Below are 56,022 nucleotides of genomic sequence, written 5' to 3' on the forward strand. Positions count from 1 at the left end.
CGGGGGGGGGGGGGGGGGGGGGGGGGGGCGGGGGGGGGGGGGGGGGGGGGGGGGGCCCGGGGGGGGCGGGGGGGGGGGGGCGCCGCCCTCACCCGCGCATCCTAGGCCCGGCTGCACTGGCCGACTGCTTCCCTTGCCCTGTCCGGTTCTGGGCGGGGGTCAGAGCGGCCGTAAGACGACAAGGACGAGGGCGGTGAGCGCACCGGCCAGGAGCCCTGTCTGCCACCAGGCCTACCACGGGCGCGGGCGGCCGCGCCTGGCACGGCGGGGCCAAGCCACCGGCGGTTCCGCCCCCGCGGTCCCTGCCGAGGCAGGGGCCGCGGGGGCGGTGAGGTTCAGAGCCGTCGGTGGCCTGTGTGCAGCCGCTGTCTGACGTATACCTGTTCGGCCACGAGGTAGGCGGGTGCGACGACGAACAGTCCGGGTAGGTGGTTCACGCAGCCCAGCCAGGGCTCCTGCCAGGTGTCGTCCAGGGGGGTTCCTGTCGCGAACTCGAAGTCCCAGGCCGTGGGGAGTCCGGAGGTTTCAGCTTGGTGGCGCAGTTCCAGCCCCCTCTCACACAGACGGGCTGCGGTGGGGGCAAGCCGGTCGAGCGGGCTGCGATGCAGCGCAGCCAGGACGGTTTCGGTGCGAGGGGCGTCTTGGCCGAACAGGGCTCGGCAGACGGCTCCGATGCGGTGATGCAGCTCCTCGGGCGAGTCCTGGGAAGGATTCCTGGACGCCGCTCGGGCGAGGCTCTGCACGCGTTGCTCGACGAGGACGACGAACTCGCGGGCGATGAGGTGGTGGACGTTGTTGCCCTGTCGCGGCTGTTGGGGGCAGGGGGGTGCTGCGGGGGCGAGGTGACTCTCAAGTTCGGCGACCCGGGTCTGGAGCCGTTCGTGCTCCTTGTGGAGCAGCTTGTAGTCGCGTTCGAGGAGGGTGAGCCGGCGGCTCAGTCCGTTGACGAGGTCGAGGGAAGCCGGCGCCGAGACAGCTGTTCCCCTGAGCCATCGTCCAGAGGTTTCATAGAAGACGGGCAGGTCGTCGCTGAAGTCGGGGTTCCCGGGGGCGGGGACAGTCATGGCGCTCCTAGGCCGGGAGGAAGCGGACGGTGGTTGCGGCCTCTTCCCCGCTCTTGTTCACGACGGCGCGGGCGCGGAGCTGCGTCTCGCCGAAGCGGAGGTAGAGCGTCACGTCTCGGTCCTTGTGGGCGAAGGCCATGACTTTGGCCAGGTCGATATCGATCGATCCGATCTTCTGGCATCCCTCGTCGGTGACATAGGTGGGGTTGGCGTCGCGGGACGAGTAGAGGTCCAGCGTCAGCTCTTGGGTGGTGGGCTCCGTCGGCCTGAAGACGTCGCTGACTTCGGTCTCGGTGTCGATGAGGTCACCCCGGGTGACCATCCGGGCGAACCGCGCGTTGCACCGCGTGACGCCATCGCTCGTGATGAAGCGTGTCGACTCGGGGTCGATTCCCTCGCGGAAGCGCCGATTCACATGGACGCCGTAGGTCAGGCGGCTGCGGCGTGCTCGGGTGCGGGGTTCGTAGGCGAACTGTGCGGCGCCGAAGAGGACAGCGGCGCCGGGGTCGGGAGGGACGAGGACCTGGGCACGGGCGCCTACGTGCTCACGCACGGCGTGCTGGAGGTAGCGGGAGGCGGAGAAGCCGCCGACGAGCAGCACGACCGGCTGAGGGGCGTCGGGGGCCCCGACGTTCTCCAGCTGCTTGAGCTGGCCGTCGATGAGGTCAAGGATGTCCGGCACAACGGTGTCGAAGAGCTCGACCGTCTCGGCGGCGGTGACCACGATGGCGTTGCTGACGCCGTCCTGCTTGCGGGAGAGCCGCTTGCGCGCTGGGGCTCCAAGGCGGCGGTCGATCGCAGCGGGGATGGGGATGTAGATGGGGTCTGAGTCGCCAGGGCGGAAGTCGAGCTTGGCTCGCTCCCAGGTCTCCATGATGTCGAGCAGGGCTTCGGGAAGGTGCTCGGCGAGCTCTTCGATGATCTCGGTCTTGCCGTATCGGTCGACCAGGAGCCTGTCGCGGAACGCCCGGTTGATGGCGTCGGAGCCGTGCGGTCCGCCGGTCGGGAGTGCGGCTTCGGCCATCCGGCCGTCGGCCTCGATCTCGTAGGCGGTCAGGTCGGCGGTGCCGCCTCCGCAGTCGGCCACCACGAACCGGCAGCCCGGCGTGGTCAGGTCGGTGTCGGGGGCGCCGTCTCGACCGGCGACGTTGACACCGCAGGTGCGGGCGTAGTGGGCGGCGGCTTCGGGTTCCAGGGCGAGGATGAGGCGGCCTTCCTCGGCCGGCATGCCGGCCTTGATCGCCAGTTCCCGCATGGTCTGCTTCTGCTCGTCGGTCCAGATCGCGGGAACCGTGAGGCACCACCGGATGACGGAGGCGCTGTAGCCGGCGTTCTGGACTTCCTCGATGACGGCTTCGACCAGGCGGCGCAGGTACGCCTCGATCAGGGCCTCGGCCTGTTCCCGTTCAGGCAGGTGGTGGAGGTGGACGGGTGGCTGATGACAGGCGACCGCTACCTCGGCGCCTTCGCCCGGGGGCGGTGTGGATCCTTCGGCATCCTCATCGTCGGCCGGCGTCGGTGCGGAGCTCTCCGGCTGGTCGCTGCTGGGGCGGGCCATGAGGCCCATCTTGAAGGCGGAGAAGTACCGCGGGCCGTCCGGAACAGGCACTTGGGTCTGGGCGCGCCGCCGGGCTTCGTAGCCCCAGGAGAGGACTTGCCGATCTGATCCGATCAGCAGGGCGGTGAGGTTCTTCGGAGAGGCCACCGGCTGGCCCGGCCAGGAATTGAGGACGGTGGGCTTCCTGTCGGGATCCTCGTCGTTCGCTTTCGACTTATTCAAGGTCGCGGCGCCGGATCCGTAGGTGCCGAAATCAACGCCGACAACGATGCGGGGGTGGTCGAACAAATGCCCTCCTCGAAAGAGGCCCCGCTGTACAGCGGGACCAGGGGCGGCCCGTGCACTTGGGGCTGCTCGGCTGTAGAGTCCCGCCAGATTCCCGAAATCGCCAAACTGCCCCCCCACCTCACCCCAATAGCCTAACGGGAACCCTCCACAAAGCATTCAATATGCCGGGCTGTTCAGAATTGCACTGCTCACTTCTGAACAGCTGGCCCGTCGCGAAGAGAAGCATCAGTGGACGACGCAAGGCCGGATCCACCCAGCCCAGGCAGCGACCTCTCGGTAGTCGCACCTGCCCCCTCCCTATCAACAAGAAAGACCGAGGAGCCCCACTGTGAGGAGCCTGGAGATATCGAAGGTCAGCTCATCGCTTACCGGAAGACCGTTGAATCAAGGGACGAGTTGATCAGGAAGGCCCGCGCAGACGGAATAAGCGAAGCCAGAATCGCCAAACTCTCAGGGCATTCCCGAAATACCGTAAGAGGAATCCTTGGGGCCGGATAGACCCAGCTATTTGCACGCCTGACCGTCATGCCGGTGCGAGAAACCGTTCATAAAACCTGCGTGTCGGAGCTTACGAGCCCTGGCCAGCCCACTTCTCAGCACTTCAGCAGCGGGACCCCGGGAGGTAACCCGGACAGGTTGAGCGTGGGTGGCGCTGGGCAGCTGCTCAGGGCCTCCCACGCCTTTCGCGCCCGCGGAGAGAAGAGCCCCCAGCCGGCCGCAGCTCCGTCCCGGGTCATACCCTCGAACCCGCGGCGCCCGCAGTCAGGTCGAATGACTGCGGGCGCCGTACGGCTTCACGAACCCCGGCGGTCCGCCCTGTCCGTGCTGCGGGAACGGTGCCGGCCCTGCGGGGGCCGGGTCACCTGAACAGGCCGGCCAGCGGGCCGCCTTCCTCCCCGCCGCGGTCCTCCTGGTCGGCTTCCAGGGCGGTGCGCAGGGTGCGGACGGCGGTGTGGGACAGGCCGGCATCCCGGCCGAGGGCGGTGTCCGTGTCCCGCTCGCCGTCCCAGCCCAGGATCCGGGTGACGAGCACGGTGCGCCGCTTGCGGGCCGGCTTCAGCCTGTCCTCCAGGGCCGCGATCTCGTCGCGCAGGCCGGCGAGCTGCTCGCGTACGGCGGTGCGGCGCGCCGCGCGGAGCTGTTCCACCCACCGGCTGGCGCCGATGAGTTTGATCCCGCGGGCGGCGGCATCCTGTTCGGCCCGGCGGGCCGCGGCCGCGAGTTCGGCGTCCGTGCTGTCGTCGGTGACGGACAGGGCGTGATGGACGCCGCCGTCCCAGCGGACGGCGTCCACCGGGATCAGGCTGCCGGCCTGGTCCCGGCGGTAGCCGTGGAGCCATGCGCGCAGGCCGCAGACCCGCGCGGTGCGCATCTGCCCGTCCCGTACGGCGGGCAGCGCTCCGCTCTCCCTGGCCGCCTCGACGAGGACCTGCGGAAGCTGCTCCAGCCGGTGGAAGTCGTAGCTGGGAACCATGTCCTGGAGCTGCTGGCCCGTCGCCTCCGCCCACGCCGGGTTGACCAGGTCGGGCGCGGCGCTGAACAGGTCCGCGGCGTCGACCCTGAAGATCCCCACGAAGGAGGAATCGAACTCGGTGCCCCGGTACGGGTAGCGGTCGGCGAGGTGCCAGGCCCGGCCGAAGGCGTCGGCGGCGCGGGCCGTCCAGTCCCAGCCCGGACGGAGCCCATACGGCGAAGGGCGGCACCTCTCAGGGGGCGCCGCCCTTCGCCGTACGACCACCGGGAATCAGGCAAGGAGGGCCAGCGCAGGCCACAGGCGGTCATTCCGACCCCACACCGGGTCGACGACGTGCACGGCCGTGCCGCGGCGCAGCTCCCGCAGGGCGCGCCGGCCCGTTCCCGCCCACTCCCGGGCGAGCTGGTCGCGGCCTGGCCGCCGGGTGTCGAGTACCAGCGTGGGCCGCCCGTCCCGGTCGGTCAGGACGACGGGCCGGGGCGGGCGGCCGACGACCACCACCAGGCCCTCGCGCTCCAGCACGGGCAGGCGGGCCAGCAGCGGAGACCGGGCCCGTACGACGCCGCTGACGAAGGCGCGCTGGCGCCAGCGCGCACCGTCCGCGCCGGGGCCGTCCCCTGCGGGCTGGCTCTGGGTGGTGACGAGCCCGGCGCGGTTCACGACGGCGAGGGGGGCGACGAGGCGGCGCACGTCATCGGCGTGTTCCTCGTGGCCGAACTCGGCTCTGTAGCCGGGCCACTGAGGGGCCCGGCCCTCCAGCCACAGGGCCATGAACCGGCCGAGGTCGGGGATCGATCGCGCGGTGCGCCACGGAGATGTCGGCATGCGGGCTCCTGGGGCGAGATGACGGAAGCGGGAGGAGGCGGGCTCCGGCCGCGACAGGTGCGCGGCCGCGACCGGCCCGCGGAACGAAGGCGCCTCCGGCGGCGGTGAACGCGTCGGCGGCCTGGATTGCGGTCTCGCGCCGGGCGTCAAGGGCGGCGGTGTCCGGCACGCCGCGCAGGGCGTAGGCAGCGCGGGCGGCCCGCTCGGCGGCCGGTGCGAGGATCGGGACGAGGATCGAATCCAGGACGCGGGACGCCTCGATCGCGGAGCGGGTGGAGTGCGACTCGGAACGGACGGCGGCCACGGCCTGGTCGTCGGTGCCGGACAGGCGCAGATCCTCGCGAACGTTCATCGCGCGGCGGTGCGCGGCGACGGCGGAAGCGAACTGGGTGACGGCGCCGAGTTCCTGGGCGCGGCGGGCATCGGCGCGCACGGCGTCACGGCCGGTGCGGGCGGTGCGCTGCTGGATGGCCCCGGCGACGACGGCGCCCGAGGAGGGTGCCGAGGACGGCGATGACGGTGGCGAGCATGGCGAAGTCCTTTCGGGCAGGTGGACAGACGTGCGGGCGGCAGGCCCGCGCGGGCGCGCTGCGCGAACCGGAGGCTCTGTGCGGCGCCCTGAGGCGAGATCAGCGCCCAGGGTGACCAGAGGGTGCTCCAGGGGCTCCGGAGCCGCCAGGGTGGCGCACAGGGGGCTTCCTGGGTCAGCCGGGGGTGATCACGGTCTGGGTGCCGCCGAGGGTGGCGGCGCGGCGGGCGGCGGGGAGCCGGGACAGGGCCCGGTCTGGCCCGCACAGCAGGTCGGGTACGGGGATGCCGTAATGGGCGGCGAGGCGGTCGAGGTCGGCGAGCGTCCAGGACGACCGTCCGGCCTGCTTGCGCGAGACCTGCCCCTGGGTCAGGGCGAGGCCCTGCGCGAGGTCGGTCTGCGTCTCGCCCGTGGCGTACAGAAGCGCCGCAACGGCGAGCCTCAAGTGGTGCTCTGAGCTGGGCATATGAGTCCCTCTCATGTGTCATGCGTTCTGCTCATGACTGCTGGTCACCTCCGTCGGCCGGAAGGCCGCACGGCCGCCGGGCGACGAGCGCCGCCGGATTGCCCTGCGGGTCCCTTCTGTAGACACCTCACGTTGCTATGCCGTCAAGCGGCGCCGGTGCAGCGTTCGATAGTTGAGCTGGCGGAAGGTGCCTTCCATGGCTCCCTCTCGCCTGCAAAGATCACTTGCATGCCCAAGTCCAACCGCCCCTTCGCCGAGGTCGACGAACCTGCACTGGCCGTGCAGAGCGAGCGGCTGGGCCTGCTGGCCGCGGCAGGTGCGCGGGCATACAGAGTCCCGGTTCCTGTGGCGATCTACGACGCCTCTGATCTCGACTGCCGCTTCCTCGTTCACTCGCAGTTCTCGGTGCATGCGATGGCCTTCCATCCCGCGCTCCCGCTGCTCGCCGTGGGAACGGGGCGATACGACGGGGGCTACTTCTTCGAGGGCGAGCTGCTGCTGGTCCATCTGGAGACGGGCGAGACCCGATCGCTCATCGAGCACGAGATCGGCCGGCAGGTCCTGGGGTTGGAGTGGCTCGACGAGCAAGCCCTTCAGGTCCTCATGGCACCGCCTGATGACTGGCAGGACAAGCAAGCCCGGGTGGAAGGACACGTCGCAGTGGTGCACCGGGGGAACTGGGCTGTTGTCCCCGGCCGGTCGCTCACCGGGCTTGATCTTGCTGGCCCGAGGGTGCCTGCCCCGCGCCCTGACGGCCGCGAGGCTGCTCGCCGTCTGCTCGCTGAGGTCAGCGCAGCCTTGCGCATGCAGGCCACCGGTCGTGCAGACGATCTGTGATCGCCTCAAGCCGCTTCGGCTAGCAAGGTGGGGAAAGCCGCCTGTTCGTCGAAGAGCTCGCGCTTCTGGAGGCAGTGGTAGAGCTGGCCGATCATGCGGTTGAAGAGGTTGCGCTGGGCGGCCGCGTGCCAGTCGCCTTGTTCGCGTCGGCGCCGGTAGTGGGCGTTGGCCCCGGTGGACGCTCGTAGTGAGGCGAAGGCCCAGAGGTAGCCGGCGTGGTTGAGCCTGTCGTTCTTCACCCAGCGTCTGGTGATGGCGGACTTCTTGCCCGAAGCCCTGGTGATGGGTGAGGAGCCGGCGTAGGCCTTCAGTCCGCGGGCGTCGGCGAAGCGGGTGCGGTCGTCACCGATCTCGGCCAGGACGCGGGCCGCGAGCTGGATGCCGAGGCCGGGGAAGCTCAGCAGGACCTCGGCGTCCGGGTGCTGGGGAAAGGCCTCTTCGACCGCTTCGGCAAGCTGGTCGGCGGCAGTGCAGGCGGCGTCCAGCTGGATGAGGAGGGCGAGCATCTGCTTGCCGAGCGCCTCCTCGACCAGCGGCCGCTGGTGAGCCCACTCGTCCCGGAAGACCTCGCGGAGACGGTCGGCCTCGGCCTCGATCCCGCGCTGGCGGCCAGCGCGCTTGAGCCCGGCCTGGATCTGGGTGCGGGTCAGCCGCGCCGCCTGGGCCGGGGTCGGCGCCGTCTTGAGCAGTTCCCGGGCCTCGGGGCGGCACAGGCCGTTGGTCCAGGTGGCGAAGGCGGCCAGGGCTGCGGGGTAGTACTCGCGCAGCAGGGACCGGAGCTGGTTGGCGAGCTGCTGCCGGTTCCACAACGAGTCCTGCTGAGCGCGGGCCAGGACGGTGATCGCGCGGCCGAGGTCGGAGTCGTCGGGCAGGGGCCGGTGGGCGTGCATGTCGGTGCGGAGGATGTTGGCCAGGACGAGGGCGTCGCCGGGGTCGGACTTCTTGCGCGAGACGCTGTGCCGGTCGCGGTAGCGGGCGGCGGCCATCGGGTTGATCGCGAACACCTTGCGCGTGCCGGTCCGCAGGACCTCGACGAGCAGGCCGCGGGAGGTCTCGATCGCGACCGGGATCGGGGTCTCGGCGGTGTCGCCGCACTCGGCGAGCAGTTCCAGCAGGATCTTGTAGCCGGCAGCGTCGTCGGTGATGTGCCGTTTGGCGAGCAGCTGGCCGGTGTCGTCGACCAGGGCGACGTCGTGGGTGCGTTCCGCCCAGTCGATTCCGCAGTAGATCAAAATGCCCCTCCCCAGAGTTCGGTGTTTACGCTGGTCACGAGCGCATGCGGGCCACGCAGCGACCTAATCCCAGGCCTCGGCCGCAGCGCGGTCGGGCCGCCACCTCACTAGCCGTTCATGGCACCAGCGCACCCCACGGGCCTCGGTCTATGCGGGAGCTCGGGCGGCTCGGGCGTATCAAGCGGTCACCGTGCGGCGGGCTCGCACTACGAACACCAACGAGTGATCAAGGTCGTAGGTGTTGACGGCGGTGGCGGTCACGAAGGCGCTGAACGCCGTCGTTCTACAGATAGACGTTGATCGCCTGGGTCTCGCAAGACATCCGTCCAGCGCCCGCGTGACCGCCACCGCCCTGAGCACCACGACCGCGCACCGATCTACGTTGAGGCCTCCGTGGGGCCCGGCTGCACCCGGATGTCACGGTCTGGTACTCGAACGCTCCGAGAAGCACCCGCTCCTGCAGAACGCTCGTAAGTACGGATTAGGGTCTCGCCGCCCGTGGCCAACGTCGGCGCCGTGATCTGGTGGTTGTCGCGCTGTCTCACGGCTTGGCCAACCATCCAGTCTCACGACCGTGGCCAAATCCTCGGGACAGCCACCGACGGCAAGCCCTTGACCTGCGGAGTCTCGCGAATGGCCGCCGCTTGGCCGTCTTTCGTGAGATTCGGCCACGGTTCGTGAGACCCCACACCTTCCTGGCCTAGGACTGAGCCATGTCCACGAACCGGGACAGGTACAGCTGGTGCGCCACAGTGATCCGGGCGGTGGCCCCGTTGCGGTGCTTGCCCACGATGAGGTCGACCTCGCCGGCGCGGGAGCAGTCGACCTCGTACGCGTCGGGGCGGTGCAGCAGGATCACGATGTCGGCGTCCTGCTCCAGCGAGCCGGACTCGCGCAGGTCGGAGACCTGCGGAATCTTGTCGGCACGCATCTCGGGCCCCCGGTTGAGCTGGGCAAGAAGCACGATCGGCAGGTGAAGCTCCTTGGCGAGGAGCTTGATCGAGCGGCTGATGTCGGAGACTTCCTGCTCGCGGACGTCGTGGCGGCGCTTGGTGCCGCTGGTGATGAGCTGGACGTAGTCGATGACGATCAGCGCGAGGTCGGGCACACGGTGCTTGAGGCGGCGGCATTTGGCCTGGATCTCGGGCAGGGAGCGCGCGGCCTCGTTGACGTAGAGCTGGGATTCGCCGTAGCGCTTGGCGGCCGGGGCGAGCTTCTTCCACGCCTCGTCGTCCAGGGTGCCGGAGCGCAGGTTGTGCAGGCTGACCAGCGCTTCGGCCGACAGTGCGCGCATGTTGAGCTCGTCGACGCTCATCTCCAGCGTGATGAACGCGGCGGGCCGCCCGCCGCCTTCGATGGGCTGTTTGGCGCTGTCGCGCGGCATGGTGCAGGCGCGGGCGAAGTCCATGGCAACGGTCGACTTCCCGTGGCCGGGGCGCCCGGCCACGATGATCACCTGGCCCGGCTGCCACCCCTGGGTGAGAGCGTCGAGGTCGGCGAACCCGGTGGGCACGCCCGTGATGCCCTCGCGGGCGCCGGCGGCCTCGATGCCGTCGAGGGTCGCGCCGAGGGTGTCGGCGGGGAGGAGGAAGTCGTCGTCCCGGCCCCGGGTCTCGACCACGCCGGCGATCTCGGCGGCGGCCGCGGCGGCGATCTCGTCGGTCTCGCCCTGCCCGGCGTAGCCCATGGCGACGATCCGGGTGCCGGCCTCCACCAGGCGGCGCAGCACGGCCTGTTCGCGTACGTGCTCGGCGTAGTGGGCGGCGTTCGCGGCGGTGGGCACCGACTGCACCAGGGTGTGCAGGTAGGACGCGCCGTTGACGCGGTCGAGTTCGCCGCGCTTGCGCAGCTCAGCGCCGACCGTAATCGGGTCGATGGCCTCGCCCCCGCGCTTTTTGAGGTCAAGGATCACGCGGTGGATCGTCTGGTGGGCGGGCTTGTAGTGGTCCTCCGGCGACATGACGTCGGGGACGTCGATGACCGCGTCCGCCGACAGCATCATGCTGCCGAGCACGGCCTGCTCGGCGTAAAGGTCGTCCGGCCGGCCGCCGGGCGGGATCCGCTCCAGGGAGGAGCGGCGGAGGTCCTGGTCGTCGTCGGCCCAGTCGGGCTCGGGCGGGGTCATCTGGCTGGGTACGCTCATGGCTGGTCCTTCACTGGATCATGCGGCCGCCGGGGCCTGGCGAGGATTTCCGGCGGCCGCGCTGCGTGCAGGGCGGGTCAGATGGTGGGCTTGCGCAGCCCGGCGAGGATCGCCGCGACGTCCGCGGGCGGCGGTACCGGCTTGTAGCCGGGATCGACGGCGGGCGGCGGGCCGGGGACGCCAACGGACCCCTGCGCGGGGATACCGGTCCCGGCTCCGGCCACGACCTCGTAAAGCGGCAGGTTCGGCACCCGGTCCCGCTCCAGCACCGAACCGTGATTGCGGACCCCGGTGGGGTTCTTCGTGAGCTGCTGCACCAGCAGCCCCCGCGTCCGGCCGTCCAGCTCGGCCAGCCGCGGCCAGCCCTGATCGGACATCGCCTCCAGCAGCACCGGAGCCAGAGCTTTCGCCTTCACCCGTCCGATGCTCCAGGGCTGCGGGAGCGTCTGGAGGAACCGGGCAGCGGCTGCCGTTTCCCTCGGGTCGAAGACCTCCCCCTCCTCCCCCGGCGCAGCCGGCCTGTGACCCGAGGTGTCAGTGAGGGGGTTGGGGGAGGAGGTAGTTACCTCCTCCGGGGGGTGTGGGGGGGATGGCCTTCCGCTTCGCCTGTCAGGAGAAGCGGTCTGACCTGCGGAAATGCCCTGTCCGCCGGTTCGCCTGTCAGCGCGTGCCTTGTCAGCGCTTCCCTTGTCAGGAGAAGCGGTCTGACCTGCGGAAATGCGATTACTTACAGGTAGGGTTGTACCCGCTTCTCCTGACAAGGGAAGCGGGGTGTTCTCGCTCGAATCGGACCCTTTCGGAGGGGTCCAGTGGGGGTTCGTGGCAGGGAACTCGTAGAACGTGTACTCGACGGAACCGAAGTTCCCACCGTTCTCCTGTGCCCGGTGGAGCCAGCCGCCGGTCCTCAGCCGCGCGACCGACTCGTAGACCGCCTTGCTGCCGATCAGCCCCTTGCCGTTCGCGCTCCGGATGCCCTCGCGGCGCAGCACCTCGACCAGCTCGTCCACGGAGAAGGTCTTGCCGTCCTCGCACATGTAGTGGATGTGGTTGAGGACCAGGAAATCCAAGGGATGGCTCAGGCCGGAGCCGTAGAGCATGTGGCGGTACAGCGGTACCGACGGCCGCAGCGCCGGCGCCCGCCCGGTGATCCGAGCCGAACCAGGCTCCTGAAGAAGGTCCCTGGTCACGCCGCACCGCCCTGGACGCGAAGGCCCCGCACGGCGCCGGCCGCCGCCAGGCGGCACAAGGTCCGGGAGTGAACCTGCACGAGCGCTTCTCCGTCCATCACGGCGAACACTCCGCATTCCGTCTTGCCGGTGGCCGATCCGCCGGTCCACCCACGCAAGGAGTTGCAGGCGCTCAAACGTGACAGCCCCGACCCGGGAGACTCCGCGTCGATGGGTCGGAGCTTCCGCGGTCCTCCTCCGCTTGGCGTAGCGGCATTCAGTGACCTGGAGGACGGGACGGGGCGGTGTGGCGCGTCGTGCTGTACATCTCGTACGCTCAAGGAGAGCGCACCTCCACTCATCTCGTGTGCTTTGGCCGGCTCGGGCTCCACCCCGAAGTCGGCCCCCTCAGGCCCCGCATCTAGCGGGGCCTGTTGCGTTGTCTGGCCAATGCTGGCGTACCGCGGATCACCGGGTGCCCAGGCACTCCGAACTCAGCGGGCCTGCCCCAGTGGGAGGTCGTCGTAGACGAACTTCAGCCGATCCGCCGGGGCGACGGCACGCAGAACTTCGATCGGCCGTCCAGCCTGGTCTCGCGTCACGCGCTCCACGGTGACCACCGAGATGCGGCCGCCAATCCGGAGATCAGCCGCCTCTTGCTCCGTGGGGGGACGGGCACTGACGGTCTCACTGGCAGTCACGGGCGTGTGGCCAGCGGCGACGAGCGCACCGTAGATACCTCCCACGACCTTGTCCGCGGTCGCGATTCCCGCAGCTTCTGCAAGGTCTTGCGGGTACCAGGCGTGTTGGACTTGAACGATGTCGTCGGGGCGGATGATCGCGTGCCGCAGCCTGTAGACGAGGCCATCCCCGGGTCGGAGCTCCAAGAGTTCGGCGACGTCCGCTTCGGCGGGGACGCGCTCCACCTTGATGAGCCGCATGTGTCCGTCGAGTCCTTGGGAGGCCGTCGCCGTCTCCCAAGGACCTCGAGTGCCGCCGGGTGCCAGCACCTGGGTGTAGCGGTTGAGCGGGATCGTGACGGGTGTGCGATTGCGGACGATGGTGCCGGCCCTCTTGGACGTCACCACCAGGCCCTCGTCGGCGAGTACCCCCACCGCGTCCCGCACGGTTTGCTTCGCCAGGCCGTACTCGGTCATCAGGTCAAGGATCCGCGGCAGAGTGCTGCCGACTTCGAACTCCCCTGAGTCGATGCGTCGGCGTAGCTCAGCTGCCAACTCGCGGTATCCCTGCATGCTCCTCACCTCCTCTGCTCGATGAACCTCACTCGCCCACCTTAAGGCTAGCCATGAAAACGAGTTAAAGGCTAGCCATTGACAGCGGATCCATCTCTCGGCATTCTTAAATGGCTAGCCATTACGGCAGGCTATTGCGACAGCACGGGCTGACCTGTGTAAACGCAACGGTCCGGCTGGTGTGAGGCACCAGCCGGACCGGGGACCCGGGCGTTGCTGCGCCCGAATCGGCGGTGGTCTGGGCGTTGCTGCGCCTGGACCGCTGTCGGACACATCCGCAGACCTGGAGGACCGACATGTCGATTGTGACGGAGCGCCTGGTGGGCGCGCACGGCGAGGGGCGGCCGGTGGCCGTGGCGGGCGGTGCCCGATGAGCGACGAGGAGCGCCGACAGGCCGTCGTGCAGATGGAGGCCGCGCGTCAGGCGGCGCAGGACGCGCTGATCGCGGCGCAGGAGTCGGCGGCGCGGCTGGCGGAGGCGCTGGCGCAGGCGGGCGGTGCGCGATGAGTGAGCGTCAGGCGCGGGAGTACCTGCTGACGGCCCTCAAGGTCGTGCTGGTCGTGACGCTGGCCGCGGAGATCGCCGCGTACTTCCTCGGTGTGCGGGAGGTGGTCTGGGTTGCCGGCCTGCTGGCGATCGGGGCCGCGATCACCGGCCACACCGTGGAGACGTACCGGCGCAGCCGCCGTGAGGCGGACGAGCAGGCGGGAGTCGACCGGTGAAGATCACCCACTTCTACCTGGGCCTCGGCTTGCCCGCGTACGAGAACGTGCTGAGCGAGGCGGAGGCGCACCGCGTGATCGGTGCGAACACGGTGGCCGGCCTCACGCCGCGGGTGTTCTCCCGTGGTGCGGACGGCGGACTGCTGACCACCCCGGATGGCGCGCTGCTGACGGTCGTGACCCTGTCCGGCAGCGCCGGCGTGATCAGCGTCCTGGCGTTCGTCTGGAGCCTGTGATGTACGGGCAAAAGCGGATGCTCCTGGTGGACCGGGCCGTCGCCGTCGTGGCGACGGCGGCCCGGGCCGCCAGGCTCGCGGTCCGGCTCGTGACCCGGACCCGTCTGACCCCCGCCGACTGCTACGCCGCCGTGGCGACCGCCCGTTTCCTGGCGGCGCACGAGCTGATCGAGCGCGCGGCCGACGCCGTTGAAGCGTCCGGTGACCCGGACATCGAGGTCACCCACATCAGCACGCCGGCGTGGTTCGGCCTGATCACCCTGCACGACGAGAGCGACGAGGAGACCCGATGAGCACGACCTCTCCCGGCCCGTACGACTGGGCCTCCGACGCCGGCTCCGGTCTCCCGGGCGGTCCGATGACCGACAGCGACCTGTCCGGCGGTCCGATGCCCGCCGAGCCCGAGGCGCGGAGCATGCCGCGCGCCCGCCGGGCGCAGCAGGCGCCGCCGATGCCGCAGTCGCCGCCCGGCCCGGCCTCGCCGGCCGGGGGCCGGTCGCGGTCGGCGCGTGCGGCGGAGACGCTCGGTACGGCGGTCGGCAGCGCGGTGGGCGCGGCGGCGGGCGGCATGATGCCGCCGGTCCACCTCACCTACAACGGCGCGGGGAACGGTGGCAACGGCGGAGGCGGCGGGCGGGGCCCGGCGGCCCCGCCCGGCCCCGGCGACCGACACCAGGGCGACCGGATGATCTACCTGATCGAGCGGATCGAGCTGCGCTCGGACAAGGACATCGTCGCCCTGTGCCGGGCGATCAACCGGCTGGGCCGTGAGCTGCACCTCATCCTCGGGATGCGCGCCGAGGAGGTCCAGGGCGTCCTGTCGACCTACCGCGGTAAGTGGTACACGTTCGGCGCCTCCAGCAGGGTGCGCGCCCGCCTGGTCGCCGCGCACTTGCGGGTCGGGGCGGAGGCCGCGAAGGCCCTCGGCGTTGCCGCCCTCAAGACCGCGCACGCCTTTGACAGGCACTTCGTGGCCCCGGAGAGGGAGGCCAAGCAGCGCGCCCGCGGCCAGAAGCCCGCGAAGAAGACGTTCACGATCGGTGAGGAGTAGACGCCATGGGGAAGAAGTCCGAGTCCGCCGCCGCTGACGCGGCGGCGGCCCCGGCCGCCGGATCCGAGCTGGCCGCCGCGGGCAAGAGCGCGCTGAGGGCCATCGGCTCCCACGCCCTCTCGAAGACGATCCCGTACACGCCGCCGTGGATCGCGGCCGGGGTACTGCCGCCGCTCACCGGGTGGGCGACGAACTCCATGTGGGGGGACACGCCGCTGACGGCGGGTCTGGCGTCGGCGTCGATCGCAATCGGCGGCGCGGCCCTCTCCACCGTCGTCTGGAAGAGCAGCGGCGGCAGCACCAAGTTCCGCAAGACCCGCCGGGCGCAGGCCACCGCGACGACCGCCGCCGCGATGGGCTGGCTGACCTGCGCGACCGCCGCCGGCCCGTTCGGGTCGCCGGTCATGGACCTGTGGCTCATCGGCGGCGCCTTCCTCGCCGCGAGCTGGAACGCGCGCCAACTCATGGCGAACTCGCCGGGCGCGGACCCGGAGGAGACCGTCAACGAGGGCGGAACGCTCGCCAAGCTCGCGCAGGCGATCTCGTGGGAGAAGGTCAGCGTCAAGAACGCCGAGGGCACCGGCAAGGGGACGGTGAAGGCGGAACTGGAGGTGGCGCCGGGCGGCACGATCGCGGCGGTGCAGTCCACGGCCCCGGCCGTCGCCGCCGCCCTCCAGGTCCCGCCGTCCGGGGTGATCGTCACCCCCGACCCCGAGAACGCCTCCCGCGGCACGATCAGCGTGCGCGTCGCCGACCTCCTCAAGGCCGGCGTCCCGTTCCAGATGCCCGACGCGCTTGGCCTGATGCCCACCCACCCGATCGTCCTGGGTCGCTACGCCGACGGCGAGCAGTGGTGGATCGACCCGTTCTCCGCGCGGATCCTCCAGCACGTCCTCGTGATGGGCGTGACCGGCGCCGGCAAGAGCGAGCTGCTGCGCACGCTCCTGACGCACCTCGCCACCCGCCGGAAAATGTCGATCTTCCTGATCGACCTGTCCAAGGGCGAGCAGACCGTGGGGCACATCTCCCGGGGCATCGACTACCTCGTGCAGGACCCGAAGGAGGCCAAGCGGCTGCTGAAGTGCCTGCCCGCCGCGATCAAGGCACGCGGTGACGTCCTGGCTTCAGAGGGCCTGGACCAGTGGACCCCCGAATCGTCCCTCAACGCGGTCGTGCTGTGGGCCGAGGAAGCCGCCGACATCGCGGAATTCGACGAGCTGGACCGCATCGCGCGGGCCGCCCGGTCGGTCGGCATCTGGCTCGGCATCAGCCTCCAGCGCGCGACCTGGACCAACCTCTCCACCGACGTCCGCGCCAATCTGCAGGGCGCCATCTGCATGGGGGTGGACGACGCCGGCGACGCCGGGTTCTGCCTCCCGGACCGGGTCGTGGAAGCCGGCGCGGTGCCCGACTGGGGATCGGACCGGCCCGGCTACGGCTACGCCACCGGCATGGGCATCCCCCAGGAGCGGTGGACGACCGAAGCCCGCTCCTCCCTCACCAACCGCTCCCTCCTCGCCGCCCTGGTCGACGCCGCTTCCCCCTACCGCGACCCGCTGGACGAGACGACGGCGGCCGCGCTCGGCCAGACCTACGCCCAGCGCGCCCACCGCGGCACCAACCGCACCACCCCGGACGCCGCCGAGACGGCCGAGCGGGCCATGCAGTGGCTCGCCTCCATCGGCGCCGACTTCGGCTCCCCCGCCCCCGACCCCGCCGACTGGGCCGCTCCCCCCGCCCCCGCCACGGTTCCCCCCGCCCGGGCCACCGCTCCCCCCGCGCCCGCGCCGGGCTCCCCCCACCCGTTCGAGGACGACGAGGACGACGAGATGGACGACCTGCCCGAGGCCGCACAGATGGAGATCGAAGGCGCCTACGAGGAGGTGCTGGGCGCGATTCCCGCCGACCCCGAGCCGGACGCCCCCTACGCGCACCTCGGCCTGGACGACGACGTCCCGGCCACCGACGACGACACCGGCATGGAATTCGAACAGACCGAGCCCGTCAGCACGGAGGAGGCCCGGCACATCATCTGCGCGGAGCTCGACGGCTGGGTGCGCCGAGGGCGGCTGGAGTTCTCGCCGGCCGACCTCGGCCCGGCCACCGTCGCGGCCGGCCGCAAGCGCCCGTGGCTCCAGGGCGAACTGAAGCGCCTGACCGAGGACGGCATCCTCCAGCGCGACGGCCACGGCTCCTACGTCATCCTGCACTCCCCGCTCCAGCCCGCGTAGAGCCCTACTCACCGTCACCGTCCGACAGTCAGAGGCCGCTCTGACTCCTGACTGTCGGACGGCCGGGGGGCCTAAAGAAGAGTCACAGATTTTCGCTGGTGAAGCCCATGACACTGCCTCAGTGACTGTCACGGGCGGCCCCTGACAACCTCCCTGACGATCACTCAACGTAAGGACCCTCATGTACACCGGACGCCCCGAGGAGCTGCGCCGCAAGGAGCAGCAGGCCGCCGCCCTCGCCGCCCAGGTCGGCCTCCTCCTGACCCAGATCGAGGCCCTCAACATCGGGCCCGTGCTGCCCGCCGCCGGCCGGATCGCCGGACCCGGATTCGACCTGCGCCGCACCGCCACCGGATGGACCACCCACCGCCCCGCCCGCCCGTGAAGGAGGACCCGATGAACCCGATGAAATCGAACAACGAGCCCGCCGGGGCGCCTTCGGCCCCCGCACCGTCCGATGTCGCCGCCGACCTGATCGCCGCCGTCGAGGAGGCCCTCGACGCCGGTACGGCCCCCGCGCCCTCCGCACCCCTCGGGAAGGGGCCCGAGGCCACCGGGGGAACCGGCGCACAGTCGCCGGCTCCGGCGCTGGCGTACTTCCGCGACGACTCCCCGGTCCCGTCCGTCGGTGACGCCCTCCCCGTCGCCCAGCCCGGCCGGCCCCCGATGTCCCCGCGCGCCACCGACGTGTCCGTGGTCATGCTCGCGGGCGGCGCGGGAGTCCTGATGGCCGGAGGGGGAACCGGGTTCGCCCTGTGGGCCCTTGCCGGGGTAAGCCCCGTCACCCTCGCCCTCGCCGTCGGAGCACCCGTCGCCGTCGTCGCCGCCCTCGCCCGCCTGGTCCGCAGCGCGGGCCAGGCCGCCGTTCAGGCCGCCCCCGTGACCCACCACCACACCTACTCGGGGCCGGTCGCCCAGACGAACACCTCGACCACGGCCACGACGGCCCGCGGCCTGTTCGCCCGCAACGTCACGAAGGAGCGGTGACCGTGACCTCGTTCCGGCCTGCGCCCCCGGTCCCCGGCAGGGCCGCCGGTCTCGGCGCGTGCACCTGTGCCGGAACCTGCGGCGCCGGGCGCTCCAGCCGGTGCCCGCCCGGCTCCCCCTCGATGCCCCCGCAGCCTGCCCGCACCTGACGAACAGCGACGGGGCCGGGAGTTCGCCCTCCCGGCCCCGCCTCACGACCACGGAAGAGGCCCCGTGACGTACCTCGAAACCTACCCCGCGCCCGCCAGACCCAGCCCCGGCCAGGGCGACTCCCCCGCCGCGCGCCCCGGTCCCGTCGCACCGCGTACCGTTCCCTCCGTGCCCGACCCCGCTCCCCTCACGGCCGGGGCCGGTGCCCCCACCGCCACCCATCCGGGGGAGACTGCCTCCATGCAGGACGTCATGACGACCGCTCAGCCCGCTGCCGCACACCGGCCCACCGCCGCCGTGCCCTCCGCCCGCGCAGCCGCTCCCCCAGCCACCGGGACGGCTCCCCCCGACGGCAAGACGGTTCCCGCCGCGCCTGCGGAACCGCCCTGGCGGATGTCGCAGCGTGCCATGCGATGGGTCATCCGCGTCTCTATCGTGGCGGCCGTCGTCGTCGCGGCGATCGGCTTCACCGGCTCGTACGAAGCCCTCCGCACCCTCGCCGAGGGCAGGGGCTTCGGCTGGTTCGCGAAGTTCTTCCCGATCGGCGTCGATGCCGGAATCGTCGGCATGTACGGGCTGGACCTCCTCCTGGTCTGGCTACGGATGCCCAAGGCGCTGCCCCGTCTGATCGCCCACGTCCTCACCGCTGCCACGATCCTCTTCAACGCCGCCGCGCCCAAGGGATCGATCGTCGACGACCCGCTCGCCGCAGGGATGCACGCCATCCTGCCGCTGCTCTTCGTGGCCGCGGTCGAGACGGCCAGGCACCTCGTCATCCGCCTCCAGCAGCTCACCCACCGCACCGAGACCGACCAGGTCCCGCTCCACCGCTGGCTTCTCTCGCCCTGGTCGGCGTGGGTGACCTACCGCCGGATGCGACTGCGCGGCATCCCCAGCTACAAGCGGATGGTGGAGCTCGACCGGGAGCTGGACGTGTACAGGGCATGGCTCCGGCACACCTACGGCAAGAGCTGGAAGAAGGAAGCCGGCGCCGCCGCCCTGCTGCCCTTCGGCATGATCGAGTACGGCATGTCCGTCGAGGAGGCCCTGGACCAGCCCCGACTCCAGCAGGAAGCCGCCGACCAGCGCGCCGCCGCCGAGGCCACCCGCAAGGCCGCCGCCGAGGCCGCGAAGCGGGACCGCGAACTGGACGCCAAGGAGCACGACGCGGACGCCGCGATCCGCGAACAGCGAATCGCCGCCAAGGTCACCCAGGCCACCTTCGGCATCAAGGCGGAGACCGTCGCGGCCGAGGCCGGCGCCAAGACCGCCGAAGCCGTCGCGCGCGTTGAAGCCGAGACGGCGGCCCAGACCGCGGCCCTCGCCGCGGAGGCCGCACGGGCCCAGGCGGAACACGATGCCCGCCAGGGGGAGCGCGAACTCAAGCGGCGGGAAGACGAAGCCGCGCGGGAGGAAGCCGCGGAGAAGACGGCCCGGCAGGCCGCGGCCGAGGCCGCCACCGCCCGCGCCCTGGCCGAGAAGAACGCCGCCGAGGCGCGTGCCGCCGAGGAGGAGAAGAAGGCCGCGGCCGCGCGGGAGGAAGCCGCCGCAGCCGACCGCCGAGCGCAGAGGGAAGCCGCCGAGGCGCAGAGGGAAGCCGATCACTGGGAGGGGGAGCGCCTGGCCCGCGAGGCAGAGCGCGCCCGCCTGGAGAAGGAGACCGCCGAGAACCTTGCCGAGGCCGCCCGGCTCCGCGAGGAGGCCGCACTCCGGGAGCAGGCCGCGGTGGAGGCCGAGGATGTCGCCCGCATGGGAATCGGTGAGCGCGCCGACCGGAAGGTTGCCCGCATGATCCTCGCCGCCCACTACGCCCTCCCCGACGAGGAGCGCCCCGCGCAGATCGACAAGCTCCGCGTCTCCCTGGGGCAGATCGAGGAGGTGCTGGGCGTCAGCACCTCCGTGGCCGGCCGCCGTCGCGACGCCGCCATGGACCTCATTGCCGGCGGCTACACCGGCTGACCCGGCCCCCGCTCTGCCCGCCCCGCCCGGCCTGTCACCGCATCCTGCGGCGGCGGGCCGGGCCCGTCTCAGACAGGAGCCCCACGTGACCCGCCTCCCTGACCCCGCCGAGATGTCCCACGCCATGCTGCTTGCCGTCCTGATGCACCACGGCGGATCCATGGACCTTCCGGCCGGCGCCTTCGACACCGACGCCCTCGGCGACACCGCCGGAGCCTTCCACGCCGTCCAGCTGGACCCCCTCAGCGACGGCCGGGTACGGCTCTCCGTCGTCCCCCGCCCGCCCGGCGACACCGCCGGCATCGAGTACCGCTGACCCGGACCGAAGGACGGCACCCGCTACGGGTGCCGTCCTTTTCGCGTTCCGGGACCCCTGGGAGAGTCCATTCCAAAATCTTGGAATGGGCCAGAACGAGGGGCAGGGACAGGGTTGCAGAGCTAGCCCGGTGGTCTCGCACGCTCCGACACGATCGCTCGTAGACTTCTACGCTGTCCCCCCGCCGGAACATGGGGAGGACAGGTCACTTGCGTGTCTGACGCGTTCGCACATGTCCGTGTAGAGCCAGGCCCCAGGCAGCCGAGCCATCCACCGAGCGCCTCCCGGCAGCGCCCGGTACAGCCACCCGCGACATCACCCGGGGTGGCCGGCACGGCTGCCCTCACGGCGTCAGCATCCGGCTGCTCCCTGGAGACAGAGGCCGAAGTGACCACCACGACCACCCCCATCACCGCACCTGCATCCGCAGGTTGCCCACCCCCTTCAAAGGGATGGACAGGAGTTGCGGGGCTAACCATCCGCCCCCGCACGCTCGACCCGACACTTCAGACTGCCGCTCACCCGCCGCCAGAAGTGCTGTTGCGCGGCTAGGGAGCCAGTACTGCACGATCCTCGCCACCGGACCCGAGTCCAACCCGGTGGTCGCTCTGCATACGGCTACCCCCGCACCGCCCCTGCGCGAGACACAAACCGCATGGGCTGTTCTCCTGCTCCGACGTGCGCCGACCGGCGCACCCCATCACCCTTCACGAAGGAAACCCATGAACCTGCTTCACGCTCCCCACTCCGGCACCACCCCCGTCCCGGTGCAGGTCCTCGCCGGACCGGCCCAGCCGAGGCTGTCCCGAGGCGCGGCCGTCGTCATCGCGTTTCTCGCCGCTACCGTCATCGGCCTGGGGGCTGGTGTCCTCTGGCGCCTCCTCGGCGCCGATATGCGAGATGCCGTTGAGACCGGGGCAGGCGCCTTCGCTGTATCCCTCGGCCTCGGGCTGGGCCTCGCGGCGTACTTCCTGCCCGCGCCGCCGCCCCCGGCCCCCTACAGCCCGCCGCCGACCCCCGGGCATCACCACCCCTGACACGGGCGGCGCCCTGAAGGGCAGAGAGGGAGACGAGCAGGGGCTGTTCCAGAAGTCTGGAACAGCCCCCGGATTCCCCAGCTGCGGCCGGCGCCGGAGAACGGCCTGGGAGGGTCGACGAGATCGAGCAAGGGAAGAGCTGGAACCCGCGGACGAGGTCACCTGATTCTTTACGCCGTAAAGACGCCGACTCTCCTGGAGGCTGCGCATGAACACCGCTCTTTACGCCGTAAAGAGCGGGGCGTGCCTGGCTGGCCGGAACGGATCGATAAGCTCCAGGCCGAGAACCGGCAAGACCTAGGAGTTTGGATGGCTGGCGCGCAGAACGACGGGCTGTCTTTGGCGGAGCGGCGGAAGCGGCTTGCGGCCCAGCGGGCCCAGCAGGGATCGGGGAGCGGATCGGCGGCCGTCAGCAGTGCTGCTGCGACGCCGGAGGTGCCTGTCGACCTCCTCGTTCTTAACCCTCGAAATGCCCGCCGAAGCCTCGAAGGTGTTGAAGGGCTAGCGGAGACCTATGAGGGGACCGGGCTGTTGCAGCCCTGCCTCGTCGTCCCGATCGCCACCTTCAAGGCCGCCTTCCCCGAGCATGCGGCGGATCTGCCGGATGTGGGGTACGTGGTCATCGGCGGTAACCGGCGCCTGGCTGCCGCCCGCAAGGCGGAGCTGAAAACCCTCCCTGTCCACGTGAATGCCAAGTTGGTGACGCGAGAGCAGATCCTCGTGGCGGCGGCCACCGAGAACATCGCTCGCGAGGAGCTCAAGCCCTTCGAGGAGCTCGAAACGATCGAGGACCTCAAGGCGACGCTCGGCACCTACGATGCTGTAGCGCGGAAGCTGGGCAAGTCGCCCGGCTGGGTCTCTCAGCGACGCCGACTCGCCAACTTGGAGCCTGAGGTCCGGGAGGCGCTCGAATCCCGCGTCCCGGGCATGACCATCGAGCTCGCTCGAAGCCTCGGAAAGATCAAGGACCGCGAGAAGCAGCTCAAGGCGTGGGAAGCCGAGCGTCAGCTCGCTGAGGACCGCGACTCCGAGGCGGACGGCACGAAGAAGGAAACGCCGAAGGAGAAGAGCAAAGTCCCCGCCCAAAAGAAGGCTGACACTGCCAGCCCTTCGCTGGACGATGCGGCGAAGGCCAGGCGCGAAGCCTGCCGTGACGCGGTCGGCGCGGGCGCCGGCGATCTGGCCAGACTCTGCCTCATCGCCGCCCAGGCTCCGGCTGCCCCTGGCGAGGCCGTCGCTCTGGCTGGGGAATGGCTCACTGAGGCCGCCACTGGTTCTTCGGCCCTCAACCTGTCGACCCTGGCAGGCGACGAGGGGACCGAACGGCAGCACCAGGCCGCCATTGCACTTGCCCTCGCCCACTGTGAACTCCACATGAGCCGTACCAGCGGAAGCGACGCCACCCACGCCGGCGCGTACGTGGACTGGCTGGAGACGCACACCGACTACCGGAACACTGACGTCGAACTCGCTCCGACCGCCTAGGAGGGGAGAACCCGTGAATACCGAGAACCTCGCCCCACCCCCCGCCGCCGACCGGCAGACCCGCATCCTCACGCTCGCCAGCGGCTCCGCCGGATCCGGGAAGAGCACCTTGGCCGCGGCCCTGGCCGAACAGGCCGCTGCGCACGGACGGACGGTCTGCGTCATCGGCTTGGATCGCCAGCGCGACGTATCCCGCCTCCTCGGCTACGACAACCCGGACGCAGACGAGAACCTGCCCACCCTCATGGACGTTGTCGACGGCCTCTGCACGCTGGACGAAGCGCTCGTTCCCGGCCGGCACAGTAAGACTGGCGAGATCCTCCCGGGTCTCTGGCTCGTGCTGGAGTCAGACAAGCTCGACGCCCTCACCCTCAAACTCGCGGGCGTGACAGCACGGGAGATGTGGCTCACCCAGCAGCTCAAGCAGTTGGCTGGACGCTTCGACATCATCCTGCTCGACTGCCCTGGCAACATGGACCTGGGTACTCAGAACGCCCTCATCGCCGGCACAGAGGTTGTCGGGTGCACCAAGAGCCAGGAGAAGGAAGCTCGTGGGCTGACCGCTCTCGAAGACAAGATTGTTCACCTGCACCAGTCGTACGGGTTCCTCGGCATGCGCGACGGACTCGACTGGATCGTTATAGGCGAAGGGGTCACCGGCGTCTCTCAAGGCAAGGTCTACCACGACATCGAGCTGCAGGTCCGGGAGGCGTACGGCGACCTCGTCGTGACGCCCACTGTCCGAGACGACGTCAAGGTTCCCGAGGCGTACTCAGCCTCCTTGCCTATCACTCTCTACAACCCCAAGTCCGATGCCGCGGCAGCGTACGTAGCCATCGGCAAGGCGATGAATCTCTACAAGTAAGGCGTCTTTACGCCGTAAAGAAACCGGCCCGGGCCGACATCGGTCCGGGCTCTCACATCTTCCGCCTCCAGCTCCTACACCGCCAGAGCCTAGGCAGGGGAGTGGGGGTGCTGTACCTGCCGGTCCGAACGTCAGCCGCTACTTCAGGCTGTCCTCGACGCGATCGATGAGCTGACTCGGAGCTGTCCGGCCGAGCATGTGCGGAGCCGAATCGCGACGGCCGCCGCGGTGGCGGTGCCGAGGAAGACGTAACCGCGCTTGTTGACCCCGCCCCTTGCTCCATTCAACGGCTGGGGCATACCGGCCGTCACGTGACCGGCACGACACTCTCGCGCCGGGCGCCCTTCGGTCTGGAAAGAAAGACCCGGCGGGCCGGCAGTTCGACTTCCGTGACGATGACGGTGATCTCCTCTCCAGCTGCGGAGTCTTCCACCGGACTCACCGCGGGCAGACCGTAGACCTCTTTGGAGGGAATCAGCCCGATGATCCCGTCCCCGAGGTCGACGAAGACGCCGATGGGAACCGTATTCTCCACGGTCCCGCGGATTTCCTGGCCCACCGGCGTGCGGTCGGCAAAGGCCCGCAGGGGGTCGGGCTCCAGTGCTTTCAAGGACAGTCTGGCCTCCGCGTTATAGGTGTCGAATTGGAGGAACTCGCACGAGACCCGCTGGCCCACCTGAACGACATCGGTCGGAGCGTTGATGTGCTGCCAGGACAGTTCGGGGATGACGATGAACTCGACACCGGGGAAGAGCGGGTGGGCAGGCCCGTCGTCCAGGGCCACGAAAACCCCGAATCGCTCGATCGCCGCAACGGTGCCGGACAGGATGTCGCCGCAGCGCAGGGACTCCAGAAACGCCCAGAGTTCCGGGCTCTCAGACTGCCAATCCATACCGTCACCCTGGCACACGACATCGCCGGCCGACCATGACCTCGACAGCCTGAAGCCCCCGCCGTGCTCCAGCAACCGGAACCATGATCGGCCGGACAGCTCCTAGTCTCCTGAGAATCCGAAGATTCCCAGGTGAGTCGGCCTGTCGCCGGAGTAGAGGACGACGTAGTAACCGGTCCACCGCATCTGACACTCGCCGAGCAGGCTCTGCTCGTGCTCCTCATGGCTCGCAGCCCTATTGGCGGCAGCGGCGAGTTCCTCGTACTGCTCGACCGACGGGCGGTCTGTGCCGAAGTGGTACATCACACGGTTGAGAGCCAGAGGGCGCAGGGTGCCGTAGTCGGCGATACCGGAGCGCGTCGGCGGGTCATCCGTGGCAACAACCCTGTCGATGTCGAGGATCGTATGGGTGCCCTCGGTCCCCATAAACTCCTCGTCCTCGTAGAGGTCCTCCAGGCTTCGGTATCGGGCATCATCGCCGTACTCCTCCTGGAACACCCTGGCCTGCAATGTCGCCAAGGCCGCCTCGACATCGCCGTCGTACCTGGTGACGTAGTCCCATCCGCTGGCACCCATTGGGCCACCCCTCCCTGAGAATCGTGAATGGGCGAACGGTAGCGGCGGGGTCTGACACCGCAGCAGCCTGGCGCCAGGCTCGGCTCGACGTCCCGGATTGAGGTGTCCAGGCCGGTCGACCGCATCACGGAGTACCGGGAGCGGATCCTGACCGCCGGTCACCGCCGGTTGAGCCGTACATCGTTGATGTGGACGCCGAGACCACGCGCCTGCGCGACGCCCTCGACCAGGCCCACGAGCACCCCGCCCGTTTCGCCGGGCAGAGCCTCACCGCGACCCCGGCCGGAGACGAGTGATGATGCTCGAACGGGTCGCACCCGACGGCGGCAGGCACCTGCCTGTCCTCGTCATCGCCGAGGACACTCTGCCATCGCCGGCGCCGCCCGGTGCAAGGCCGCCTGTTCCTGCGGCCACACCGGTACTCAGAGCCACGCCACCCACGAAGAAGCGCTCGCCGAGCGCATCGCCCACGCCGACACGTGCCTCGGGCCGCCCGCTGGGCCGGCCTGGTTGCCCCTCGGTGCGCGCCGGAGAGTGCGCCGGGCGAAACTCGGCCGCCTGCACTCACTTTCAGCCCCTCTATGTCTAGTGGCTGTACATGTCTACTGACTGGACATCATGCTGGGGGTGTGAAGAAGCCCACCGCCATAGAGGCGCTGCGCCAGTGGTCGATCCCCGGCCGCCGCGCCGATCTGGTCGCCGAAGCCTGGCGCGACGGCGAGACCCGCATTACCGCGCTCGCCGAAGCCGCCCGCACAACCCGCACCACCGTCTACGCCGACCTCAAGTCCCGGGGCATTGACCCCGAGGACCGACCGAAGGGAACCCCCATGACCACGCTCGTCACCATCGACGGCATGACCGGCATCGACGCCGATCACGACCACCAGGTCATCCAGGAGGCACAGGAGCGCTACCTGAAGGAGCACCCCGGCGGCGCCGGCGCCAACGAGGCGCTCGAAACCCGCCTCGCCGCGCGCATCACCGCGTACGCCTACAACACCCTCGCCACCACGCAGGCCGCCGAGCAGTCCGCCCGCCGCGACCGGGACCGCGCCCTGCACCTGGTGGAGGTCCGCTGGGAGGCTCTGAGCACGGCCACCGCCTGGCACGCCGCCCACCACGCCTACGTCGTCGCGGTCGACGCCGCCCGGACCGCGATCACCGCGTGGTCCGCCGCCGCCCACGCCGCCGCGAAGGCCGGCTGGTTCCCCGCCGAGATGTCGGAGCAGCTGTACCGGGAGCGGATCCTGACCGCCGGTCACCCGCCGGTCGAGCTGTACGGACTCGACGCGGACGCCGTGGACGCAGAGGCCGCCCGCCTGCGCGACGCCCTCGACCAGGCCCACGAGCACCGCGCCCGCCTCGCCGGCCAGACCCTCACTGCCGCACCGGCCGGAGACGAGCGGTGATGCTCGGCCGGAGCGCACCCGACGACGGCCGGCACCTGCCCGCCCTCGTGATCGCCGAGGACGCCTCTGTCATCGCTGGCGCCGCCCGGTACAAGGCCACCTGCTCCTGCGGCTACACCGGTACCCAGAGCCACGCCACCCACGAAGAAGCGCTCGCCGAGCACTTTGCCCACGCCGCCACACGCCTTGGCCCGCCCGCTGGGCCGGTCTGGCTGCCCCTCGGTGCGCGCCTGGTGATCCTCGTCAGCGGCATGCTGCTGCTCTGGGCCGGCTGCTTCACCGTCGGACAGCTCCTCGCGCAGGACCTCACGGGTACGTTCGCAGCAGCCGTTCGCGCCGGGTCTGCCCTGGCCGGACTCGCTGCGGCCGGTGGTCTGATGGTCGGCGTCCGCCGCTACATCGCTCCCATCCGGCGCTGACGCAGAAGGCGCCCCGGAGTCAGGATCAGTGACTCCGGGGCGCCGGCTCCACCCTATGACCGGGGTCGCCTGCGGGCGACCCCGGTCTCGTGCGTCCACTGAGTCGGCCCGGGCCTTTTCGATGGTGCGGGTCCAGGGCGGCCGTGAGGTCCACGTCCTGCCCGTCCGGAGCCGCCTTGGCCTCCGCCTGCCGTAGCTGCCGGTGCTGGTCACGTACCTGTGGTGAGCTCGTCGGCCTGCTGTGGTCAGTGTCGCTGAGCGGTGTGTGGCCCGTATCTCACCAGCTCACAGGTCACTCACCACCGATCTCACCACAGAACTCACCATGCGGAGTTATGGCCTTGTGACGGCGCCGGGCGCTGGTGGCCAGGTGGGCGGTGAGGGGGCCGTCGAAGAGTGAGGCATCAGCGTCGCCGACCTCCTTGAGGAGCCCCCGGATGTCTCCACCCGCCCTGCTGCGAACTCGTCGCGAGCCCCGCCCCGCAGCCGCCTACCCCCGTGTCGCACCGCTGCGTGGACGCCGGGCGCTGCTCGTGCGGGTCGGTGTGTGGGGGGCGCTGGCCGCTGGCCCCGCCGCCCTACTGTTCACGATCGGCAGCCCCACGCCCGTGGCGGTCAAGCAGGCCGCCGCATCCCGCCCTGCGATCGTCCAGCCGACGGCCGCCGCGGCCGGTGAGGGTGAGGGTGGTGCGGCCGGGTTCGCGGAGACGGTGATCGGCCTGTGGCTGGAGTGCGGCACGGCTGCTGAGTCGTCCCCGGCTTTGGCCCAGCTGCGGCTGTTGGCCCCGGGCGTACGGCCCCCGAGGTGGCAGCGCCACCCGCTTGCGGCTGTGCAGGTCGCCGCCGTCCGTACCGTGCGGCAGGACGGTGGCGGGTGGGCGGTCACGGTCGCCGCCCGTCTCGCGGACGCCGGCGCCGGTGCACCGGGGGACCGGTCGGCGCGGGGGCTGCGGTTCTTCACCGTCCCCGTCACCGAGACCGGCACCGGCGTCGACCGGGTGTTCGCGGCCGGTGCGCCGATGGAGACCGCAGGGCCGCAGGCCGGCCGAGCTCCGCTCTCCCCGTATACCGCCCGGGTCGAGGACCCTGCGCTCGCCGACACCGTCAGCGGCTTCCTGTCCGCGTTCCTCGGCGCCGGCTCCGGCGCTGAGCGGTATCTCGCGCCGGGCACGGCCCTGACCCGCCCCGAGCCCCGGTTCACCGGTGTCGACATGCTCCAGGTCCTCGCTCAGGGCCGTCCGCCGGGCGCCGGCCAGGAAGGCGCGACCACGCGGGTCCGCGCGGAGGTGACGGCTACCGACACGGCCGGACGCACCTGGCCGATGGCGTACGCGCTCACCCTCACCACCCGCGCCGGCCGCTGGGAGATCACCTCCCTCGACACCATCCCGGCCGCTCCCCGCTCCTGACCCGTTTCCCGCCTCATCCCTTCGTTTCCGTTGGAGTCCGCTATGAGCACCACCACGTCCGTCGTCCTGGCCGTTCCGATCAAGGACATCGGCGACCACCTGTTCAGCATGGCCGGCGAGTGGGGCGAGAAGGCCCTCATGGTCGTCATCCTCATCTCCGTCGTCCTCGCCATCGCCAGCAAGATGAGCGTGAAGGCCGGGATCGGCGCGCTGATCGGCCTGGTCGTCTGCGTCGGCCTCTACCAGTCCAAGGACGCGCTGTCGGAGGCCCTGAAGGAAGAGATCGCCAGCGTCGGCACCTCGCAGACCGCACCGTCGGCGCCGCCGGCGGACAAGTGACGGCACCACAGACGTGAGCCCGACGCCCTCCAGGCCCGCGTCCCGGGTCGGCCGCAACTACACCAAGGCCCGTACCCATCCGTGGGTGCTGGGCAAGCTGGGCGACTTCGTCCTGTGGTTCGGCCCCTACAACGCCGGCCAGCTCGTCATCGCGGCCATCGGCGTCATGGTCCTCATCAAGACGTTCCACTGGTGGTCAGGACTCGGGCCCATTCCGGTCCTGGCCCTGGGCGTCCTGGTGTGGGCAGCCCGGGCCCAGCGGATCGGCGGCCGCGCCCCGATGTGGGTGCTCCACGGACTCGCCCGGCGAGCGCTTCAGCCGAAGACGGGCCGGATCGGCGGCAGGACCGCACGACCGCCAAGACCCCGCCACCTGGCCGGGACCGTGCTGATCGAGCACACCAGCGCCACCGCCGAGCCCGCCGGCCCCACGCCGAAGCCGGCAGGGCGGCACGAGACGCTGCGGCACCCCGCTCCACACCGCCCCGCCGCATCTGCGCGCCGGCGCGGACCCTCGGCCCCTGCCTCCCCCCTGGCGCCAGACCCCGTACCTGGCCCCGCAGTCCGGACGAGCGGGGGGAGGGGGCCGGCTCCGACTCCCTGGCAGCAGATGCTCCATGACCGATCGAAGGCGAAAGCAGCAGCCCGATGAAGCTTCCTCTGCGGCACATCGTCGACCATCTCGTCTGGTCGACCAGCGGCACCGTATGGGCCGTGTGGTCCCTCACCCCTGCCGGGTCCCGCTACATGCCCGACCGCACCCGTGACGAGATCACCGCCCAGGTCACCTCCCTGGTCCGGTCTCTGCCCGGCCGGGCCCGCCTGCTCGGGCTGTCCGCCCGGATCGACGCCGGCGAGGTCGTCGCCGCGACCCTCGACGGCGTCGACTACCAGCGCCACGACGCGTGGGCGGAGGTCGCCGAAGCGCAGCTGCGGCTGCTCGCGGGCGATCACCTGGACGAGCCGGTCGACATGTACCGGCGCACCCTGTGGCTGGCTGCGCCGCTTCCGGCGTCCGGCGGCCGGGGGCAGTGGCAGGCGACGGCCGGCACCGTGTGGTCGGAACTCGCGGGGCTGCTGGGGCTTTCGCCGGCGCCGGTGAGCGTCCGTGAGGTCGCCGAGTACCGGGAGCGGGCCGCGCAGGTGGAGGCGGAGCTGTCCGGCGGGATCACGCTGCGGCCGGCGACGCCGGCGGAGATCGTCTGGATGCACCAGCACGCCGTCGGCCGCGGCCTGGACTCCGAACTCCTCGGCGAGGCGGAGCGGTCCCCGCTGCGGGGGAGCCGGATGACGGGCGGAACGCTGCGGTCCCCGTCGCACGCCGATCTCGGGCACGTCCGCCTCCTCGAAGGCGGCCGCCCCGCCAGCCTGCCGCAGGATGGCCCCGGCCGCGGCCGGGGGAGTGGCGGGGTGCTCGGGGGAGTGGCGGGCAGGCGCTGGCTCCAGGTCGACTCCGAGGCGGGCACCTCCTACCAGGCGCACCTCGCGCTCGCGGAGATGCCCCGCGTGTTCACCGCGGCCGGGGGCGAGTTCTTCGCCGAGCTGGACCGGCTGCCGTTCGCAGTCGACTGGGTCGTCGACCTCACCACCGTGGCCTCGGAGAAGGTCGTGGCCGCGGTGACGAAGAAGAAGCGGGACCTGGTCGACCAGGCCGACCAGTACGCCGCCCGCCGCGCCACCGGCCTCCCAGACGCCCTGCACGACGCCGCCGACGACCTCGGCGACCTCGGGGCACGTGCTTCCCGGTCCAGCGTCGAGGTCGAGGTGCAGTCCGTGACCGCCCTCACCGTCTGGGGCACCACACCGGCCGAATGCGAACAGCGCGCCGCCGCCCTCCAGGCGCGGCTCAAGGGCGCGAACTACCGGCTGGTGCGCCCGGTCGGAGGCCAGGAGGAACTGTTCACCCTCGGTCTCCCCGCGGCGGTGACGCCGCCGCCGGTGCGCCAGTACGTGCAGCACGAGCTGGGGGAGGACTGGGCGATGCACGGCGCCCTGTACGGGCAGTCCTTCGGCGATCCGACCGGGGCGATGGTCGGCTACTCGCAGGACATCGGCACGATCTCCCCGATCCTGCTGAACATCGCCGACGCCCCCGTACGCAACGCGTCCGCGTCCTTCGCGCTCGCCGGCGACCTCGGCGGCGGCAAGTCCACCCTGCTCAAGCTCATCACCGGATCCGTCGTCGACCGCGGCGGTCGCGCGATCGCGATCGACCGCACCAAGTCCCGCGAGTGGGCCCGCTTCGCCCGCACCGCCGCCCCCGGCCGCTGCCAGGTCGTCGACGCCGCCACCGCCGACCTGTCCATCGACCCTCTGCGCGTCTTCACCGACCCCGACGTCGGAGCCCGCTACGCCCTGTCCTACCTGACCGTGCAACTCGGGGTCGGCGCGATGAGCGAGCACGGCGCGCTGCTCAAGACGGCCGTCAAGCAGGCCGCGGCCGCCCCCGGCCGGTCGATGGCGCTCGTCCTGGACGCTCTGGAGGAGATGGCCCTGGAGGAAAGCGCACGCGGGCAGCGTGCGGCCTCGCTGGTCGAGTGGCTGCGGGTGGCGGCCGACGAGCCGCTCGCCGCCGCCGTCTTCAACCCCGACCTTCCCCCGCTCGACCTCGACGACGACCTCACCTCGGACTTCGTCGTCCTCACCACCACCGGCCTGACCCTCCCGCCCCGCGAGGCCGCCACCAACCCCGAACTGCTGCGCGCCCAGCCGCTGGAGGCGCTGATCGGGCGAGCCGTGCTCTACCTGATCGCGGCGATCGCCCGCGAGACCGCGTTCACCGACCCCCGCTTCACCCTCCTTCCCCTGGACGAGGCGTACTGGCTCACCTCCTCCGCCGAGGGCCAGGCGCTGATCGACGAGATCGTCTACGACGGCCGCAAGCACGGCGCGGGCGTGGGCCTGGGCTGCCACGACGTCCTCGAACTCGGCACCTCCACCACCCAGGGCCTGCTCGCCTACCGCTTCCTCGCCCGCACCGCCGACCCCGTCCTCGCCGCGCGCGGCCTGACCTGGCTCGGCCTCCCGGGCGACGACGAGGACCTCCTGCGCATGGTCACCACCGACCTCTCCCCGTACGGCAGGCCCGAACGCGCCGGAGAGTTCCTCGCCCGCGACCCCCGCATGAACATCGGCCGCTTCAAGGTCCTCATCCCCGACCTGGACCGCATCACCGACGGCATCCACACCACCCCCACCACCCCCGACACCCAGCCGGCCCCCAACCCCTCCCGCTACGAGCCCGCCGCCACCGGAGGCATCCGATGACCGACACGTTCGCCCCGTCCTCCCGCGCGGCCCGCCTCCGCCGACTGCTCACCCTCCTGCTCCTCACCGCTGCGCTCGTCGCCGCGGTCGCCGCAGCCAACACCACCGCCCACAGCGACTGGTGGCCGAAGACCGGCGGCGCGTTCACCACCCCCACGACCCCGGGCGCGGCGGTGACGGTGACCGTCCGGCCGCAGTCCGCAGCCTGCGGCGTCGGCCTCGACCGGGCCCCCTGCACCCACCCGGCCACCTCCAGCCCCACCGCCGGCACAAGCTCCGCCGCACAGGCCGGCCCCGTGCTGGCCGCGCCCGTCACCCCGAGCGTGTGGACCACGGCCCTGCTCCTGCTCCCCGTCGCCGCCGGCCTCACCGTCGTCGGCCGCACCCGCACGAGCACGCGCTCGCAGGGCCGGAAGACAGGCCGATGAGCCGCGGGCTCGCGCGCCTGACGCGCCACCGCACTGTCGTCATCACGGCAGCCACCCTGATGCTGTGGGCGGCGGGCGAGGGGCTGGCCGCAGCAGCGGACACGGACCCGAACCGCGGCGGCGTGCTCGGCCCGCTGAACGTGAACTCCTCCGAAGGCGTCCCCCTCGACCACTACGAGCTCGACCCGCTGGAGCAGGCCCAGGAGGTCCAGCGGGACGCGCCGGAAGACCAGGACCCCGCCTACCTGGGACACAGCACCGCGGGCTTCGGCGCCATGATCCGCAACTTCCTCGCCAGCGGAACGTTCGCCATGGCCCGCACAGTCACCGGCTTCGCCTGCTGGCTCATCGACGAGGTCTACAACTTCCCGATCATCGACAAGCTCGCAGGCCCGGCAGAAAGGATCTCCGCCTCCTACGAGCAGAGCATCATCGGCCCGCTCGGCATCGCCGGTGCGGCCCTGGCCTGGGCATTCGTGTTCGGGCTCATCATGGTCATGCGGGGGAAAGTCGCCCGAGGCGCCGGCGAGCTCCTGCTGTCCCTGCTCATCTCCGCGGTCACCGCCACCACCCTGGTCCAGCCCGTGACGTTCCTGGGCTACGACGGACCCGTCCAGCAGACGCAGCGCGTCGCCCTCGAAGCGGCGGTCATCACCACCGAGGCCGGCACCTCCGGACCGAAGATCATCACGGGTCCCTGCGTCCACATGCACGGAGAAGCCCGGGACCTCTGCCTGCGCCAGGAGGAGGAACGCGCCTTCGTCGCCGACGAGCGGGACCGCAGAGAACAGTGCGACGCGCTGATGGCACAAGCCCGGGAGTTCTGCCTGAGCGGGGAAAGGGTCCTCAAGCCGCAGGACGTGTCGGGCCCGATCACCCGCACCCTCACCGACTCTCTCGTCGTCCAGCCCTACATGCTCCTGCAATACGGCCGCGTCCTGGAGAAAGGCGACCCCCTCTACGAGGCGCACCGCAAACTCGTCACATCCGACGACCGGATCCCCGAGGGCGACGCGAACCCCTGCCGGAAGCTGTCGCCCCAGGCCAAGCGCATCTGCGAGAACCAGTTCACCGCAGGAAACCCCGGCTTCGACGAACTGGAGAAGGCAGGGCCCGAAGGCGAAGCGGTCATGAAGCGGCTGACCAGCCCCGACTGGGACAAGGTCCTCGGCGCGCTGCTCGTCCTGATCGCTGCGATCATCGTCGCCCTCGTCGTCGTCGCGATGGCCTTCGCCCTCATCGCCGCCCAGTTCGGCTGCGTGATCGCCGCCATCGGCGCCGTCGCCGTCTTCCCCGTCGCGATCCTGCCCGGCCCCGGCCGCGGCGTGCTGTGGCGATGGCTCGGTTACCTCGCCGGCTGCATGCTCGTCCTCATCGCCACCGCCGTCTTCATCCCCCTCTTCGGCATCGCCGCCCAGGCCGTCCTCGACGGCAGCCACGCATCCCTCCTCGAACGGCTCCTCATCCTCGACGGCCTCGTCCTGACCGCCCTGGTCATGTACAAGCGGATCGCCCGAGGCAGCCGCGCGGTCGGCGCCCGCCTCGCCCAGCGCATGAGCTACGCCAGGATCGGCGGCAGCCACACCCTGGGCGGCAACGCCTCGGAGACAGCGGCCGCGTTCTCCGCCCTCGGCATCGGCGCCACCCACGGATCCCCCGCCCACACCACCCTGCTCGGGCGCAGCGGCTTCGCCGCCGAAGCCGGCGACGCGGTCCGCAGTTCCCTGGCCCCCTTCCGCACCGGACTCAAGACCGCGCACACCGTGCTGATCGGCCCGAAACGCCCACGCGTCAAACCCGCCGCCGTCGACCCCGACGGCAAGCCACTCCCGCCCAAGAAGCCCACCCACAAGCCCGCCGCCAAGCCGGCCCCCGGCAACCCGGACAGCAAGCCCCTCCCTCCCAACCCCCGCACCCCCGACACACCCACCGACGAACCGACGACCAGCACCCCAGACTCACCGCGGAAAAACCCCACCCCCCGGGAAGGCGTCGTACCCGCCGGCGCCCGCCTGGAGGCCGCGCTGCGCACCACCCGGGCCGGCCGAGTCCTGGCCACCACCACCAAGTTCGCGTACCGCTCCACCATCGGCCTGCCCGCCACATGGAACAGGGCCGCCCACGCCACAGGAAGCAAGGCCACCGCCCTCGCCGCAGAACTGGGCCGCCAGCGCGACCACTACCAGGGCGTCGGCCGGCGCTGGGCCTCCGACAGCCGCGCAGGCATCGGCCTCGGCCGCTCCACCAGCGAGACCCCCAGCACCAGCACCGAACCCACGAGCCGCAGCTACCGGCCCACCCACACCAGCACACCCACGGCGAAGACCGCCGCCACCGACAGCCCGCCGCAGAGCCAGCCCACCACACCTGCGCAGCCCACCGCGCCGCCCCAGCCCACCGCGCCGCCCCAGCCGACCGCGCCGCCCCTTCCGGCAACGCCGCCCCGCCCGCCCCTGCCGATCAAGCCCCCCATGCCGCCCGCCGAGCCCGGAGGCGATTCGTGACCCGCCGACTCGGATGCTGGACGGTCCTGCTCACCCTCCCCCTCCTCGCACTCATCATCATCGTGGTCGTTGCCGCCGCCCAGGTCAGGCCCCAGCCCGCGGCCCCGCCGATCGAAGCCGTCGGCGCCGTCTCCGGCATCCCCGAGCGGATGCTCGCCGCCTACCAAAACGCCGCAACCCGTCTCCCGCAGGAGGCCCCCGCCTGCCAGGGCATGCGCTGGCCGATCCTGGCCGGCATCGCCCGCATCGAGTCCAACCACGCCACCGGCCGCACTGTCAGCCCGACCGGGGACATCACCCCGCACATCCTCGGACCCCGACTCGACGGCTCCGGCATCGGCGGCAACATCACCCCGTTCCCCGACACCGACAACGGCCGCTTCGACGGCGACACCGGCTACGAACGCGCCGTCGGCCCCTTCCAGTTCCTGCCCGCCACCTGGAAGGGCTCCGGCCGAGATGCCAACGACGACCAAGTCGCCGACCCCCACAACGCCGACGACGCAGCCCTCGGCGCCGCCGTCTACCTCTGCGGGAACGGCCGCGACCTCGCAGACCGCGACCAGCTCCACGCCGCGATCTTCCAGTACAACCACTCCCAGGCATACGTCAGCGACGTCCTCGGCTGGATCGACCGCTACAGCCAGCTCGCCACCGGCACCATCCCCATCGGCCAGCACGCCACCGGAAACGCCCGCACCGTCATCGACGCCGCCGTCGCCCAGACCGGCGTCCCCTACTCCTGGGGCGGCGGCAACGCCAACGGCGCCAGCACCGGCATCTGCTGCTCACCCAGCGGCAAGAGCGGCACCCACATCCGCGGCTTCGACTGCTCCGGCCTCGCCCTCTACGCCTACGCCCAGGTCGGCATCAACCTCCCCCGCACCGCCGCAGCCCAGGCCGGTGCCGGCCGCCGCATCCCCGCCTCCGCAGGCGTCGGCGCCCTTCAACCGGGCGACCTCGTCTTCTTCGCCTACAACCCCGCCCGCGACTCCACCATCCACCACGTCGGCATCTACCTCGGAAACGGACAGATGATCAACGCCCCGCGCCCCGGCACCAACGTCCGCACCGAGGCACTGTGGGACGACGGCTTCGCCGGAGGGACCCGCCTGCTGTGACCGCCCAGCCGAATCCGTCCTACGGCCGCCTCCTCCTGATCGGCCTGGCCCTCCTCGTCGCCGGAGCCGTCATCCTCCTGCACACCCCCAACACCACACCCCTCCCCGGGCGCGACAACGCCCGGCCCGCCGCCGCCAGCACAGTGCAGACCGCCCGCCCCACCACGGACCGACCGGAGACCAGGCCGGACCATAGGGGCGACAGCACCGCGCCGGACCGACACACCACCGTCGCCACACCTGGCGGCGGCCCGGCCGCGAGCCCTGGACCGGTGCGAAGCGACCAGCCGGTCTCCGGCGACGGCCCGGCCGGCGACTACGCCATCCAGCGCCTCCTCGACCACACGGCCCCCACCGACCTCCAGCCCGACACCGCCCGCCGCCTCACCCGCCTCGCCTCCCAGGTCTGGATCGCCGAGACCACCGGCGCCGGCCGTACCGCATGGCCCGCCTACTTCACCGACACCAGCCTGCGTGCCCCTTACCACGAAGTTCGGGTCCAGGCAGCCGTTGCCCACCAGGAAGGCCGCCGGCAGGGGCGCGTGGAGGTCCGGCTGGTGTGGGCGGGCAAGGATGCGGCAGGGGAGTTCCGCGACGGCCGCACAGCCCGTGTCCTGCTGGAGCGTCACCACAACGAGTGGCTGCCCGTCCGATGACCCGGCTTCCGCAGCATCGTTAATCCACGGGCTTTCACGCCGATTCCGCACACCCTTTCCGAATGAATCCGGCCGCGACTGCCGAAAGTTTGTCAAGTCCCTTAACCGGCTGTGTAGTTGCCCGCGTCATTGCGTAATGTATGGCGCATATCCTGCGGCCACATCGATGCCCTCGGCCGAGCTTCGCGCAGGTGGGGGCGCATGGCCGCATATGCCACGGGAGGCGAGAATGACCCGCACGCACCACCGACAGCAGTGGCGGAAAATCACATTGGCGTGCGCGACCGCCGTCCTGGCGGTCGGCTGCACCGGCAATCAGCCTGCCTCGCCGAAGCCGCCCCCCACCACCCCCGCCGCGACTTCCACCACGGCGCCCGAGCCCACGAAGACCGAAGTACCCGTGGATCCGGTTGAGGCCGCGAAGAAGGAAGCGATCGCCACCTACCTCTCCCACTGGAAGGAGGTGCAGAAGCGCTACGGCGACAAGACCAACAAGGCCGGCGACCTGGAGAAGTACGCCGCCTCAGCGGCGTTGTCACAGGTGAAGTACGACACCGGAAACATGAGGAAGCGGAACACGGTTGCACTCGGCACCGTCACGGTAGGAAACCCGACGGCCACCAGTGCGGACATCGACCGCAAGATCCCGAACGTCATCATCTCCAGCTGCCTGGACATCTCGCAGTGGCAGGTAGTCAACGCGGACACCAAGAAGCCTGTCTCCCTACCGAAAGAGCGGCTGCTGCGGTACGTCATGAAGGCGACCGTGGAGAAGTGGCCCGAGGGATGGCGTGTGATCCGTGACGAGCCGCAGGGCAAGAAGTGCTGACCGCGCAGCGCATGGCGGTCGTGGCAGCTGCACTCGGCGCGACCATCATCTCTGCGGCCCCAGCACACGCAGACAACCCTGGAGGGAATGCCGGGTCCGACTGCGGCTCGCTCTTCTGCCAGGTCGAGGTGGACGTGCCGGGCACAGGGGGCGGTGGCAACGGCGGTGGCTCATCCAGCGCCGGCGGGGCCTCGGGTGGTTCGGGTGGCGGCGGTCAGAACAAGCCGGCCACTCAGCCGGTCTGCACGTACTCGAAGCTCGATCCCCAACCGCCCGCGAGCAGTCTCGACTGGGAGGGCCACGCGCCTGGGGACGGCGCCGTGTATGAGGAGACGTGCACCTTCGACAATGGGCTGACGGAGTTCGCCCAGGTGCGGAACGTCTGGCGTGCGACGCCTCCTGCGGCAGCCGCGGTCGACCCGGCCGTCCTGGCCCAGCAGGCGCTCGACAAGATGCTGCTGCGGGGCCCGGAGATCGGGATCGTGCCGAAGCCGGGCGGTCTGGGGCTGGTCGGGATGCCGGTCTACATGTGGACCGAGCGCGGCCCGGAGACGTACGGCCCGAACGTGGCGTCGGCGTCGGCGGGCGGGATCACCGTCACGGCCACGGCGAAGGTTAGGAAGATCGTCTGGCAGATGGGTGACGGCAAGACCGTCACCTGCACCACTCCCGGCACCCCCTACAAGGTGTCGTACGGCAAGAAGTCGTCGCCGGACTGCGGCCACCGCTACTCCCAGCCTTCGCTCGCCGGCGCGTACCACGTGGTGGCGACCTCGACCTGGACCGTCGACTGGCAGGCGACGACCGGCCAGACCGGGCAGATCACCCAGACCCGGCGGAGCACGGTCGACATCAGGGTCGGCGAGCTCCAGGCCGTCGGCAGCAGCTGACCCCCTCACCACTCCATCCACCTGCGCGTTCTCGTTTCCTTCAGGAGAGGCGAAAGACCGTGAGCAAGACCGCCGTTCCCCCGGCCGCAGCCGGGCAGGTGCCCGCGCAGCAGGCGCCCCCGCAGATCCCCGGTGCCGTGGTCGGGTTCAGGGCCCGCCGCCGACGCCCCGGCATGTACGCGCTCGCCATCGCGCTGATCGCGGCGGGCGGCAGCGGCGGATTTCTTGCCTTTCAGGCGACGGGGGAGAGGACCCCGGTCCTCGCGGTCGCCCGCAGCGTGCAGGCCGGCGACGTCATCAAGGACGCCGATCTGATCGAAGCCCAGGTCCAGCTCGACCCCGCGCTCAAGCCGGTCCTCGCCGCCGAGCGGGACAAAATCGTCGGCAAGCGCGCCGCGGTCGCCCTCACCCCGGGCTCGCTCCTCACACAGGGACAAGCCACGTCCCGGACGCTGGTGAAGACGGGGGAACGGCTTGTCGGCATCGGCCTGAAGGCGTCGCAGATGCCCGCCACCCGCCTGTCCCCGGGCGACAAGGTCCTGGTCGTGGCCACCCCCGGCGAGGGCCAGATCGCCGGCGAGGACGGCAAGCGCCCGGCGCCGGTGGAGATCGCGGCACGGATCGTGAAGGTGGGCGAGAAGCAGGCCACCACCGGGGACACCGTCGTCGATGTCGCCGTCCCCTCCCAGTTCGGTCCCGAGCTTGCCGCGCAGGCCGCGACCGGCGACGTCGCTCTCGTCGTCGATTCCCCGGGTGGTTCGTGATGGCTGTCATCGCTCTTACCGGCCTGCCCGGCGCGCCCGGCGCGACGAGCACGGCGCTCGCGCTGCTGCGCACGTGGCCCCTGGAAGAAGGGCGGAGGATGGTGCTGGCCGAGTGTGACCCGGACGGCGGTGCCATCCTCGCCGGCGCGCTGCGCGGCGATGCCCCGGCCGACCGGGGGCTGCGCAACCTGACGCTCTCCTCGCGCACCGAGGACCTGGTGACCGCGTTCTGGCCGCAGCTGATGGCCGTGGAGAACGACGAGAAGCGCAACGAGCGCAAGCGGTTCCTGCTGCCCGGCCTAACCTCCCCAGACCAGGCCCCGGGCCTCGCCCCGGTCTGGTCGTCGCTTGCGGATCTGTTCGCCGGTATCGGCAGGCACGAGCACGACGTGCTGGTCGACCTCGGCCGCTCCGGCGCCTACGGGCCCTCCGGCATCCTGGCCCTGCGCGCGGACGCCGTCCTCCTGGTCATGCGCGGAACCATCCGCAGCTTCCACGCCGCCGCCACCCGCATCAAGACCCTGCGCGCCCACCTGGACGGCGAGTCCGGCCGAGGCTCCGGAGCCCTCGGCCTCATCCTCATCCGCCAAGGGCCGTACGGGCCGCGGGAGGCCGAGGCCGAGCTCGGCGTCCGGGTCGTCGCCACCCTCCCCTACCGGCCCGACGAGGCAGCGGTGCTGTCCGACGGCGCCCCGGAGAACGCCAAGTTCATGCGATCGAAGCTGATGAGCGCCGCGCTCGACGCGACCACCCCGATCCGCCAGCACGTCGCCACCCGGCAGGCGCGCCTCACCTCTCCGCTCCATCAGCGACTGCTGGGAGGTATCAGTGCGAGCTGAACCGATCCACCCCGCCCTCCCACAGCGCCAAGCCCCGGTCCAGCCTGCCGTCCCGCCCGCGTACGGGCCGACGCTCTCCGCCTACAGCCCGACCTCGCCCGGCCCCGCTCAGGCTGCTCGCGTGCTCGCGCCGCGGGTGAAGGTCGACGCGAAGGCGGCGGGGGAGATGAAGCGGCGGGTCAACGACCAGCTGCTTGCCGAGGCCAAGGTGAACAGCTCCCTGGGCGGGAAGGTGCGCGAGCAGCGAGCCCGCGCCCTGATCAGCGAGCAGGTCGCCGTCTGGGGGGACGCCGTCCGCCAGGTTCGCGTGGTGACCCCGGCCGAGGAGGAGCAGCTCGCCGCGCTCGTCTTCGACATGCTGTTCCGCTCGGGCCGGCTCCAGCGGCACCTGGACGACCCGGGCGTCGAGGACATCTGGATCAACGGGCACGACCGCGTCCACCTGAAGTACTCCGGCGACGGGGACCCGGTTGCCGTCGACCCGGTCGCCGAGTCCGAGGAGGAACTCCAGGAGCTGGTGCGCGATCTGATCCGCAACAGCGGCCAGTCCGGCCGGACCTTCTCCACCGCGTCCCCGGACGTCGCGCTGCGCCTCCCCGACGGCTCCCGTCTCCAGGCCCTGCATCCGGAGATCACGGGCGAGCGGACGTTCGTGACGATCCGCCGCCACCGGCTGCAGAACGCCACCCTCGACGAGCTGGCCCGGATGGGCGCCATGGACTCCACGATCGCCAGCCTGCTGCGCGCCTGCGTTCGCGCGCGCCGCAACGTCATCGTCGTCGGCGAGCAGTCCTCGGGAAAGACGACACTGATGCGGGCGCTGCTGCGGGAAATCCCGCAGCACGAGCGGTTCGGCACGATCGAGACCGAGTTCGAGCTGTGGGCCCACCAGAACGGCTACCACACCCAGGTCGTCCCGATGGAGGCCCGCGAGTCCAACGGCGAACGCGTCGACGGCCGCGCAGTCGGCGAGATCACCCTCCTCGACCTGATGTACCGGGCCAAGCGCATGTCGCTGAAACGGGTCGTGGTGGGGGAGGTCCGTGGTCCGGAGATCACCGCGATGATGCAGGCCCTGACCAGTGACCGGCCCGGCTCCATGTGCACCATGCACGCCTCCGAACCGCACGTTGTCTTCGACCGCATCGCCGAGCTCTACCTCCTGGCCCGCGGCAACTTCTCCGAACAGCTCGCCTACCGGCAGATCGCCAACGGCCTGCACTTCGTCGTCTTCATGTCCGTCGACGAATCCGGCCCCGTACCCCGCCGCCTGGTCTCCCACATCTGGGAGATCACCGGCATCGGAGAAAACGGCCGCCCCGCCTACAACGAGATCTTCCGCCCCGCCTCCGAAATCGACCTGCGCGCCGTACCGGGCGCGCCGCTGTCCCCGCGCTCCCGGCGCCGCCTCGAACTCGCCGGCTTCGCCACCCACCTCCTCGACCAGCCGGCCGGCCACACCTGGACAGGGGGAGTGTGATGGGAGCCCTGTGGTGGACCCTGTGCGGCGCCCTCCTCGCCGGCGGCATCCTCGCCGCGATCGTCGCCACCATCGGCACGACCGCACCCAAGACCCCCACCCGCGCCGGGAGGCTGCGCACCGCGTGGACCGGCAACCCGGGTGGGCAGCGGGAGGCCGCCCGACGCCGTGCCCTGCTCACCGCCGCCGGCGCCACGTTCGCCGTTGTGTGGTTCGTGTCTGGCGTGTTCGTCGCCGCGCTCCTCCTGGGCGCCGGTGTGGTCGGCGTGCCCTGGCTCCTCGACACCGGGACGGGCGGCAAAGCCCGGATCGCCAAACTGGAGGCGCTTGCTGAGTGGACCCAGCGCCTCTCCGAGATCCTGCGCCTGGGCCCCGCCCTGGAACAGGCACTCGTCACCAGCCGCAAGAACCCGCCGGCCGCACTCGCCGACGAGATCGCCGAGCTCGCCGACAAGATCAAGGCCGGATGGCTGCCCGTCGACGCGCTCCGGGACTTCGCGAACCGGCTCGACGACGTCACCGCCGACAAGGCGTGCGCCGCGCTCATGCTGTGCGCCGTCGACCCCGGCCCCGGCCTCGCCAAGGTCCTCGAAGACATCTCCGCCCAGCTGCGCGAGGAAGTCGCCGCCCGCCGCAAGATCGAGGCCGACCGCGCCAAGTCCCGCACCGCGATGCGCTCCATGACCCTGATCTGCGCCGCCCTGGTCGTCGTCGGATTCCTCATCCCCTACACCGCCCCCTACGCCACCACCCTCGGCCAGCTCGTCCTGGCACTGCTGGGTGCGGCGTTCGCCGCGGTGCTGTGGTGGACGCGGAAGCTCGCCAGCCACACCCCGATCCCGCGGTTCCTGGTCAACGACCCACGCAGCCGCGTCAAGCAGCCAGAGCCGGCCCAGGAGCCGTCGTGAGCCAGACCATCCTCGTCACCTGCGGCGCCGCCGTCGGCGGCGGCATCGCCCTCCTCGTACGCGAGATCCTGCCCTCCGCCCCGCGCCTGGGCCCCGCCCTCAGGCGCCTCGACCCTCCGCTGGCCCGCCCGGGACAGCAACAGGCCACCACCCCGGCCTCCCCGCTCGGCGGAGCCTGGGCGGGGCGGCTGGCCGAACGCCTGAAGCTCCCGCGTGCCGACCTCGACCTTCTCGCGCAGCCACCGGAGCAGTTCGTCACCAACAAGGTCGCGCTCGCCCTGCTCGGACTGCTCATCCCGCTCGTACCGGCGATCGGCTGGGTCCTGATGGGCCTGTCGGTGCCGCTGTTCATCCCCGGCATCGTCGGCGTCCTGCTCGCCCCCGTTCTGTGGTTCATCCCGGACTGGGCGGTCAAGACCGAGGCGGCCAAGGCGCGCACGGAGTTCGCGCACGCAGCCGCCGCGTGGATGGACCTGGTCGCCACCCGCATGGCCTCCAACCTCGCCGCCGACCAGGCCCTCGAGGACGCCGCCCGCATCGGCCACGGCTGGGCCTTCGGCCGCATCCAGGAAGCCCTCCTGCGCGCCCGCACCGAAAAGACCTCACCCTGGACGGCGCTCAACGACCTCGGCACCCAGCTGAACCTGCCCGTCCTCACCGACGTCGCCGACATCATGCGCCTGTCCTCCGACGACGGCGCCGCCGTCTACGACACCCTCCGCAACCGCGCGAAGGGCCTGACCAACGAGCTGCTGACCGCCGACGCCGCGAAGGCGAACGCCGACAGCGAGAAGCTCCACACCCCCGCAGCCCTCCTGGCCGTCATCGCCATGATCGCCATGGCGTTCCCGGCCGTCCTCAACATCTTCTCCATCTGACCGACCCGACCCCAAGGCCCCGCCACAGGGGCCGTCCGACCGGAAGGACCACCCGTGAAGAGCCCGCTTCTCTACGCCCAGGCAGCGCTCACCGTCACCGCCGGCGCGCTCCGTACCCGCCTGGAAACCCTCCAGCAGGAGATCAAGGACGGCGACGACCGGGGCGACAGCCCCATTTCGACCGTCGTCATCATCGTCGCGGCCGTCGCCGGCGCGCTCCTCATCGCCGGCGGACTGGCCGCCGCCTACGGCCGCGCGAACGGCAAGCTGTCCGGCATTCTCGGCGGCTGACCGAGGGGGATCGAGACGCCACCATGCCCCCCAACCGCCTCCTGCCCGCGCCGCACGACCGCGACCGGGGATCCGCCCCCATCCAGGTGGCGATCATCTTCCCGGTCGTCATCCTGATCATCTTCGGCATCGTGCAGGGCTTCGCCATCGCCTGGGCCCACAACGCCGTCGCCACCGCAGCCCGCGAAGGCGTCTCCGCGGGCCGCATGTACGGCGCCGGGCCCGGCGACGGCGCCGCCAAGGCCCGCAAGGCCGCCGCCGACCTCGGCGGCAACCTCCTCACCGGCGTCCACGTCTCCACCAGCGGCACCACCCGCGACCGCATGAGCATGCAGGTCGAGGGCCAGGCCGTCTCCCTCGTCCCCGGACTCAGGAGCATCCGCGTCAGCTCCTCCGCCTCCGGACCGATCGAGCAGTGGACCACCCAGGGAGACGACCGATGAACCGGCAGCCTGCCCCGCATCCGGCCACGGCCGCCCGGTTGCGGGGGGACCGGGGCGACGTCGCGATCGAAGCGGTCATCGTCGTGCCCCTGCTCCTCGCGCTCGCACTCGTCGTCCTCGCCGGCGCCCGCCTGTCCCTGGCCGGACAGACCGTGGACGCCGCCGCCCAGGCCGCAGCCCGAGCCGCCAGCCTTGAACGCACTCCGGCCGCCGGGCAATCCGCCGCCCAGACCGCGGCCGCCGCCGTCCTCGCGCAGGACGACCAGCCCTGTACCTCCAGCAGCGTCCGCGCCACCACCAGCGGTCTCAATGCCGGCCCCGGCACAACTTCCACCGTCACCGTCACCGTCTCGTGCCGCGTCCCCATCGGCGACCTCCTGCTGTTCGGCGGCGGCCCAGGGGCACGGACCATGACCGCCTCCTTCACCTCCGTCGTCGACACATACAGAGGACGCGGATGACCACCACCCCCCACCGGCGCACCAGGCGCCGAGACCGCCGGCTCTCGGACGACCGGGGCGGCATCTCACCGTTCGTCGCCATCGTCACCGTCCCCTTGCTGCTGCTCGGCGGCCTGTTCGCCGTCGACGCCTTCGGCATCTCCCGCGCCCACGAACGCACCGACGCCGTCGCCACCGAAGCCGCCCGCGCCGCAGCCCAGGCCATCGACCCCGGCAGGGCCGCCGCCGGCGAAGGGGTCGTCGCCGACCCGCACGCCGCAAGTGCCGCGGCCCGCGCCTACCTCACCCGTGCGGGGGTCCGCGGCACCGTCACCGTCACCGACGCAGGCCGCCGCATCCAGATCCGGGCCACCAGCACCTACCGCGGCCGTTTCGTTCCCAAGACATGGACGGTCACCGCCACCAGCACCGCCACGCTCCTGCACGGCATCACCCGACCCGAGAAGGACTGAAGCCGCCGATGCCCGCCCGCCCCTCCCTCGCAAGGCGCCTGCCGCGCGCACTGCTTTCCCTGGTCGCCCTCGCCGCGGTCACCGCCGGCCTGCCCTGGATCCTCGCCCAGGCCACCGCAGCTCTCTGGGCGCCCGGCGTCGACGCCTTCACCCACTTGCTCACCCGCACCGACACGGGCGCGGCGTTCCTCCTCGCACTGGTCGTGGTCGGCTGGATCGCCTGGGCGATGTTCGCGGTGTCGCTGCTGGTGGAGATCCCCGCCCAGCTCCGCGGCCGCAGCGCCCCGCGCCTGCCCGGCCTGCGTCTGTCCCAGCGGGCGGCAGGCACCCTCGTCAGCGGGATCCTCGTCCTGTTCGCCTCCAGCACTTTCGCCTCCGCCGCCCCCGCCCTCGCCGCCACACCCGCAGCGAGCACACCCACCATCACCGCGGCCACTGTCCCCGGTCAGGCCCACAACACTCCCCAGGTCGCAGCCGCCGAGAAGAAGGCCGAGCAGACCTACACCGTGCGCGCAGTGCGACCAGCCGAGAGCCTGTGGTCGATCGCAGAGCTGCTGTACGGGGACGGCGCGCAGTACACGAAGATCGCCGACGCCAACGAAGGCCGCACCATGGCCGACGGCGCCGTCTTCCACGCCGACGCCCCCATCCGGCCCGGCTGGGTCCTGCGCCTGCCCGACACGCCCACGGTCGACGCCGGGCCCGTTCCGGCCCCGCAGACCGCGGCCTACACCGTCGGCGCCGGTGACAGCCTCTGGCAGGTCGCCGAAGAACAGCTCGGCGACGGCGACCGCTACACCGAGATCTTCGACGCGAACAAGAACAAGCCCCAGGCCGACGGCGGACGTCTGACCGACCCCCACGACATCCGTACCGGCTGGAAGCTCACCATCCCCCACACGGCCACCCCCACACCGCCGGCCGAAGCAACACCCCCACCGCAGGCCGACGACACCGCTCCGTCCACGCCCGCGGACACCGCCAAGCCGGCCCCTGCCAAGCCGGCACCGCCACCGGCACGGACCACCCCGGCGCCCGAGCCCTCCACCCCGACAGCCATCCCGTCCACCGCCAACGAGACCCCGGCCCGCACCGCACCCCCGGCCGCCGAGACCCCCGCCACCCCGACCGCCCGACCCGGGACGTCCACCGTGACGCCGCCGGCCGTGCCCTCTCCGCCTGCCGCGCCCGTCGCACCCGCACCCGCGCCTGCGCGCGCCATCGAGGAACAGGACAGTGATCTGCTCTCCGAGGAGGTGGGCATCGGGATGCTCGCCGCCGGCAGCGTCCTCGCCGCCCTCGGCACCCTGCGCATGCTCCAGCGCCGCCGCCGCGCTCCCGGCCAGTTGCCCGCCACCATCGACAACGCGACCGCCGAGCAGACCCTCCACGCGGCCGCAGACCCCGGCAGCCTCGAACTCCTCGACCTCGCCCTGCGCACCCTCGCCCACCACGCCGCTCAGCAGGACACCGAGCTCCCGGCGGCGACCGGAGCGAGGATCACCGCCACAAGCGTCGAACTCCTTCTCCCCACCGAGGACAGCGACAGCGGCGACGCCGACGACCAGGAGGCCAAGAGTGTTCTGGAGCCGTTCATCCTGGCCGAGCCGGGCCGCTGGGTACTGAACCGCAGTCGGCCGCTCCTTGATGCCGACCAGGCCGTGGACGTCCCCGCCCCCTACCCGGGCCTGGTCACCCTCGGCACCGACCCCGACGGCAACCACCTCCTGATCAACCTCAACGTCTCCCGCGTCCTCCTCCTCGACGGCACCCCCACCGCCGTCCGCGACACCGCCCGCGTCCTCGCCCTCGAAGCCGCCACCAGCACCTGGAGCGACCACGCCGAGATCATCACCGTCGGCCTCGGCGACGAACTCCCTATGCTCCTGCCGCAGAACCGGCTGCGTACCGCCCCCCACCTCGCCGCCGCCCGCGCCGACCTCGCCGAGCTCCTCCTGGAGCAGCGACAGGAGGCCGACGCCGAAGACGCCCCACCCCGCATGCCCTGGACCCTGGTGTGCGCGGCCGACATAGAGGAGGACGAGGCCAGGCTCCTGGCCGACACCCTCACCGCCGCCCGCGAACTGCCCGTCGCGCTCGTCCTGCCCGCCCAGGGAACTGCGGGCGCCTTCGGCGCCTTCGACGAAGCCGTCCAGCTCGCCGTCGGCACCAACCAGCCTCAGCACGTCGAGGTCCTCGGAGCCGACCTCATCGTCCAGTCCCTGCCCGACGCCGACTACGAAGCGTTCGCCGACCTGCTGCGCCAGGCCAAGCAGCCGGCCCAGCCCGCCGAGGAGCCCTGGACGCAGGTTCCTCCCGCCCCCGTCACGGTGACCGCCACCGGTCAGAGCGACACCGGCCCCGCCGACATTCCTCTCAACCCCCTCACTCCGTTCGCTGCTTTCACCGCAACCCGACCCCTTGCCCCCGTTCCCCCGCTCCCCGCACCGACGACCGAACAGGATGGCGACGAAGAGCACGAGAATCGGGAGACAGAGGAAAAGCACGACGAGGCTGCTCCGCCGGCCACCGGCGACACCACCGCTCCCGCTGCCAGCGCTGAGGAAGCGGAGGAAGCAGAGGAGGACGGGGACACCGAGGCCAATGCGCCCTTGAAGGCGCCCGCAAGTCCCACGGTGCTCCTTCCCCCGGCACCGGCCGTCGTGGAGACGGACCAGGACACGGACGAGGTCGAGCCGGACAGCATGATCGACCTGCACGCCCCCGAGGTCCAGGTCCTCGGACCGGTCACGGTCACCGGCATCCAGGCATCCGGCCACGGCCCCAAGCTCGCCCAGCTCGCCGCCTACCTCTACTTCAAGCCCGGCCCGCCCGAGACCGTCCGCGACGCCATGAACCCCCGCGCGCCCTGGAGTAGCGCCACCCTCCAGAGCCGGATCTCGCAGCTCCGCAACGGGCTAGGCGCCGACCCCGAGGGTGACGCCTACCTCCCGCGCGGAGGCGGCATCTACAGGCTCTCCCCGAAGGTCCGCTCCGACTGGGACCGCTTCATCCGCCTCGCAGAACGCGGCCTGACCAAGGGACCGTCCGCCGGCATCCCTGACCTCGAAGCCGCCCTCGCCCTTGTCAGGGGCGCACCTTTCGGCGGCACCCCGCCGGCCTGGGCCGTCGCCCGCCACCAGGAGATGCTCGTCCGCATCATCGACACCGCCCACACCCTCGCCACCTGGCTGCGCACCGGGCCCCGCCCCGACACCGAGGCCGCCCGCCGGGTGATCCGTCAGGGCCTCGACGTCGACGACAGCGCCGAGCTGCTCTACCAGGACTGGATGCGGATCGAGGACCAGGACGGCAACAGGAAGGCCGTCAGCGCCGTGTACCAAACCTTGCTCGCCGTCAACCGCCGCCTCGATGTCAGCACCGAGCCCGAGACCGACGCCATCTACGAGCAGATCGTTAGCCGCAGTGCCTGAACCGAGTCAGAGCGCCCGTGACGCATCAGCCGGCCCCCCCAACACGGCCAGCGCCACCAGTGCACGCAGACCCCGCCGCCGTGGCCTCGGCGTTGGTCCGGCGCGGCCGCGTGTCAACGTAGAGCGTCACCGCAGCAGCCGAGCTGTCGCTCGTCCCGGTCGCTGACCATCGTCCTGGCCGCATCGGTGCCTGCACGCCAATTACGGTGAGCAAGGAGAGGGAGAGCCGACTGGTCGTTGGTCCCGCTCCGCTTGTGCCCCACGCCTCGGCGTGGGGCACACTGCTGTCCCCTCGCGCAAGGGGAAGGCCCTGCCGGCGCCGGGACCGCAAGCGCGCACGCGTGGTCTTCACTCCCGAGGTCGATCTCTACCTGGAGAAGCTGACGCCCGCGGAATTCGTCCGTCTGGACCGGGCTCTGGCGGCCATCTCCCTGGACGCGACGATCGGCCCCGAGTGGCCGACCACACCCGGCCAGGTAGCGCTGCGCGAGTACAGCGAGGGGCGAGCCAGGACATTTATCACGTAAGTGTCCTCGGCACCGCGGTCGTGGTCGCCTCCTTCGAGGTCTGAGTTCCCGATTCCGATCCGGGACGTCTCCGGGCGGTGTCGGAATGCATGAGCATCAGGAGCGATCGTCCGGTGACCGCCGAGCGGATCTATGCGGCGTTGGCAGTGCTGGGTGCTGAGCCGGTGGCGGATCCAGAGTTCCGGCCGGAGGGACCGCGCGAAGAGGATCATCTGAACCTGCTGGGCAGTCTGCTCGCGAAAACGAAGCTGGAGATCACGGCCGCGACGCGGCTGGCCGAGGCAGGAGAGATCGAGGACATCCTCGACGTCGTGATGGGCTGGAAACCGGAGCGCTGCATAGACGCAGGGGTGCCAGCTCAGGGGGCTGGCACCCCTACGTTCGCGACGTCGGCCCGCTCCAAAGCAGCTGATCAGCTTGCGTTACCGCGTCTGTGCGTCGCGGATTCACCCGGGTAGTTGCGTACACCCGCGTGCGGACTCGATCCGGCGTACGCCATGATGGGCAAAGGCCCGCAGAACCGAGCACCACCCTTCGAACACACCTGGGCCGCGAGTAGAAGGACACAACATGATTTCCACAGCTCAGCAACAGGAGCTGCTGACCCTCTGTGCTCTGCGTGCGAACAGTAAAGTCGTCGACTGGAGCCTGATCGCCCGGACCTGCCAGTCGCCTGAGGCGCTCCAGGTCGTTCTCGGAGGCGATATCCCCGAGGATTCCGCAGTCGCGCGTAAGAACCTCGCCCTCCTGCGTGAGGCGCTGCCGACGATCGACGACGCCCGTGCACGAGTGGCGACGGAGCTGGAGGCCGCCGAGAAGGCTGGCGCCCGCCTCGTGACCGTGCTCGACCCGGACTATCCGGCGAATCTTCGCCTTGTGCCGAACCTGCCGCCGTTCCTGTTCCACCTCGGTGACCTCGATGAGAAGGACGCCCGCTCGGCCGCGATCGTCGGCACCCGCAACGCGAGCGAAGACGGGATGCGCCGTGCCGCCCGCATGGCGCGAATGCTCGTCGACAAAGACGTGGTGATTTTCAGCGGCCTGGCGAAGGGGATCGACACCGCCGCCCACACGGCCACGCTCGACGCCGGGGGTCGGACCGTCGCCGTCATGGGTACCGGTATCGCCGCGAAGATCTACCCCGCCCAGAACAAGGGCCTGGCCGCCCGTATCGTCGCGGAGGGCGGAGCGCTCGTATCCCAGTTCTGGCCCACGTCCGCGCCGGCCACATGGACCTTCCCCAGGCGCAACGTCGTGACGTCCGGCTCGACCATGGGCTCGATCGTGATTGAAGCTTCCTCGACCTCCGGGGCCAAGATGCAGGCCCGCATCGCCCACGAACACGGTAAGCATGTGTTCCTGATCAAGTCCCTCGCGACGAGCGAGCCCTGGGCGGCGAAAATGGTCGCGGAAGGTAAAGCGGTTGAGGTCTCGGAGCTCGACGACGTCGTCTCGCGCCTCGGCAACGCCAAGCGAGTACAGCAGGCCGCACAGCAGCGCCTTCAGCTCGCCCTGGCGGGCCTGTGACCCACCAGTCTGATCTTCCGAAGCGCCTTGTCTTCCCCCAATGCCGCCAGTGCGCCTACCGCCTCAACGGCACCACCCAGGGGTGTGCAGAATGCGCTGCCTCGGCAGTGCGTCCGCTCGCTGAGCATCACTGTGAAGTGTGCAGCCAGACGCTGGCCGTGCCGGGAGCAAAGTGCGGGAACATCATCTGCGGCTGGAGTGCGGGCACGCGCTTTTTCACCCGCGTGGACGCTCTCGCGCTGTACGCCACTCCTCTCGAACAGACGATCAAGGAATACAAGTACGACCTCAAAGCCGGCTCGCAGGGTTGGGGAGTCATCTTTGGACGGCTCATCGTCGGTTGGCTAGAAGCCAATGAGCACCTGGTCGACGACATCGAGCTCATCATCGGCAACCCCACGGCGCCTGACCGCACACCGCTCCAACACATCGAGACGATGATGAAGGCGGCTCACACGGAAGATGCTCTCGGCCGCTGGCCTATCGCCGACCCTGAGAGCCCGGTGCTGATCAAGCAACACGAGACGAAGAAGTCGGCCACTGGCGGTGTGCGATGGGCTGAGAAGATGGAGGCCGCCCGCGAGCACGCCTCGGCGCTCAGGCTCCGGCAGAGCGTCAAGGGCAAGCGTGTCCTGCTGGTCGACGACGTCTTCACCACCGGCTCCCAGTTCCACACAGTCAGCAGGTTCCTGATCGAGCGAGGCCACGCGAGGGAAGTGCGCGGACTAGTGCTGGCACGCGTGCCCTGGTAGCGCTCCACGCCCGCAGCCTGTTCACCCCGGCGCAGAGGTCCAGCCTTCAGCCTGCCGACCAGGCTTCTCAGCTTCGCGGGGACAGATTGGCGAGAGCAGTAAGGGAACTCCATGTACTCACTAAGGGCTGTCCCGTAAATGATCTTTGGGTCGCCTCAGGCAGAGTAGGCCGTACTACGGCCAGCTGGCCTATCCAGCGAGGGCGAGGTTGTGCATCCGGGCGATGCCGAGCATGGCGTGGTGGACACCGTCGCCCTTGAGGCGGCAGTCACGAAGGATCTTCCAGGTCTTCATGCGGGCGAAGACGTGCTCGACGCGGGCCCGAACCTGCTTGTGGGACTTGTTGTGGTCCTCTTTCCAGTCCGGCAGTTCGGCCTGGCCGCGCCGCCGGCGGCGCGGGATGACCAGCCCGGTGCCCGGATAGCCGCCGTCGGCGATCGTGACGGTGTTGCCAACGGCGGCCTTGGCGCCGGATTCCTCCCATGCCTTGCAGTCGTTGCGGTTTCCGGGCAGAGGCCGGCCGACCACGACGACGAGGCGGGTGTCGGCGTCGATGACGACCTGGTGGTTGGTGGAGTACCTGTAGTTCTTCGACCGCTCGGCGATGGTGTGGTCCCGGGTGGGGACCAGGGTGCCGTCCACGATCAGCACGGTGTCTTGGCGAACCGCTTGCGGGGCTGGAGGGCGAGCATCGGCCCGAGGTGGTCGATGATCCGGTCCGCCGTCGACTTGGACACCCCGAACAGCGGAGCGAGCTGCCGCATGGTCAGGTTCGTGCGCCAGTAGGCCGCGACCAGCAGGGCCCGGTCCTCCAGCGGAAGACTCCACGGCCGGCCCCTGCGGACCGCGTCCGCCCCCTCGCGCCGCAGCACCGTCACCAGCTTCCTGAACTGCCGCGGGCTCAGTCCGGTGAACGGGGCTATCCAAGACGGCTCCGACGCCGTGATCACACCAGCCACACCAAGATGATCCCAGGCTGGTTAGGGTTTCTCCTTCGAGGCGACGGACTGGAGACGGATCATGGAACAGGATGAGGCCCTGCAACTCGCGGTGGCGTTTCTCGCGGACAGCCAGCGCGTTGATGAGCCGCCTCTCACCATCGACGCAGAGCGGGTTCGTGTGAGCAACGGGCTCCTGATCGTGCCCTACAACTCTGTGCAGTACCTCGCCTCGCGGGAGCCGAGAGAGCAGCTGTTGGACTGCTGGCCCATCCTCGTCGACCTTGCACGCGGAGAGGTGCGGTTCGGGACCCTGGACGAGCGACACCTGTGGAGGAACCCGAGCGCCTGACGCCTGTCCGCAGCCCCAGTCACGGGACAGCCCTTAGCGATCGATTACCACAGCCCTGGAGGGATGGTTATTCGACCGTGATGCAGCGGGAGGAGCGGTGGTAAGCACGATGGTGAGAACGGTGCCGAGGGTGAGGGGCACGCGTACCGCCGATCCCTCTGAGGAGTTGCTGATGCCCTCCCCGTCCCGTGGTCTCGACGAGGCCCTCGACAACCTCGCCACCATCGCTGCCCGCTTCTTCTCCGGCGAAGACCTCGACGGAGTCCGCCGCACCGACGCCACGTTCCTGCGACCCGGCGGCAGGGTCATCGCCACGAACCTCGATGCCCCGGTCCGCCGCTGGTCGTACCGGGCGGGCTGGCAGCGACTCTCCGTCCGTACCGCCGCCCTAACCGCGGCCGCCGGCAGCACGTACACCTACCTCACCCACCCAGACGCCGCCGCCCATGCCCTCAACTACGGCGGCCCCGCCGTGCTGCTCGCCGCGGCTGCGGGCGGCGTCGCATACCGAGTCAGGGGCCGTGAGCGGCGCGAGCTGATGGGGGAGTGGGTCGAGCCGCTGCACAAGGCCCTCGCCGACCCGATCGGGATCTCCGAGCACACCGACCCCGCCTCCTACCTCCACGTGCCGGCCGACTTCGGCGACGACGACGCCGAGATCCGCATTGACCTCCCGCTGCACCTGAAGTTCAACCGCGACCAGGTTGCCGAGCTGGTCATGCAGAAGCTCGCCCTCCAGAACGCGAGCTTCTCCTGGCGCCTGGCCGGCCGAGACCCGCACCTGATCGTGAAGAAGAAGGACCGCCCGCCCACATCCCTCGGCCTCGACGACCCCGGCGTACGTGACCTCCTCGCCTCCGTCCCGGAATCCGCGCCCCTGATCGGGCTCGGCGCAGGCAAGAAGAGGGTGTCGGTAGACCTCGACCACGACTCCCCACACGTCCTCATCTCGGCCGGTACCGGTGGCGGCAAGTCGACCATCCTGCGCACCATCGCCTGCCAGTTCCTCCACAACGGCGCCCAGGCCCACATCCTCGACTTCAAGCGGATCTCCCACACCTGGGCCCGCGGCATCCCCGGCGTCAACTACTGCCGCGACATCACCGACATCCACGACGCCCTCATCGCACTCGGCGCCGAAGGACACCGCCGTATCCGCCTCGCCGAACAGCTCGGCGACGACGTCCTCGCGAGCGACCCCGACCGCGTCGGCCCCCGCAACGTGATCCTCCTCGAAGAGATCAACGCGACGATGGCCCAGCTGCGCCGCTACTGGGAGAGGACCCGTACCAGCGACGATCCGAAGACATCACCGGCGATCGACGCTCTCGCCGAGATCCTGTTCATGGGCCGCCAGGTACGCCTCCACGTCCTGCTAGTGGCCCAGTCCGCGACCGCCCGCGCGCTCGGCGGCCCGGAGATGCGGGAGAACTTCTCCACCCGCATCCTCGTCCGCTACACCATGAACGCCTGGAAGATGCTCGTCCCCGAAGTCACCCCGGCCCCCAAGCCCACCCGGCACCCCGGCCGCGTCCAGGTCGTCCTCGGCGGCACAGCCCGCGAGACCCAGGTCCTCAACCTCTCCGAAGCCGAAGCCCGCGCCTGGGCCATGGCTGGCGTTCCCGGACAGAGCACACCGCTCACCCTGAGCAAAACTCCTTCCGCCGCTGACCTTCCGGCACCGGCTGCTCCCGTCCAGGTTCATGCCAGCCTGCTCGCGGACGAGGAGCCGGAGGCCGACACGATGGCCGATATGGACGCGGAGCTGATCGGTCTGCGGGCCGCCCAGGAGGAACTGCCCGGGGTGAGCCTCGCGGGCCTGCGATGGGCGCGGATCAACGATCCCGAGTTCCCAGACATCGCCGGGCAGTCGGGCCAGGAGTACCTCTACAGGCGTGGCGATCTTCGCCGGTGGGCACGTAACCGGATTGCAGCAGCCCAGGGGTAAGCGGAGACGCCGGCGTGCCCCGTGACGGAAGTTGCGGGCGTCGACCAGGCGGTCATAGCCGACCAGTCCTGACCCGTAGCCGACCTCACCATGTGCTCCAGGGCTTCTTGGGGCACATGGTGAGGGTCAGCTGCTGATCTCGTTCACGATGGCTTGGAGCACGGCAGCGCTTGCCTCGACCTGGACGGGGACCACGGAGCCGACGATGGCGGGCTGCGCGCTGACGGCGCTGTACGCCAGCGCGGGCACAGCTGTCTCGCAGACGATGCGGAGGAGCGGGTGCTCGGGCGAGCACTCGATTCGGTAGCCAGCCTCGAACCGGGACAGCCAGTCGTGGCGTACGGCGACGGCCCTACCGTGGACCCCGCCGATCCGGGCCCCGCCCGTGGACCAGTTCGACCACGTCACCGGTGCCCAGTCCGTGCCGGTGAACGGCAGGCAGTCGGACAGGTCGGGGTGGTCCGGCCCCAGCCACTGGGGGAACCGGCTTTTGCGGATCCGCCACCGCCCGTCCTTGTCCACGACGCTCGCATCGAGGCCGGCGATGGCGCTCAAGTCCAGGGCGACGTGGCCGTCGGTGATCCGGTCGCCGTGGACCCACACCTGGTCTTTGTTCACCACCCAGTCACACAGCCGCTCCATGGCCACCGACATGCGTTCTCTCCTTGCCTGACAGACGAACTAACCCAAAGTAGCCCGACTCGCCCCGAGTGACCGGCGGATGGGGCTCGTGGCCCGGAGAACAGCGGGTACGGCACGAAGCCCTCAGCTCCCTTGGCAACATGGGAACGGCCCGGTCTCCCCGAAGTACGGGGAAGCCGGGCCGCTGTGCTGGATGATCAGCTGGCGAAGTGGCCGTCCTGGATGGTGGTGACGAGGGCGGTGAACGCCGTCGTGTCGAAGACGATGGCGGGGCCGCTCGGGTTCTTCGAATCGCGAACCGCGACGCCGCCCTTGGACGGCACGTCGGCGATCTCGACGCACTGGCTTTCTCCACCGCCGGAGTACGACGACTTCCGCCACTGGACTGGCCCCAGGTCGGGAGCGTGAAGGCCGGTCTTGCTAGCCACGGGCGTTTCCTTCCATATAGCTTTTGATCTTCTGCCGGGATTCCTCGGCGGGGAGGGCAGCTTCCAGGACGGCGTCGAACGCCTCCGAGAACGCTGCGACGTCCTCCGGTTCCTCCAGATGCATCCCTCCGCGTAGGTGGTCGATCATCACCAACGAGGGCCAGGGGTGCCGGAAGTCCATGATCGTCATGTTGCTGGTGAGGCCGGGATGCGGGGGTGCGTCCAGAGGCATGACGCGGATGGTGATGTTGTCGCGCTTGGAGATTTCGAGCAGGCTGCGGAGCTGGTCTCGCATCACGTCGGACGCGGTGCTCGTGCGCGGGTAGAGGGCTGACTCGTCG

General features: G+C 70.8%; 58 protein-coding genes and 1 pseudogene (1 of these 59 running past the window's edge). 44 read left to right on the forward strand and 15 right to left on the reverse strand.

Translation table 11 applies throughout. The features are described 5' to 3' along the window. Positions 1 to 335: 335 nt before the first annotated feature. On the reverse strand, positions 336 to 1,064 hold the full coding sequence (locus tag ACIGHB_RS29845; RefSeq protein WP_399917327.1) for a hypothetical protein: 729 nt from the start codon (positions 1,062 to 1,064) through the stop codon (positions 336 to 338). A 7-nt stretch (positions 1,065 to 1,071) separates the two neighbouring features. Beyond that, a complete protein-coding gene (locus ACIGHB_RS29850) occupies positions 1,072 to 2,910 on the reverse strand; it encodes an Hsp70 family protein (protein ID WP_399917329.1) in 1,839 nt (612 codons plus the stop codon). Positions 2,911 to 3,138: 228 nt separating this feature from the next. Here ACIGHB_RS29850 and ACIGHB_RS29855 point away from each other — a divergent pair, with 228 nt between their 5' ends. Next, the gene (locus tag ACIGHB_RS29855) at positions 3,139 to 3,408 is read left to right on the forward strand and encodes a DUF6003 family protein (protein ID WP_399917331.1); all 270 of its coding nucleotides are present in this window, start codon (positions 3,139 to 3,141) and stop codon (positions 3,406 to 3,408) included. 361 nt (positions 3,409 to 3,769) lie between these two features. On the opposite strand, the gene ACIGHB_RS29860 is transcribed toward ACIGHB_RS29855, so the two are convergent. Both ACIGHB_RS29860 and ACIGHB_RS29865 read right to left on the reverse strand, forming a co-directional pair. Next, a complete protein-coding gene (locus tag ACIGHB_RS29860; RefSeq protein WP_399917333.1) occupies positions 3,770 to 4,648 on the reverse strand; it encodes a hypothetical protein in 879 nt (292 codons plus the stop codon). Between the two features lie 6 nt (positions 4,649 to 4,654). Then, the gene (locus ACIGHB_RS29865; RefSeq protein ID WP_399917335.1) at positions 4,655 to 5,209 is read right to left on the reverse strand and encodes a DUF6919 domain-containing protein; all 555 of its coding nucleotides are present in this window, start codon (positions 5,207 to 5,209) and stop codon (positions 4,655 to 4,657) included. 277 nt (positions 5,210 to 5,486) lie between these two features. Between ACIGHB_RS29865 and ACIGHB_RS29870 the strand changes: the two genes are divergently transcribed. Next, positions 5,487 to 5,726, forward strand: a complete 240-nt coding sequence (locus ACIGHB_RS29870) for a hypothetical protein (RefSeq protein WP_399917337.1) — start codon at positions 5,487 to 5,489, stop codon at positions 5,724 to 5,726. Positions 5,727 to 5,913: 187 nt separating this feature from the next. Here ACIGHB_RS29870 and ACIGHB_RS29875 read toward each other — a convergent pair whose 3' ends face one another. Continuing rightward, positions 5,914 to 6,204, reverse strand: coding sequence for a helix-turn-helix domain-containing protein (locus ACIGHB_RS29875; RefSeq protein WP_399917339.1), 291 nt, complete (start codon positions 6,202 to 6,204; stop codon positions 5,914 to 5,916). A gap of 228 nt (positions 6,205 to 6,432) precedes the next feature. Here ACIGHB_RS29875 and ACIGHB_RS29880 point away from each other — a divergent pair, with 228 nt between their 5' ends. Continuing rightward, on the forward strand, positions 6,433 to 7,041 hold the full coding sequence (locus ACIGHB_RS29880) for a hypothetical protein (protein WP_399917341.1): 609 nt from the start codon (positions 6,433 to 6,435) through the stop codon (positions 7,039 to 7,041). Positions 7,042 to 7,046: 5 nt separating this feature from the next. Here ACIGHB_RS29880 and ACIGHB_RS29885 read toward each other — a convergent pair whose 3' ends face one another. From ACIGHB_RS29885 to ACIGHB_RS29900, 4 genes are all read right to left on the reverse strand, one after another. After that, the gene (locus ACIGHB_RS29885; RefSeq protein WP_399917530.1) at positions 7,047 to 8,276 is read right to left on the reverse strand and encodes an IS110 family transposase; all 1,230 of its coding nucleotides are present in this window, start codon (positions 8,274 to 8,276) and stop codon (positions 7,047 to 7,049) included. 697 nt (positions 8,277 to 8,973) lie between these two features. Further along, positions 8,974 to 10,416: a replicative DNA helicase gene (gene dnaB, locus ACIGHB_RS29890; protein WP_399917343.1), complete on the reverse strand. Its 1,443-nt coding sequence runs from the start codon at positions 10,414 to 10,416 to the stop codon at positions 8,974 to 8,976. Positions 10,417 to 10,493: 77 nt separating this feature from the next. Next, the gene (locus ACIGHB_RS29895; protein ID WP_399917345.1) at positions 10,494 to 11,603 is read right to left on the reverse strand and encodes a hypothetical protein; all 1,110 of its coding nucleotides are present in this window, start codon (positions 11,601 to 11,603) and stop codon (positions 10,494 to 10,496) included. A gap of 473 nt (positions 11,604 to 12,076) precedes the next feature. After that, entirely contained in the window at positions 12,077 to 12,835 is a 759-nt protein-coding gene (locus tag ACIGHB_RS29900) for a GntR family transcriptional regulator (RefSeq protein ID WP_399917347.1), read from the reverse strand. 370 nt (positions 12,836 to 13,205) lie between these two features. Between ACIGHB_RS29900 and ACIGHB_RS29905 the strand changes: the two genes are divergently transcribed. The 13 genes from ACIGHB_RS29905 to ACIGHB_RS29965 all read left to right on the forward strand — a co-directional run bounded on the left by ACIGHB_RS29905 (position 13,206) and on the right by ACIGHB_RS29965 (position 23,875). Beyond that, positions 13,206 to 13,343, forward strand: coding sequence for a hypothetical protein (locus ACIGHB_RS29905; RefSeq protein WP_399917349.1), 138 nt, complete (start codon positions 13,206 to 13,208; stop codon positions 13,341 to 13,343). Then, positions 13,340 to 13,558: a hypothetical protein gene (locus tag ACIGHB_RS29910; RefSeq protein ID WP_399917352.1), complete on the forward strand. Its 219-nt coding sequence runs from the start codon at positions 13,340 to 13,342 to the stop codon at positions 13,556 to 13,558. Before ACIGHB_RS29905 ends, ACIGHB_RS29910 begins: the two co-directional genes overlap by 4 nt. Then, on the forward strand, positions 13,555 to 13,794 hold the full coding sequence (locus ACIGHB_RS29915; protein WP_399917353.1) for a hypothetical protein: 240 nt from the start codon (positions 13,555 to 13,557) through the stop codon (positions 13,792 to 13,794). The genes ACIGHB_RS29910 and ACIGHB_RS29915 overlap by 4 nt, the downstream gene beginning before the upstream one ends. After that, complete coding sequence (locus ACIGHB_RS29920) at positions 13,794 to 14,087, forward strand: hypothetical protein (protein WP_399917355.1); 294 nt, start codon at positions 13,794 to 13,796, stop codon at positions 14,085 to 14,087. The genes ACIGHB_RS29915 and ACIGHB_RS29920 overlap by 1 nt, the downstream gene beginning before the upstream one ends. Further along, complete coding sequence (locus ACIGHB_RS29925) at positions 14,084 to 14,845, forward strand: hypothetical protein (protein WP_399917357.1); 762 nt, start codon at positions 14,084 to 14,086, stop codon at positions 14,843 to 14,845. Before ACIGHB_RS29920 ends, ACIGHB_RS29925 begins: the two co-directional genes overlap by 4 nt. A gap of 5 nt (positions 14,846 to 14,850) precedes the next feature. Then, complete coding sequence (locus ACIGHB_RS29930; protein WP_399917359.1) at positions 14,851 to 17,076, forward strand: FtsK/SpoIIIE domain-containing protein; 2,226 nt, start codon at positions 14,851 to 14,853, stop codon at positions 17,074 to 17,076. A 181-nt stretch (positions 17,077 to 17,257) separates the two neighbouring features. Continuing rightward, the gene (locus ACIGHB_RS29935) at positions 17,258 to 17,461 is read left to right on the forward strand and encodes a hypothetical protein (protein WP_399917361.1); all 204 of its coding nucleotides are present in this window, start codon (positions 17,258 to 17,260) and stop codon (positions 17,459 to 17,461) included. Between the two features lie 11 nt (positions 17,462 to 17,472). Then, positions 17,473 to 18,063: a hypothetical protein gene (locus ACIGHB_RS29940; RefSeq protein ID WP_399917363.1), complete on the forward strand. Its 591-nt coding sequence runs from the start codon at positions 17,473 to 17,475 to the stop codon at positions 18,061 to 18,063. A gap of 318 nt (positions 18,064 to 18,381) precedes the next feature. Continuing rightward, a complete protein-coding gene (locus tag ACIGHB_RS29945; protein WP_399917365.1) occupies positions 18,382 to 20,172 on the forward strand; it encodes a DUF2637 domain-containing protein in 1,791 nt (596 codons plus the stop codon). Between the two features lie 85 nt (positions 20,173 to 20,257). Next, entirely contained in the window at positions 20,258 to 20,488 is a 231-nt protein-coding gene (locus ACIGHB_RS29950; protein WP_399917367.1) for a pRL2-19, read from the forward strand. Between the two features lie 722 nt (positions 20,489 to 21,210). Beyond that, positions 21,211 to 21,525: a hypothetical protein gene (locus ACIGHB_RS29955; protein WP_399917369.1), complete on the forward strand. Its 315-nt coding sequence runs from the start codon at positions 21,211 to 21,213 to the stop codon at positions 21,523 to 21,525. A 309-nt stretch (positions 21,526 to 21,834) separates the two neighbouring features. Further along, on the forward strand, positions 21,835 to 23,010 hold the full coding sequence (locus ACIGHB_RS29960) for a ParB/RepB/Spo0J family partition protein (RefSeq protein ID WP_399917371.1): 1,176 nt from the start codon (positions 21,835 to 21,837) through the stop codon (positions 23,008 to 23,010). A 13-nt stretch (positions 23,011 to 23,023) separates the two neighbouring features. Continuing rightward, positions 23,024 to 23,875 carry a ParA family protein gene (locus tag ACIGHB_RS29965; protein ID WP_399917372.1) on the forward strand — a complete coding sequence of 284 codons (852 nt, stop codon included), beginning with the start codon at positions 23,024 to 23,026 and terminating at the stop codon, positions 23,873 to 23,875. 307 nt (positions 23,876 to 24,182) lie between these two features. Here ACIGHB_RS29965 and ACIGHB_RS29970 read toward each other — a convergent pair whose 3' ends face one another. Together ACIGHB_RS29970 and ACIGHB_RS29975 are read right to left on the reverse strand one after the other, a co-directional pair. Beyond that, a complete protein-coding gene (locus ACIGHB_RS29970) occupies positions 24,183 to 24,767 on the reverse strand; it encodes a S1 RNA-binding domain-containing protein (protein WP_399917374.1) in 585 nt (194 codons plus the stop codon). A 102-nt stretch (positions 24,768 to 24,869) separates the two neighbouring features. Next, positions 24,870 to 25,343, reverse strand: coding sequence for a hypothetical protein (locus ACIGHB_RS29975; RefSeq protein WP_399917376.1), 474 nt, complete (start codon positions 25,341 to 25,343; stop codon positions 24,870 to 24,872). Between the two features lie 629 nt (positions 25,344 to 25,972). On the opposite strand from ACIGHB_RS29975, the gene ACIGHB_RS29980 reads away from it, so the two are divergent. The 26 genes from ACIGHB_RS29980 (at position 25,973) to ACIGHB_RS30105 (ending at position 51,373) form a co-directional block, all read left to right on the forward strand. Next, entirely contained in the window at positions 25,973 to 26,755 is a 783-nt protein-coding gene (locus ACIGHB_RS29980) for a hypothetical protein (protein WP_399917378.1), read from the forward strand. After that, on the forward strand, positions 26,752 to 27,174 hold the full coding sequence (locus ACIGHB_RS29985) for a hypothetical protein (protein ID WP_399917380.1): 423 nt from the start codon (positions 26,752 to 26,754) through the stop codon (positions 27,172 to 27,174). Before ACIGHB_RS29980 ends, ACIGHB_RS29985 begins: the two co-directional genes overlap by 4 nt. 437 nt (positions 27,175 to 27,611) lie before the next feature. Further along, positions 27,612 to 28,583: a hypothetical protein gene (locus ACIGHB_RS29990; protein WP_399917382.1), complete on the forward strand. Its 972-nt coding sequence runs from the start codon at positions 27,612 to 27,614 to the stop codon at positions 28,581 to 28,583. 42 nt (positions 28,584 to 28,625) lie between these two features. Then, positions 28,626 to 28,922 carry a hypothetical protein gene (locus ACIGHB_RS29995; protein WP_399917384.1) on the forward strand — a complete coding sequence of 99 codons (297 nt, stop codon included), beginning with the start codon at positions 28,626 to 28,628 and terminating at the stop codon, positions 28,920 to 28,922. Positions 28,923 to 28,935: 13 nt separating this feature from the next. Continuing rightward, entirely contained in the window at positions 28,936 to 29,574 is a 639-nt protein-coding gene (locus ACIGHB_RS30000; protein ID WP_399917386.1) for a hypothetical protein, read from the forward strand. Continuing rightward, complete coding sequence (locus ACIGHB_RS30005; protein WP_399917388.1) at positions 29,571 to 32,189, forward strand: ATP-binding protein; 2,619 nt, start codon at positions 29,571 to 29,573, stop codon at positions 32,187 to 32,189. Before ACIGHB_RS30000 ends, ACIGHB_RS30005 begins: the two co-directional genes overlap by 4 nt. Beyond that, on the forward strand, positions 32,186 to 32,617 hold the full coding sequence (locus tag ACIGHB_RS30010; RefSeq protein WP_399917390.1) for a hypothetical protein: 432 nt from the start codon (positions 32,186 to 32,188) through the stop codon (positions 32,615 to 32,617). Before ACIGHB_RS30005 ends, ACIGHB_RS30010 begins: the two co-directional genes overlap by 4 nt. Beyond that, a complete protein-coding gene (locus tag ACIGHB_RS30015) occupies positions 32,614 to 35,121 on the forward strand; it encodes a hypothetical protein (protein ID WP_399917392.1) in 2,508 nt (835 codons plus the stop codon). Before ACIGHB_RS30010 ends, ACIGHB_RS30015 begins: the two co-directional genes overlap by 4 nt. Continuing rightward, complete coding sequence (locus tag ACIGHB_RS30020) at positions 35,118 to 36,242, forward strand: C40 family peptidase (RefSeq protein ID WP_399917394.1); 1,125 nt, start codon at positions 35,118 to 35,120, stop codon at positions 36,240 to 36,242. The genes ACIGHB_RS30015 and ACIGHB_RS30020 overlap by 4 nt, the downstream gene beginning before the upstream one ends. Further along, entirely contained in the window at positions 36,239 to 36,898 is a 660-nt protein-coding gene (locus ACIGHB_RS30025; RefSeq protein WP_399917396.1) for a hypothetical protein, read from the forward strand. The genes ACIGHB_RS30020 and ACIGHB_RS30025 overlap by 4 nt, the downstream gene beginning before the upstream one ends. Positions 36,899 to 37,127: 229 nt before the next feature. After that, positions 37,128 to 37,727 carry a hypothetical protein gene (locus ACIGHB_RS30030; RefSeq protein WP_399917398.1) on the forward strand — a complete coding sequence of 200 codons (600 nt, stop codon included), beginning with the start codon at positions 37,128 to 37,130 and terminating at the stop codon, positions 37,725 to 37,727. 320 nt (positions 37,728 to 38,047) lie between these two features. Further along, positions 38,048 to 38,617: an ATP/GTP-binding protein gene (locus ACIGHB_RS30035; RefSeq protein WP_399917400.1), complete on the forward strand. Its 570-nt coding sequence runs from the start codon at positions 38,048 to 38,050 to the stop codon at positions 38,615 to 38,617. Positions 38,618 to 38,676: 59 nt separating this feature from the next. Continuing rightward, complete coding sequence (locus ACIGHB_RS30040) at positions 38,677 to 39,381, forward strand: SAF domain-containing protein (protein WP_399917402.1); 705 nt, start codon at positions 38,677 to 38,679, stop codon at positions 39,379 to 39,381. Beyond that, positions 39,381 to 40,220 (forward strand): hypothetical protein, encoded by an 840-nt coding sequence (locus tag ACIGHB_RS30045; protein WP_399917404.1) that lies wholly within the window; start codon positions 39,381 to 39,383, stop codon positions 40,218 to 40,220. The genes ACIGHB_RS30040 and ACIGHB_RS30045 overlap by 1 nt, the downstream gene beginning before the upstream one ends. A 121-nt stretch (positions 40,221 to 40,341) precedes the next feature. Beyond that, on the forward strand, positions 40,342 to 41,700 hold the full coding sequence (locus ACIGHB_RS30050) for a CpaF family protein (RefSeq protein WP_399917407.1): 1,359 nt from the start codon (positions 40,342 to 40,344) through the stop codon (positions 41,698 to 41,700). Then, a complete protein-coding gene (locus tag ACIGHB_RS30055) occupies positions 41,700 to 42,608 on the forward strand; it encodes a type II secretion system F family protein (protein ID WP_399917409.1) in 909 nt (302 codons plus the stop codon). The genes ACIGHB_RS30050 and ACIGHB_RS30055 overlap by 1 nt, the downstream gene beginning before the upstream one ends. Then, positions 42,605 to 43,486 (forward strand): type II secretion system F family protein, encoded by an 882-nt coding sequence (locus ACIGHB_RS30060; protein ID WP_399917410.1) that lies wholly within the window; start codon positions 42,605 to 42,607, stop codon positions 43,484 to 43,486. The genes ACIGHB_RS30055 and ACIGHB_RS30060 overlap by 4 nt, the downstream gene beginning before the upstream one ends. A gap of 54 nt (positions 43,487 to 43,540) precedes the next feature. Further along, positions 43,541 to 43,777, forward strand: a complete 237-nt coding sequence (locus tag ACIGHB_RS30065) for a hypothetical protein (RefSeq protein ID WP_399917412.1) — start codon at positions 43,541 to 43,543, stop codon at positions 43,775 to 43,777. Positions 43,778 to 43,800: 23 nt separating this feature from the next. After that, positions 43,801 to 44,220: a TadE family protein gene (locus tag ACIGHB_RS30070; protein WP_399917414.1), complete on the forward strand. Its 420-nt coding sequence runs from the start codon at positions 43,801 to 43,803 to the stop codon at positions 44,218 to 44,220. Further along, complete coding sequence (locus ACIGHB_RS30075; protein ID WP_399917416.1) at positions 44,217 to 44,681, forward strand: TadE/TadG family type IV pilus assembly protein; 465 nt, start codon at positions 44,217 to 44,219, stop codon at positions 44,679 to 44,681. Before ACIGHB_RS30070 ends, ACIGHB_RS30075 begins: the two co-directional genes overlap by 4 nt. After that, positions 44,678 to 45,133: a pilus assembly protein TadG-related protein gene (locus ACIGHB_RS30080; protein ID WP_399917418.1), complete on the forward strand. Its 456-nt coding sequence runs from the start codon at positions 44,678 to 44,680 to the stop codon at positions 45,131 to 45,133. Before ACIGHB_RS30075 ends, ACIGHB_RS30080 begins: the two co-directional genes overlap by 4 nt. 8 nt (positions 45,134 to 45,141) lie before the next feature. Then, a complete protein-coding gene (locus ACIGHB_RS30085) occupies positions 45,142 to 48,567 on the forward strand; it encodes a LysM peptidoglycan-binding domain-containing protein (RefSeq protein ID WP_399917420.1) in 3,426 nt (1,141 codons plus the stop codon). A 341-nt stretch (positions 48,568 to 48,908) separates the two neighbouring features. Beyond that, complete coding sequence (locus tag ACIGHB_RS30090; RefSeq protein ID WP_399917422.1) at positions 48,909 to 49,094, forward strand: hypothetical protein; 186 nt, start codon at positions 48,909 to 48,911, stop codon at positions 49,092 to 49,094. Between the two features lie 89 nt (positions 49,095 to 49,183). Next, the gene (locus ACIGHB_RS30095) at positions 49,184 to 49,552 is read left to right on the forward strand and encodes a hypothetical protein (protein ID WP_399917424.1); all 369 of its coding nucleotides are present in this window, start codon (positions 49,184 to 49,186) and stop codon (positions 49,550 to 49,552) included. Positions 49,553 to 49,664: 112 nt separating this feature from the next. Continuing rightward, positions 49,665 to 50,621 carry a DNA-processing protein DprA gene (locus tag ACIGHB_RS30100; RefSeq protein ID WP_399917426.1) on the forward strand — a complete coding sequence of 319 codons (957 nt, stop codon included), beginning with the start codon at positions 49,665 to 49,667 and terminating at the stop codon, positions 50,619 to 50,621. Between the two features lie 137 nt (positions 50,622 to 50,758). Next, positions 50,759 to 51,373: a ComF family protein gene (locus ACIGHB_RS30105; RefSeq protein ID WP_399917428.1), complete on the forward strand. Its 615-nt coding sequence runs from the start codon at positions 50,759 to 50,761 to the stop codon at positions 51,371 to 51,373. A gap of 189 nt (positions 51,374 to 51,562) precedes the next feature. Here the strand turns inward: ACIGHB_RS30105 and ACIGHB_RS30110 are convergent. Next, a pseudogene (locus ACIGHB_RS30110) lies at positions 51,563 to 52,332 on the reverse strand (transposase). A 61-nt stretch (positions 52,333 to 52,393) separates the two neighbouring features. Here ACIGHB_RS30110 and ACIGHB_RS30115 point away from each other — a divergent pair. Then, positions 52,394 to 52,663, forward strand: coding sequence for a YrhB domain-containing protein (locus tag ACIGHB_RS30115; protein WP_399917430.1), 270 nt, complete (start codon positions 52,394 to 52,396; stop codon positions 52,661 to 52,663). A 172-nt stretch (positions 52,664 to 52,835) separates the two neighbouring features. Then, positions 52,836 to 54,611 (forward strand): pRL2-11, encoded by a 1,776-nt coding sequence (locus ACIGHB_RS30120; RefSeq protein WP_399917432.1) that lies wholly within the window; start codon positions 52,836 to 52,838, stop codon positions 54,609 to 54,611. 126 nt (positions 54,612 to 54,737) lie between these two features. Here the strand turns inward: ACIGHB_RS30120 and ACIGHB_RS30125 are convergent, their stop codons facing one another. The 3 genes from ACIGHB_RS30125 to ACIGHB_RS30135 all read right to left on the reverse strand — a co-directional run. Beyond that, positions 54,738 to 55,265, reverse strand: a complete 528-nt coding sequence (locus ACIGHB_RS30125; RefSeq protein WP_399917435.1) for a hypothetical protein — start codon at positions 55,263 to 55,265, stop codon at positions 54,738 to 54,740. Positions 55,266 to 55,450: 185 nt separating this feature from the next. Further along, the gene (locus ACIGHB_RS30130) at positions 55,451 to 55,681 is read right to left on the reverse strand and encodes a DUF397 domain-containing protein (protein WP_399917438.1); all 231 of its coding nucleotides are present in this window, start codon (positions 55,679 to 55,681) and stop codon (positions 55,451 to 55,453) included. Further along, positions 55,674 to 56,022: the end of a helix-turn-helix domain-containing protein gene (locus ACIGHB_RS30135; protein ID WP_399917440.1), read on the reverse strand. 521 nt of this gene lie beyond the right edge of the window; only the last 349 of its 870 coding nucleotides appear in the window; the start codon falls outside the window, past its right edge; its stop codon occupies positions 55,674 to 55,676. Before ACIGHB_RS30135 ends, ACIGHB_RS30130 begins: the two co-directional genes overlap by 8 nt.

The organism is Streptomyces sp. NPDC085460 (assembly GCF_044541975.1).
In the GTDB taxonomy this organism is placed as follows: domain Bacteria; phylum Actinomycetota; class Actinomycetes; order Streptomycetales; family Streptomycetaceae; genus Streptomyces.

Bases quoted from the DNA above. Each gene is read 5' to 3' on its own strand.
- ACIGHB_RS29975 (WP_399917376.1), bottom strand. From the start codon at position 25,343: ATGGGTGCCAGCGGATGGGACTACGTCACCAGGTACGACGGCGATGTC.
- ACIGHB_RS29875 (WP_399917339.1), bottom strand. From the start codon at position 6,204: ATGCCCAGCTCAGAGCACCACTTGAGGCTCGCCGTTGCGGCGCTTCTG.
- ACIGHB_RS30125 (WP_399917435.1), bottom strand. From the start codon at position 55,265: ATGTCGGTGGCCATGGAGCGGCTGTGTGACTGGGTGGTGAACAAAGAC.
- ACIGHB_RS30085 (WP_399917420.1), top strand. From the start codon at position 45,142: ATGCCCGCCCGCCCCTCCCTCGCAAGGCGCCTGCCGCGCGCACTGCTT.
- ACIGHB_RS30095 (WP_399917424.1), top strand. From the start codon at position 49,184: ATGAGCATCAGGAGCGATCGTCCGGTGACCGCCGAGCGGATCTATGCG.
- ACIGHB_RS30030 (WP_399917398.1), top strand. From the start codon at position 37,128: ATGACCCGCACGCACCACCGACAGCAGTGGCGGAAAATCACATTGGCG.
- ACIGHB_RS29845 (WP_399917327.1), bottom strand. From the start codon at position 1,064: ATGACTGTCCCCGCCCCCGGGAACCCCGACTTCAGCGACGACCTGCCC.
- ACIGHB_RS30115 (WP_399917430.1), top strand. From the start codon at position 52,394: ATGGAACAGGATGAGGCCCTGCAACTCGCGGTGGCGTTTCTCGCGGAC.
- ACIGHB_RS29940 (WP_399917363.1), top strand. From the start codon at position 17,473: ATGAACCCGATGAAATCGAACAACGAGCCCGCCGGGGCGCCTTCGGCC.
- ACIGHB_RS30120 (WP_399917432.1), top strand. From the start codon at position 52,836: ATGCCCTCCCCGTCCCGTGGTCTCGACGAGGCCCTCGACAACCTCGCC.
- ACIGHB_RS29995 (WP_399917384.1), top strand. From the start codon at position 28,626: ATGAGCACCACCACGTCCGTCGTCCTGGCCGTTCCGATCAAGGACATC.
- ACIGHB_RS30070 (WP_399917414.1), top strand. From the start codon at position 43,801: ATGCCCCCCAACCGCCTCCTGCCCGCGCCGCACGACCGCGACCGGGGA.
- dnaB (WP_399917343.1), bottom strand. From the start codon at position 10,416: ATGAGCGTACCCAGCCAGATGACCCCGCCCGAGCCCGACTGGGCCGAC.
- ACIGHB_RS29955 (WP_399917369.1), top strand. From the start codon at position 21,211: ATGAACCTGCTTCACGCTCCCCACTCCGGCACCACCCCCGTCCCGGTG.
- ACIGHB_RS29910 (WP_399917352.1), top strand. From the start codon at position 13,340: ATGAGTGAGCGTCAGGCGCGGGAGTACCTGCTGACGGCCCTCAAGGTC.
- ACIGHB_RS30005 (WP_399917388.1), top strand. From the start codon at position 29,571: ATGAAGCTTCCTCTGCGGCACATCGTCGACCATCTCGTCTGGTCGACC.
- ACIGHB_RS30055 (WP_399917409.1), top strand. From the start codon at position 41,700: ATGGGAGCCCTGTGGTGGACCCTGTGCGGCGCCCTCCTCGCCGGCGGC.
- ACIGHB_RS29930 (WP_399917359.1), top strand. From the start codon at position 14,851: ATGGGGAAGAAGTCCGAGTCCGCCGCCGCTGACGCGGCGGCGGCCCCG.
- ACIGHB_RS29970 (WP_399917374.1), bottom strand. From the start codon at position 24,767: ATGGATTGGCAGTCTGAGAGCCCGGAACTCTGGGCGTTTCTGGAGTCC.
- ACIGHB_RS30045 (WP_399917404.1), top strand. From the start codon at position 39,381: ATGGCTGTCATCGCTCTTACCGGCCTGCCCGGCGCGCCCGGCGCGACG.
- ACIGHB_RS29960 (WP_399917371.1), top strand. From the start codon at position 21,835: ATGGCTGGCGCGCAGAACGACGGGCTGTCTTTGGCGGAGCGGCGGAAG.
- ACIGHB_RS29880 (WP_399917341.1), top strand. From the start codon at position 6,433: ATGCCCAAGTCCAACCGCCCCTTCGCCGAGGTCGACGAACCTGCACTG.
- ACIGHB_RS29900 (WP_399917347.1), bottom strand. From the start codon at position 12,835: ATGCAGGGATACCGCGAGTTGGCAGCTGAGCTACGCCGACGCATCGAC.
- ACIGHB_RS30075 (WP_399917416.1), top strand. From the start codon at position 44,217: ATGAACCGGCAGCCTGCCCCGCATCCGGCCACGGCCGCCCGGTTGCGG.
- ACIGHB_RS30015 (WP_399917392.1), top strand. From the start codon at position 32,614: ATGAGCCGCGGGCTCGCGCGCCTGACGCGCCACCGCACTGTCGTCATC.
- ACIGHB_RS29865 (WP_399917335.1), bottom strand. From the start codon at position 5,209: ATGCCGACATCTCCGTGGCGCACCGCGCGATCGATCCCCGACCTCGGC.
- ACIGHB_RS29990 (WP_399917382.1), top strand. From the start codon at position 27,612: ATGTCTCCACCCGCCCTGCTGCGAACTCGTCGCGAGCCCCGCCCCGCA.
- ACIGHB_RS29920 (WP_399917355.1), top strand. From the start codon at position 13,794: ATGTACGGGCAAAAGCGGATGCTCCTGGTGGACCGGGCCGTCGCCGTC.
- ACIGHB_RS30080 (WP_399917418.1), top strand. From the start codon at position 44,678: ATGACCACCACCCCCCACCGGCGCACCAGGCGCCGAGACCGCCGGCTC.
- ACIGHB_RS29935 (WP_399917361.1), top strand. From the start codon at position 17,258: ATGTACACCGGACGCCCCGAGGAGCTGCGCCGCAAGGAGCAGCAGGCC.
- ACIGHB_RS30100 (WP_399917426.1), top strand. From the start codon at position 49,665: ATGATTTCCACAGCTCAGCAACAGGAGCTGCTGACCCTCTGTGCTCTG.
- ACIGHB_RS30010 (WP_399917390.1), top strand. From the start codon at position 32,186: ATGACCGACACGTTCGCCCCGTCCTCCCGCGCGGCCCGCCTCCGCCGA.
- ACIGHB_RS29925 (WP_399917357.1), top strand. From the start codon at position 14,084: ATGAGCACGACCTCTCCCGGCCCGTACGACTGGGCCTCCGACGCCGGC.
- ACIGHB_RS29905 (WP_399917349.1), top strand. From the start codon at position 13,206: ATGAGCGACGAGGAGCGCCGACAGGCCGTCGTGCAGATGGAGGCCGCG.